Genomic DNA, 43,670 nt, shown 5'->3' with positions numbered 1-43,670 from the left:
GGGGAAGCGGGGGGCGGGGCGAGACGTTCATCGGTTTCCGGGCCTGGGGACACCAGCGTTGACAGGCGCCCCTCCTGCTATAAGGTGCCGCGCTGTTTTCCAAGCAATTCCGAGGATTTGAATCATGGCTGAAGGCATCAACCCGAAGCACCTCGACAAGCGCACCGCCGAGCGCTACCAGCGCAGCGGCCAGGTGGACGAGGACGCGTACAAGAAGCACCTCGAGGAGCTGCCGGACGTGGCCGACAAGTCCGTCCCCATCGAGACGCTGATGGATGGCGACATCGACGACGACCTCGATGACGAGGACGACGACGAGGATATGGACGACGACGCCTCCGACGAGGACGAGGCGGACGAGGACGAGGACGAGGACGAGGCGGACGAGGACAAGGCGGACGAGCCTGCCAACGAAGAGGACAAGGCGTCCGAATGAGCCCTTCGGAGAAGCGGGGTGAGACCTTCGTGATGACGGGGGAAGCGAGCCCCGCCTCCGAGGAGTCCCTGTCGTTCAGCACCTTTGTCGTCGGACTGGGCTCCGCCGTCCTCATCCACCTGGGTGGGGCGCCGAACCCGGAGACGGGCCGCATGGAGAAGGACCTGCCTTCGGCCCGGCAGAACCTGGACCTCCTGGCGATGCTCCGCGAGAAGACTCGCGGCAACCTCACCGCGGAGGAGGACAAGCTGGTGGACAACCTCCTGTCCGACCTGCGCCTGCGCTACGTGGAGGCAAGCCGGAAGTGAAGCCTGCTGAAGTCACCCGCCCGGGGGGGTTGCCCCGGGGTGTGCGGATCGCCGCCGGGCTGTGCCTGATGCTCTCCACCCTGACGGGGTTCCTCGCCTGCAGCGAGGCCTCCGTCATGATGAACTTCGAGGCCCACCGCGAAGCGCAGCGGGAGCACACCCCCACCATTGCCCTGCTGGGCAAGGACCCCGCCGTCACCCAGGCCATCATGGAGGCGCAGCTGTCCGCGCTCTCCCCCATGCGCGAGTCCCGCGCCCTGGTGCTGACCGGGCTGACGGTGGCCTGCACCCTGCTCTTCTTCGCCTCCAGCCGCATGCTGCGCTCCCCCGACGGCATCCCCCGGAACGGCTTCCGGCAGATGCTGGGCGGCGCGGGCATCTTCGCCGCGCTGATGCGCACCATCGATGGGGCCCAGTGGACCGTCGTGGCCCGCCACACCAGCCAGGCCATGGTGGAGGGACTCAAGGGCCTGCCGGAGTTCCAGGACCCTGCCGCGTCGCAGCAACTCTACGCGCTCGTCCCGTCCCTGATGACCATCAGCGCGGTGCTGCCCACGGTGCTCGTCGCCGGTGGCTTCGCCCTGCTCGCCCAGTACTTCCGCAGCGAGGGCGTGCGCGAGGCCATCCTCACGCTCGACGGGCCCACCGAAGACCCCTGAAGTCCGGGCAGGGCTGACGCGGCGCGGTGCGAACAGGCCGTCCGTGCTGCTTCAGCCCGCGTCCGTCTCCGCGCGAGGCAGCGCGGGCCCCAGGAGCAGCGCCTCCAGGGCGGCCATCGCATCCGCTTCCGAGCCGGCCGCCGTGCCCTCCAGCGGCAGCACGCGGGCCAGCGGGGCCTGGGGGATGCGCAGGAGCTCGTCCCGCGTCAGGCCGAACACGTACGCCAGGTGCCCCATGGGCCAGCGGGACTGGAGCCGGGCGAAGGCCTCGTCATCCAGCTCCTCCAGGGGACACGGCAGCTCCGCGTCCTCGTACACCACCTTCTCCCCACCCACCCGGCGGCCGTTGCCGTAGGCAATCACTTCTTCGCCTTCGTCCGCGTCGTACACGTAGGCGTGCACGGTGGCGTTGGCGGCTGCGGACAGGAGGCGGGCCAGGGCATGGTGCGCCGCGTACCAATGGGCGCCCTGCCGTCCCTGGGAGAAGGGCCCCAGGAAGGCCAGGCGCACCACCTTGCGGCGGCGGTTGATGGTGACGCGCAGCGCCGTGGCGGCCAGGACGCTGTCCATCGACAGGGCCTCCCGGGCCAGACGCACGAGCGCCAACCCGGAGAAGGTGTCGAGTCGAACGAGATAGCCGCCGTGCGCGTCCAGAGTGAAGCCCCCGAGGATGGGCGCCGCCTATAACCGACCCCCCCACCCCCTGGCAACTTCGCCACCACGATTACCCGGCCGCTTCCAGCGGCTCAAAGTATTCCGGGGAAAACGCCGGGCATACGGGCAGTGTCGCCTTGCCAAGGGGTCCCCGGCCCTTACGTTGAAGTCATGCGACTCGACAAATACACGGTGAAGGCGCAGGAGGCGATCCAGGAGGGTCAGTCCCTGGCCCGCCGGGCCGACAATCCCCACTACGAGCCGGAGCACCTCGCCGCGGCACTGCTGGGGCAGAAGGACGGCATCGTCGACCCTCTTCTGCGCAAGATTGGCGTGGACGTGAAGCTGTTCGCGGGCCGGCTGGGCGAAGCGCTCCAGAAGCTCCCGCGCATCCAGGGCGGCGAGAGCGCCATGCTCAGCCAGCGCCTGATGAAGACCTTCGACAAGGCCGAGGACGAGGCCAAGGCGCTGAAGGACGAGTTCACCTCTTCGGAACACCTGCTGCTCGCGCTGACCCAGGACAAGGGCGCGGTCGGCGAGGCCATGAAGTCCTCCGGCGTGACGCGCGAGCGCGTGCAGGCGGGCCTCAAGGAAGTGCGTGGCTCCTCGCGCGTGACGAGCGCCGACGCGGAGTCCACCTACCAGGCGCTGGAGAAGTACGGCCGCGACCTCACGGAGGCCGCGCGAAGCGGCAAGTTGGATCCCGTCATCGGCCGCGACGAGGAGATCCGCCGCTGCATCCAGGTGCTCAGCCGCCGCACCAAGAACAACCCGGTGCTCATCGGTGAGCCAGGTGTGGGCAAGACGGCCATCGCGGAAGGGCTGGCCCGCCGCATCGTGGACGGCGATGTGCCGGAGGGCTTGAAGAACAAGCGCCTCATCACCCTGGACCTGGGTTCCATGGTGGCCGGCGCCAAGTACCGCGGCGAGTTCGAGGAGCGCCTCAAGGCGGTCCTCAAGGAGGTCGCGGACGCGGCGGGCGAAATCGTCCTCTTCATCGACGAGATGCACACGCTCGTGGGCGCCGGGAAGGCCGAAGGCGCCATGGACGCGGGCAACATGCTCAAGCCGGCGCTCGCGCGCGGCGAACTGCACTGCATTGGCGCGACGACGCTGGACGAGTACCGCAAGCACATTGAGAAGGACGCCGCGCTGGAGCGCCGCTTCCAGCCGGTGTTCGTGGGCGAGCCCACGGTGCACGACACCATCAGCATCCTGCGTGGCCTGAAGGAGCGCTACGAGGTGCACCACGGCGTGCGCATCCAGGACTCCGCGCTCGTCGCGGCGGCCACGCTCAGCCACCGGTACATCTCGGACCGCTTCCTGCCGGACAAGGCCATCGACCTGGTCGATGAGGCCTCCAGCCGCCTGCGCATCGAGATCGACTCCATGCCCACGGAGATCGACGACATCCGCCGCAAGGTGACGCAGCTGGAGATTGAACGCGAGGGCCTGCGCAAGGAGACGGATCCGCACTCGCGTGAGCGCCTAGCCACCATCGAGAAGGAGCTCGCGAACCTGAACGAGAAGTTCAACTCGCTCAAGGCCCACTGGGACGAGGAGAAGAAGGCCATCGCGGCCCTGCGCTCGCTCAAGGAGAAGCAGGAGAAGGCGCGCAATGATCAGGCCGCGGCCGAGCGCCAGGGCGACCTGAACCGCGCGGCGGAGCTGAAGTTCGGCGTCATCCCGGGCCTGGAGAAGGAAGTCGCCGCGCAGAACGTGAAGCTGGCGGAGCTTCAGAAGAACCAGAAGTTCCTCAAGGAGGAGGTGGACTCCGAGGACATCGCCTCCGTGGTGGCCAAGTGGACGGGCATCCCGGTCTCCAAGCTGATGGAGGGCGAGATGCAGAAGCTGGTCAAGATGGAGGACCGGCTCGCCGAGCGTGTGATTGGCCAGCGCACCCCGATTGAGGCCGTGTCCAACGCCGTGCGCCGCGCGCGCAGCGGACTTCAGGACCCGAACCGCCCCATCGGTTCGTTCATCTTCCTGGGCCCCACGGGCGTGGGCAAGACGGAGACGGCGAAGGCGCTGGCGGAGTTCCTCTTCGACGACGACACGGCCATGGTCCGCATCGACATGTCCGAGTACATGGAGAAGCACGCGGTGTCCCGGCTCGTGGGCGCGCCCCCGGGCTACGTGGGCTACGAGGAGGGCGGCCAGCTGACGGAGGCCGTGCGCCGCAGGCCGTACACGGTGGTGCTCTTCGACGAAATCGAGAAGGCCCACCACGACGTGTTCAACATCCTGCTGCAGATTCTGGATGAGGGCCGGGTGACGGACAGCCAGGGCCGCACGGTGGACTTCCGCAACACGGTGCTCATCCTCACGTCGAACATCGGCTCGCAGGCCATCCAGGAAGGCATGGCGGGCACGGACACGCTCAACGAGAAGACGCGCGGCGAGGTGATGGAAGCGCTGCGCGGACACTTCCGGCCGGAGTTCCTCAACCGCGTGGACGAGATCGTCATCTTCGAGCCGCTGCGCAAGAAGGACATCTACCGCATCGTGGACATCCAGCTGGGCAAGCTCCAGAAGCTGCTCCAGGCCAAGCGCCTCACGCTGGATCTCACGGAAGGCGCACGGGAGCTGCTGGCGGAGCGCGGCTACGACCCCACGTACGGCGCCCGGCCGCTGAAGCGCGCCGTGCAGAAGTACCTGTTGGATCCGCTCGCCATCAAGGTGCTGAACGGCGAGTTCGCGCCGGGCGAGCACATCCAGGCGGACGCGGGCCCCGACGGGCTCACCTTCGCCAAGGTGCTGGTGGACAACTCGAAGGGCGTGAAGCAGGCGGGGTAGCCGGCTTCACGCACCGGTGATTCACGGCGGGCCGCCTTCCCTCACCGGGAGGCGGCCCGTGGTGTTTTTCAGGTGCGGCGGTGCTTGTCGTAGAGCGCGTCGCGCCACGCGAGCAGGTCCGGGAAGCGGGCGGCGAGCCCCGGATGGGTCCACACCTCGCGCGTGCCCGGCCCCATGGGCAGGTGCCGGTCCGCGGGCGGCCCCAAGAGCACGAGCATCGCCGCGGTGGTGATGTCCGCGTAGGTGAAGCCCGCGTCCAGCAGGTAGGGCCGGCCTCCCAGCGCGGCGCGCAGCTTCTCGTAGGAGGGGGCGACGGCGGCCTCGATGGACTCCGGAGAGGCGTCCGCCACCTGGTGCTTCTTCCCCACGAAGCGCATGCCCAGGCGCGCGGAGGGCGCGAACACCGTGCGCAGCCAGCCGGGGACGAACTTCGGCAGCATCTCCGCCTGGGCTCGGGCGTTCGTGAGCATGCGCGGCATGGCGTAGGCGCGCGCCAGGTCCAGCACGTGTTCGCTGGTGTCGTTCCACGCGGTGATGGCGTCCACCTGCGCGGCCGGGAAGAGCGGGCTGCCCTGCCCCACCGCTTCCGCGTGCTTCGCGATGGCGAACGAGCCGTGCGTGGCCGGCTGGGGCGGATCCACGAGCAGCGGCACGGAGGGCTTCACGCCGGGCGCCACCTGCTTGCGCAGCCAGCGCTCCTGGATGAGGGGGACGTAGTCCTGGTAGCGGTAGGCGACGCGGTGGTGGTCCAACGCCCACCGGGCCTTCTCCGTCCAGCCCGACGACGTCAGTCCGACGAGGATTCGCATAGGGGGCGGGACCCTATCAAGGCGCGCGGGAACGCGCCCGGTGCCCGGGGGCCTCACGAAAAACCCGTCAGGTCCCGCGCATCGCGGAAAAGGGCCGCGCATCCGACCGGCGCATGCAGTCGTAGGACTCACTTTCCGGAGGAGGACGACATGAAGATCGGAATCATTGGCGCGGGGCTGATCGGCGGGACGCTTGCTCGCAGGTGGACCCAGCTGGGCCATGAGGTGTCCATCGCGAACTCACGCGGGCCGGACACCCTGCGCGACCTGGCGAAGGAGACCGGCGCGAAGGCCGTCACCGTCGAAGAGGCCGCGAAGGCGGGTGAGGTCGTCGTCGTGACCATCCCCCAGAAGGCGGTCCCCGACCTGCCGAAGGGCCTGTTCGCGAACGTGCCGAAGGACGTCGTGATCATCGACACGGGCAACTACTACCCCGTGCGCGACGGAAGCATCCCGGAGCTGGAGAGCGGCAAGGTCGAGAGCGAGTGGGTCGCGTCGCTCATCGGCCGCCCCGTCATCAAGGCCTTCAACAACATCTTCTTCCAGAGCCTCCTGGATAAGGGCCTGCCGAAGGGCGCGCCCGGCCGGGTGGCGTTGCCAATCGCGGGCGATCCGCCCGAGCACCGCGCGAAGGTGCTCAAGCTCGTGGAGGAGCTGGGCTTCGACGCCATCGACGCGGGAAGCATCGCCGACTCGTGGCGCCAGCAGCCCGGCACGCCGGTCTACACCCACGACTTCGACGCGCCGGGCGTGAAGAAGGCCCTCGCCGAGGCCGAGCGTTCGCGCCTGCCGGAGTACCGCAAGAAGGCCGACGACTCGCTGCGGGCCTTCTTCGCGTCGCAAGGCTGAGCGCCTCTTGTGCCCCCGGGGCTTCGGACCGAAGGTGTGCGCCGCATGGCCGCCCTCTCCGAAGCCCCGCTGCTCATCACCGCCGAGCTGGAGCCAGAAGCCTTCACGCGCCTGGACGGCCTGCGCCGCCGCTACTTCCCGCCCGAGCGCAACGTCATCCCGGCGCACGTCTCCCTCTTCCACCACCTGCCCGCGCACGAGCAGGACGCCGTGGAGGCCGCGCTCGAGGTCGTCACCGAGCGCCCCGCGCCCGCGCTGCGCTTCACGAAGCCGCGGAGCCTGGGACGCGGCATGGCGGTGGACGTGGAAGCCCCCGGCCTTGCGCCCGTGCACCGCGAGCTCTCCCGCGCCTACGTGGAGTGGCTCACGCCGCAGGACCGTCAGCCCTTCCGGCCCCACGTCACGCTGATGAACAAGGCCACCGTGGAGGAGGCGAAGGCCGCCCTCGTGGAGCTGGGCGCGGGCTGGTCCGCCTTTGAGTCGCACGCACCCGCGCTGCTGCTCTGGCGCTACCTCGGCGGCCCGTGGGAGTCCGTGCGCCGCTTCCCGTTCACGGGCCGCGCTGGATGAGCTCCTCCACCGCCTCGCGCACATCGCGCAGGTACGACGGATCCCTCACCGCGATGAAGATGGTGTCGTCGCCCGCCACCGTGCCCGCCAGGCCCTCCACCGTCTCGCGATCCAACGCCAGCCCGAAGATCTGCGCGTAGCCGGGCGCCGTCTTCAGCACCAGCATGTTGGGCGGCGCTTCGATGATGGTCACGCGCGGCGCGAGCGGCACGGGCGCCACCGGCGGCTCGGCGCGCTGATAGCGCCCGTTCACCTTCTGCACGCTCAGCTTCTTCAGCCGCCGCGACAGCGTGGACTGGCTGGGCGTGTGCCCCGCCTCTTCGAGCAACGACTGCAGGACGAACTGATCCGGAACGTCCTGCCGGGAGATGAGCTGAAGGATGGCGTCGTCCAGGTTCATTCACGTTCACCATGCATGCGGCTGAATACGCACGCAAGGCGCATGAAAAATCCCAGTGAATGTTCTTGCGCGCTGCGCCGTTCTGCATAATATCCGCGCCTCCTTAAGGAATATGCACGAATTCAAGTGCATATTCAGCAGTCCCCATCCATCCGGCGCGGCCGGGGGAGCACGAAGCCCATGAAGCATGTCACCCGCATTCAGGACCTGGGCCCGGAAGGCGTCGAGGCGGTCCTCTCGCAGGCGGCCGCGTGGAAGCAGAAGGATCCGGGGGCCATCTTCCCGGGGAAGCTCCTGGGCATGGTGTTCTTCAACCCGTCCCTGCGCACGCGCACGTCCTTCGAGGCGGTGATGCTGCGCGCGGGCGGGCACGCCATCGTGCTCGACGTGGGCTCTGGCGTGTGGAAGCTGGAGGACCGGCCCGGCGCGGTGATGAACGCGGACCGCGCGGAGCACATCAAGGAGGCGTCGCCCGTCCTGTCGCGCTTCGTGGACATGCTCGGCATCCGCACCTTCTCCCAGGGTGGCGGTGACGAGGAGGACGAGGCCGACCCCGTCATCAACGCCTTCCGCAAGTGGGCCACCGTGCCGGTGGTGAGCATGGAGTCCGCGCGCGAGCACCCCTGCCAGGGCCTGGCGGACGCGCTCACCCTGCGCGAGACGTTCGGCACCACGAAGAAGCTGCCGGTGACGCTCACCTGGGCGCCGCACATCAAGCCGCTGCCCAAGGCCGTGCCCAACTCCTTCCTCCTGTCCGCGGCGGCCGCGGGCTGCGAGGTGCGCGTGGCGCATCCGCCGGGCTTCGACCTGCACCCGGCCGTGCGCGCGGAGGCGGAGGCGTACGCCAAGGCCACCGGCGGCAGCATCACGTACACGCACGACCAGGACGAGGCGCTGGTGGGCAGCCGCGCCGTGTACGCGAAGTCCTGGGGCCCCACCGCCCAGACGGCGAGCACGCCCACGGACGTGGCGGCGCTGCTCGCGTCGTACTCGGGGTGGATGCCCACGCGCCGGCACATGGCGAAGGCCGCGAAGGACGCGGCGTTCCTCCACTGCCTGCCCGTGCGCCGCAACGTGGAGGTCGCCGACGAGGTGTTGGATCACGCCAGCAGCCGCGTCGTGGATGAGGCGGGCAACCGCTACCACGTGCAGCGCGCCCTCCTGGCCTGGATGCGCGGCGGCTGAGCCGTAGAAGCCCGCCGCCCCACCCTTCTTCGTCCCCTTTTTGCTTTTTCAGAGGTCCACCGTGCCTTTGTCTCCCGACCCGTACGCCGCACTTCGCAACGCGGCGAAGTACGTGAAGCAGTTCCGCAGCAAGACCTTCGTGGTGAAGCTGGGCGGAGCCGTGCTGACGGATCCGCGCACCCGAAAGACGGCGTGCGAGCAGATCGCACTCCTGTGGGCCTTCTCCATCCGCCCCGTCGTGGTGCACGGCGGCGGTCCGGAGCTGGACTCGCTCTGTGACGCCCTGCACCTGCCCATCGAGAAGGTGGCTGGCCGCCGCATCACCTCCGCGCCCGTGCTGGACGCGGCGAAGATGGTGCTCGCGGGCAAGCTGCACACGGACCTGCTCGCGGACCTCCAGGCCGCGGGTGTGCCCGCGGTGGGCCTGTCTGGCGTGGACGCGGGCCTCATCAAGGCGCGCAAGCGCCCGCCCGTGCTGGTGACGGAGCCCGGCGAGACTCAAGGGCGCATGGTGGACTACGGCCTCGTGGGCGACATCGAGTCCGTGGACACGCGCGTCGTGGAGCACCTGCGCTCCGCGGACTACGTGCCCGTCATCGCCCCGCTGTCGGGCGGCCAGGACGGCGCCGTGTACAACACCAACGCGGACACGGTGGCGGCGGCCCTGGCGGCGGCGCTGCACGCGGAGAAGCTGTTCTTCATGGTGGAGGTGCCGGGGCTCCTCAAGGACGTCTCCGACCCGTCGTCGCTCATCTCGCTGGCCACGCTGTCGGACCTGGCGTCCCTGGAGGCGGAAGGGCGGCTCACGGGCGGCATGCGTCCCAAGGCGCACGCCATGCGCCACGCGCTCGTGGGCGGCGTGGGCAGCGTGCACCTGGTGAGCGGCAAGCAGTCCGACGCCCTGTTGGAGGAGGTCTTCACCAACGAGGGCAGCGGCACCATGGTCGTGCGCGAGCACCCGGTGAAGCACGGCGAGGCCAAGGGTTGAACCCCGCCGAGCTGCTCACCGCGCTGGTCGCCACGCCCAGCGTCTCCGGCGACGAGGCCCGCATCGCGGACCTCGTCGCGGGCCATGCGGAGTCCTGGGGTGCCCGCGTGCACCGCCAGGGCCACAACGTGTGGTTCAGCGTGGGCAGCGGGCCGAAGCGCCTGCTCGTCAACTCGCACCTGGACACGGTGAAGCCGTGCGCCGGGTGGAACACGGAGCCGCACGAGGCCGTGTGGAAGGACGACACGCTCTACGGCCTGGGCGCCAACGACGCCAAGGGCTGCGTCACCGCCATGCTCCTCACCGCGAAGGCGCTCCTGGAGGAAGGTGCGCCGAAGGGTGTCGAGTGCGTCTTCGCGCTCACCGCCGAGGAGGAGACGGGCGGCAAGGGGCTGGGGCCGCTGTTGTCCACGCTGGGGCCGCTGGACGCTGCCATCGTGGGCGAGCCCACGTCGCTCAAGCCCTGCACGGCGCAGCGGGGCATGTTGCTTTTGCGCTGCGTGGCGCACGGCAAGAGCGGCCACGTGGCGCACGCGCATACAGGAGGGCTGGACAACGCCATCCTCAAGGCGGCCCGGGACATCCAGGCCGTGTCCGCGCTGCGCTTCCCCGCGCACCCGCTGCTGGGTGAGGCGCGGGCGCAGGTGACGCAGGTGTCCGGCGGACTGGCTCGCAACCAGGTGCCGGACCGGTGCGAGTTCTTCGTGGACCTGCGCACCACGCCGGGCATGGACCACGCGAAGGTGGCGGAGGAAGTGGGTCAGGCGCTGGAGAGCGAGGTGGTGGTGCACTCCGCGCGCTACCTGCCCAAGGGCACGGACGCGTCGCATCCGCTGGTGCGCGCGGCGGTGGTGGCGTCGGGCCAGGACACGGTGGGCTCCAGCACCACGTCCGACTGGGCGTTCCTGGGAGACCTCCCGGCGGTGAAGGTGGGCCCGGGCGACACGCTCCGGAGCCACCAGGCGAACGAGTACCTCACGCGCGCGGAGCTGGAGGCGGGGCTCGCGTTCTATCGACGACTGCTGCACGGCTATGTCGGGGAGGTGTCGCGTGGCTGAGACATTGTGGGGCAAGGGCCAGCCGCTGGACGCGGCCATCCACGCCTTCACCGTGGGCGACGACCCCGTGGTGGACCTGTCGCTGGTGCCGCACGACGCGCTGGGCAGCGCCGCGCACGCGCGCATGCTCGCGCACGTGGGGCTGCTCACGCCGGAGGCCGCCACGTCGCTCGTGAGCGCCCTGCACGCGCTCCACGACGAGGCGCGCGCGGGCCGCTTCACCATCCGCCCGGAGCAGGAGGACGGCCACACCGCGCTGGAGGCCGCGCTCGTGGAGCGCACCGGCGAAGCGGGCAAGCGCATCCACCTGGCGCGCTCTCGCAACGACCAGGTGCTGCTGGCCCTGCGCCTGTTCATGCGCGAGGAGCTGCTCGCGCTGGGTGCGCGCACGGCGGAGCTCGCGGGCACGTTCCTCGACTTCGCGGAAGCGCACGCGGACCTGCCCCTGCCCGGCTACACGCACCTGCGCCGCGCGATGCCGTCCACGTTCGGCCTGTGGGGCATGGCGTTCGCGGAGGGACTGCTGGAGGAACTGGAGGCGCTGAAGGGCGTGTGGGGACGGCTCGACCGCTGCCCGCTGGGCGCCGCCGCGGGCTTCGGCGTGCCGCTGCCCATCGACCGTGAATATGTCGCGCGGTTGCTCGGTTTTAGTCGAGTTCAACGCAGCCCCATCGACGCGCAGGACAGTCGGGGGCGGCATGAAGCGGCGCTGCTCACCTGGGCGTGCTCGGTGGCGGGCACTCTGGAGAAGTGGCTTTGGGACGTGCAGCTCTACAGCATGGACGAGTTCGGCTTCCTGGCCCTGCCGGATGCCTTCACGACCGGCTCGTCCATCATGCCGCAGAAGAAGAACCCGGACGTGGTGGAGCTGGCCCGGGGCCGCTGCCGCGAGCTGCGGGGCCTGGCGCACCAGGTGGAGGCGGTGGCCGGAGGCCTTCCCTCCAGCTACCACCGTGACTTCCAGCTGCTGAAGCGCCCCACCCTCCAGGCCCTCACCAGCGCGAAGGCGCTGTTGGAGGTGCTCTCGCGGCTGGTGCCCGCGCTGAAGGTGAACGCGGAGAAGGCTCGCGCGGCGTGCGACGACACGCTCTACGCCGCGCACCACGCCTACGCGCTCGTGGCGAAGGGCCAGCCCTTCCGCGACGCGTACCGGGAGGTGGGCCGTCAGCTCAACGACGGCAACTTCCAGCCGGACCGCGGCGCGCTGACGGCCACCCACCTGGGTGGCGCCGGTAATCTGGGCCTCGCCACCGCGCGCGAGGAACTGGCGGATGCGCGCGACTGGCTCACGCGCACCCACGCACAGCAGGCACAGGCCGCTTCGCGCGTCTGGGCCCCCTGAACCCTTCCACACCCCTTTCGCAGCAACAGGAGTCCGAAGATGAGCAAGAAGTCCGTGGTGCTGGCGTTCTCCGGCGGCCTCGATACCGCCTTCTGCACGGTGTACCTGCGCGAGCAGGGCTGGGACGTCACCACCGTCACCGTGGACACGGGCGGCTTCCCGCCCGAGCAGCTGGAGCGCATCCAGGCCCTGTCCCAGAAGCTGGGCGCGGTGGCGCACCACACGGTGGACGCGCGCGACACCCTGTTCCAGGGCTACCTGCGCTTCCTCATCGCCGGCAACGTGCTGCGCGGCCAGCTCTACCCCCTGAGCGTCTCCGCCGAGCGCGCCTGCCAGGCCGTGGAGGCCGTGCGAATGGCGGAGAAGCTGGGCGTGCAGGCCGTGGCCCACGGCAGCACCGGCGCGGGGAATGATCAGGTCCGCTTCGACGTGGCCTTCCGCACGCTCGCGCCGCAGCTCCAGCTCATCACCCCCATCCGCGACCTGGCGCTCTCCCGTCAGCAGGAGATCTCCTTCCTCGCGGAGCGCGGCTTCCACATGCCGGCGAAGACGGGCACGTACTCCGTCAACGAGGGCATGTGGGGCACGTCCGTGGGTGGCCGCGAGACGCTGGACTCGTGGAGCACCCTGCCGGAGGCGGCCTTCCCCGGTGGTGAAATCCCCACCGACCTGAAGCCCATGCCGCTGATCATCTCCTTCGACAAGGGCGTGCCGGTGGCGCTGGACGGCAAGGCGCTGTCCGCGGTGGACGTGGTGGAGAAGCTCAACGCGCTGGGCCGGCCGTACGGCATCGGCCGGGGCGTGCACCTGGGCGACACCATCCTGGGCATCAAGGGCCGCGTGGGCTTCGAGGCTCCGGCGGCGCACCTGCTCATCGCGTCGCACCGCGAGCTGGAGAAGCTGGTGCTGTCGGGCAAGCAGCTCTTCTGGAAGGAGACGGTGGGCAACCTGTACGGGTCGCTGCTCCACGAGGGGCACTTCTTCGACCCGGTGGTGAAGGACCTGGAGGCGTTCCTCGCCTCCTCGCAGGACCGCGTGACGGGCGAGGTGAAGCTGGTGCTCACCCCGCGCGCCCACGTCGTGGAAGGCGTGCGTTCGCCGCACTCGCTGATGGACGCGAAGGTGGCGACGTACGGAGAGGCCAACGTGTTGTGGACGGGGACGGAAGCGGCGGGGTTCGCCAAGCTCTACGGCGTCGCGCAGATGCTCTCGCAGAAAGCGAAGTGACGACATGAAGATCCACGTCGACAAGGTGGGAAGTGTCACGCGCAACCTCCAGGTGGGGCGCACGGTGCACCTCACGGACGAGGTGAAGTGCGAGGAGGGCGCCGTCATCGCGGTGCGCATCCACGGGGAGAAGAGCGTCTACAACCAGCTGGAGGACGTGAACGGCCGGCTCGTCACGCTCCACGCGGGCGACATCGTCGTGGGCGCGCTGGGTCACCGCAACGCGCTGCACGGCTACGAGGGCATCGTGCCTTCGTCCGTCACGGTGGGCGACAGGCTCCACATCCTCAACATGGGCGGCGTCATCGGGAAGTGCACGTCGCACAACCCGGGCGTGGGCGCGCCGTTCGAGGCGGAGGTGCTGGGTCAGGTCCTCACCTTCCCGGAGTTCCAGTCGCGCGCGGGCCAGCACGCGCACATCTCCACCGGCGCGCTCAAGGGCACGTCGCGGGCGGTGACGTGCCCGGTGGTGTACGTGGTGGGCACCTGCATGAACGCGGGCAAGACGTACGCGGCCAGCGTGGTGGTGCGGAAGCTCTCCCAGGCGGGCTACCGCGTGGGCGGCGCGAAGCTCACGGGCGTGTCGCTGATGCGTGACACCCTGTCCATGCAGGACAGCGGCGCGGACGTGGTGATGGACTTCACCGACGCGGGCGTCGTGTGCACCGGCGCGCGCACCGCGTCCAAGGTGGCGCGGATTGTCTTTTCGGAGATGGCGGCCCAGGACGTGGACGTCATCGTCGCGGAGACGGGCGACGGCATCATGGGCGAGTACGGCGTGCAGGCCATCCTGGCGGACCCGGAGCTCAAGGCGCTGGGCGGCGCGTTCATCCTGTGCGCGAACGACCCGGTGGGCGCGGCCGGCGGCGTGCGGCACCTGCGCGAGGTGTACGGCATCGAGATGGACATGGTGGCCGGGCCCGCCACGGACAACGCGGTGGGCGTGCGCTTCGTGGAGCAGGTGGTGGGGCTGCCCGCTCGCAACGCGCGCGCGGATCCGAACGCCCTGGGGAATCTCATCGTGGAGAAGCTCGCGCCCAAGCTGGGAGCGGGGAGGAAGTCATGACGTCGCCTGCGAACATCTACATCCTGGGGGCCTCCGGTTTCGGCGGAGGCGAGCTGTTGCGGCTGCTCGCGGGCCACCCTGGCAACGCCGGCATCCGCGTGGTGTCCCGGCACCACGCGGGCTCGCCCATCCACAAGGTGCACCCGCACCTGCGCGGCCTGGTGGACGGCCGCTTCGAGGCGGAGCCCGACTGGCGCTGGCTGGCGGACTCGCAGCGTCCGGTGGTGTTCAGCGCGCTGGGGCACGGCGAGCTGGCGTCGCAGTTCGCCGGGCTGGAGAAGCAGTGGGCGGACGCGGGCCTCACGGACCGGATGCTGCTGGTGGACCTGTCGTCCGACTTCCGCCTGGACCACCCGGGCCGGTACGCGGGCGCCTACGGCCGGCCGCACCCGTCCCCGGACCTGCTGGGCACGTTCACCTACGGCCTCACGGAGTGGAAGCGTGAGCAGGTGAAGACGGCGAAGCGCATCGCCAACCCGGGCTGCTTCGCCACGGCGGTACAGCTGGCGCTGCTCCCCATCGCGGCCACGCCGGGGCTGGGGCTGCTGGCGGTGTCGGGTGTGACGGGCTCGTCAGGCTCCGGTTCGCTGCCGGGCGAGGGCACGCACCACCCGACGCGCGCGCATGACTTCCGCGCGTACAAGCCGCTGGAGCACCAGCACGAGGCGGAGGTGGAGGTGATGCTGGTGGCGCACGGCGCGCAGCGGCACCGGCTGGCCTTCGTGCCGCACTCGGCGCCCATGGTGCGCGGCATCTTCGCCACGGTGCAGTTCGAGTGGCCGGAGCACGGCGGCGCGGTGGTGACGCAGTCGCTGACGGAGAAGTACCGCCGGTACTACGAGGGCTCGAAGTTCGTGCGCATCGTGGAGGGCACGCCGCGCGTGGCGGCGGTGGCGGGCAGCAACTTCTGCGACATCTCCGTGGCGACGAAGGGCCGCTCCGTGGCGGTGATGGCGGCGCTGGACAACCTGGTGAAGGGCATGGCCGGCCAGGCCGTGCAGAACTTCAACGTGGCCCTCGGCTTCCCCGAGGACACCGGCCTGCGCCAGGCGGCCTGCTACCCGTAGGCCCTCAGGCCGCGGGCGTCTTCGGCACGTCGCCCGGGGGGGAAGCACTCCCCTCGGGCGTGGCGGGCTCACCCGCCGCAGGTGTTTCTTGCGTCATGGCCGGAGCCTCGGCGGCGGCGCCCCCCTCACGCTGCTCCAGGCGAGCGCCCCCGGCTTCCGCGGCCTTGAGGAACTCGTCGTACTCCGACTTTCGGGCAGCGGCCTTCGCCTCGGCTTCCGCGGAGCCCTTCTCGGCGGCGGCGCGGCCCGCGCGGATGGCCCGGGCGCTCAGCAGGATGCCTCCCACGAAGGCCACGACCCGCAACGCCGACGCGAAGCTCCAGCCCGTGGAGAGCCCCTCAAAGCCATCGCGCACGAAGTTGAGCGCAATCACGAACACGCCACCAGACAGCGCGGCCCCCACTGCGGTGGTCCACGTGCGCAGCGCGACGATGCGCGCGGCGCCGTAACAGAGCGTCGGCAGCACCGCGAGCACCCACAGGTTCTCCAGCGCCACCGCCACCGGGATGCGCAGGAAGTCGGACGGCAGCGCGTTCACCCGCGCGTGCAGGCGCAGCACCAGCGACACGCTGAGCATGGCGCCCACCACCAGCGACAGGAAGCCCAGTCCGACGATGAACTGGAAGCGGCGGACGCGGACGCGCAGGGGCTCGAGGGCACTGGGTTTGGAGCTCACGGCCCGAAAGCCTACCGCACTCTCACCCTTCGTCCTCTTCCCCGACAGCCGCGTCCCCCGCCGAGCGAGGAGGCGGGCCGTCGCCATAGAAGACCTCCTCCATCACCAGCCCCTGCGGCGGCGCGGTGGCCCCGGCCAGCTTGCGCTCGCGCGAGGCCAGCACTTCGGCCACCCAGGCCTCGGGGCGGCGCCCCTTGCCCACCTCCACCAGCGTGCCCACCAGGTTGCGCACCATGTGCTTGAGGAAGGCGGTGCCCTCCACCACGAAGGCCACGGTGTCTCCGGACGTGCCTTCCACGCGCACCTGCCGGATCTCGCGCACCGCGTGCTTCGCCTGGCAGTCCGCGGCGCGAAACGCGGAGAAGTCGTGCCGGCCCACCAGGGCCTGGGACGCGCGGCGCATGGCCTCCACGTCCAGCGGGGCGAACACCTCCCAGTGCGTCGTGCGCAACAGCGGAGACCGCATGCGCCGGTTGCTCACCCGGTAGCGGTAGCGCTTGCCGCGAGACCAGCGGCGCGGGTCGAACTCCGGCGACACCTCCTCCGCGGCCACCACCGCGATGTCTGGCGGGAGGATGCCGTTGAGGCCCATGGTGTAGGCCTTCATTGGCAGCACGCGCTGTGTGTCGAAGCTGGCCACCTGCCCCGTCGCGTGCACGCCCGAGTCGGTGCGGCCCGCGGAGGCCACGAACACGCGTTCCCCCAGGAGCTTCTGGAGCGCGTCCTGGAGCGTGGACTGGATGGACGGGCCATTGGGCTGCACCTGCCAGCCCACGTACCGGGTGCCTTCGTATTCGAGCGTCAACTTCAGCCGGGGCATGGGCAAGGCAAGCAAAGGCACGCGGTCAGCGCGTCTTCAGCCACCCCTCCAACACATCCGCCGCGAGCTTCGCCAGGGAGACGTTCGCCTTGCGCGCCTGGGCCTCCAGCTTCTCGTACAGCGCCGGGTCCACCGTCAGCGCGAGCAGGCGCGGCTCGGTGGCGGGGAGGTCGTCCATGCGCATGGCCTCCGTGGGCGGGCCGTCCATGGACGCCGCCACCTCCGACAGCTCCAGCGCCATCTCCGACGTGGGCGCGGAGGACTGGCGCGTGGACAGGCGCTTCAATTCCTGCGGGCGCTCGTCCTCGAAGAGCTGCTTGACGAAGTTGGCCAGGTGCAGCGGCGAGGGCGTGAAGTCGTAGGACTCCAGGAAGGCGTCCAGGTCGCGCTGCATCTCCAACGCCGTCTGGTAGCGGCGCTCGCGGTCGCGGGCGAGCGCGCGCATCAGGATGGCCTCCACGCGCTCCGGCAGGTCCTCGCGGAAGTACGACGGCGCGTAGATTTTGGCTTCCGTGATGCTGCGCATGACGGCGACGTCGGAGTCGCCGGTGAAGAGCTTGAAGCCGGTGAGCCACTCGTAGAGGACGGTGCCCAGCGAGAAGATGTCGCTGCGGCAGTCCAGCGGCCGGCCCAGGCACTGCTCCGGGGACAGGTAGCTGAGCTTGCCTTTGATTTCCCCCGACCGCGTCTCCTCCACCTGGTTGGCGGCCTTGGCGATGCCGAAGTCCAGCACCTTCACCGAGCCGTCGAAGGCGACGACGATGTTCTCCGGCGTCACGTCACGGTGGACGATGTTGAGCGGGTTGCCGTAGCGGTCCTTCTTCTGATGCGCGTAGTGCAGGCCCGCGCAGACGCAGGAGGCGATCTTCAGCGCGTACACCATGGGGAAGGGAATCCCCAGGGACTCGGCCTTGGGCACGACGCGGCGCATGTCCCGGCCGGACACGTACTCCATGGCGATGAAGTAGCTGTCGACGATCTTCCCCAGGTCGTGGATCTGCACGATGTTGGGGTGGTTGAGCTGGGCGGCCAGCCGCGCCTCGTTGAGGAACATCTTCACGAAGGCCGCGTGCTTGGACAGATGCGGACGGATGCGCTTGATGACGATGGGCGTCTCTTCGCCGCTGGCATCCAACTGGTGCGCGAGGAAGATCTCCGCCATGCCCCCCACGGCGATCCGATCGATGAGCCGGTAGTTGCCGAAGCGGAACGCATCGCGCGGGGGCGAGGAGGCGGCGGGAGCCATGGAAGCAATGTAGCCGCGCCCCGCCCGGAGGCGCTAACGAAGTTGGACGACGTGCACCTTGAGTGCCGGTTCCTCACCTGGAGGTGTCGGAAAGTCGAGCCCCGAGGGACCGAGCGTCCCCACTGTCTTCCCCGTCCTGCCAGCCCGCGTCACACCTTCCAGCACCATGGTTTCGAAGCGGCGCGAAGGCAGTCCCGCCAGGTTGCAGCAGGCGACCAGACGGCCCCTGGGGGCCACCACCTTCGCTGCGGCCTCGGCCAGCCGGGCGTAGTCGCGAGCGGCGGAGAAGCGCGTCGTCTTGGTGGTGGAGAACGACGGAGGGTCCGCGACCACGACGTCGAAGGACTCCCCCTTCTTCGCGAGCCGCCCGAGCCAATCGAAGACATCGCCCGCCACGTAGTCGTAGCGCTCCACGGATTGGCCGTTGAGGCGCGCGTTCTCCTCGCCCCACTCGAGCACGCGGCGGCTGGCGTCCATGTTGAGCACGCGCTTCGCGCCCCCGGCGGTCGCGGCGACACCGAAGGCGCAGGTGTACGCGAAGAGGTTGAGCACGGTGAGGCCGGAGGCCTGGGCCTGGAGCCACGCGCGGGTGTCGCGCATGTCCAGGTAGAGGCCCACGGAGAGGCCCTGTCCGGGACGGATGTGGAAGGACAGGCCGTTCTCCTTCGCGACGAAGTCCTCCACGGGATCGCCCCGCGCGGCGGACTCCGGAGCGAGCACGTCCTTCGCCACGTTGGCGAGCACGCGCGCCTCACGGGGACGGCGCTTCAGGTAGACGCTCCGAGGCGTCCACGCGGAGACGGCGGCGTCGAGCAGCGTGACCTCCTCGGCATCGGTCAGGTCGCGGTAGAGGCTGACCACGACGACGTCGCCGAAGAGGTCCGCCGTCACGTCGGGCACGCCGTCCGCGGCGCCGTTCAGGAGGCGGAAGGCGGAGGTGGCGGGGTCCGAGAGCAGCGGACCCCGGCGGACGCGGGAGGCGCGCAGCAGGTCCACGAGGCGGGGAGGCAGGGCACTCACGCGCCCCTTCTACCCTACGAACCCAGCCGCGCGCGGGACCAGACGCGGCCGAGCGCGGCGGCGGCGTCCCGGGCCAGGTCCACGAAGTCGGTGCCCAGCAGCTGTCCCTCGCGGACGCAGACGCGGCCATCCACGATGGTCCACGCCACGCGGGCGGCGGTGAGCTGCCCCAGGAGGAAGGGCGAGTAGCCCGTCTCCGGATCCGCGGCGGGGATGGCGTCGTAGACGACGAGGTCCGCGATGCTGCCTTCCTCCACGCCGCCCGACGGCTTGCCGTACAGGCGGGTGCACAGCTCCGCCGGGCCGCTGACGAACAGGTGCGCCAGCGAGTCATCCAGGTCCGGCATGCGGCCGGAGCGCGCCAGGGACAGCATGCTGACGAGCGCCCCGGCCAGCTCCTCCTGGAGGGTGCCATGACCGCCGGTGCCCAGGCCCACGAGGTGGAGGCTGGAGAGCGCGCCGTCGGCGGATTCGGCCGCGCGGTCCATGGAGCGCGTGGCGCGGGGCGTGAGGGCGATGAAGGTGCCGGAGGCGGCCAGCCGCTCGGACTCGGAGCGCTCCACGGCGCGCGGGTAGCCGGCGATGGCGTGAGGGCCCAGCAGGCCCAGCGCGTCCAGGCGCGGCACGACGCGGCGGCCGTGCGTGGCGTAGGTGGTGGAGAGGTCGTCCTCGTTCTCCGCCAGGTGGAACACGACGGACGCGTTCAGCTCCTCGCGCAGCCGCGCGATGCGGGACAGGAGCGGGTCCTCGCAGGTGTAGGACGCATGGAAGCCGAGCGCGCCACGGACGCGGGGGTGTTCGCGGTAGCGGCGGACGAAGTCGGCGTTGGCGTCCGCCTGGGCGTTGGCCACATCCGCGCCGTCCAGGCTGTGCGTGGAGTGGGACGTGACGAGGCGAAGGCCCAGCGTGTTCGCGGCGCGGGCCTGGGCCTCCAGGCCGCCGGCGACATCGGTGGGGCACGACAGGTGGTCCACGACGAGGCTGACGCCGTCGAGCAGCGCGCGGGCGGCGGCGAAGCGGGTCAGGACCTCCACGTCCTCGGCGGTGAGGAGGTTGGCCACCGAGCGCATGCGCTCCAGGCGCGAGCGGGGCTGGCGCAGGAGGAAGTCGCCATTGGGGGGCAACAGCTGCCCGTTGACCATGTGCGAGTGACAGTCCACGAGCCCGGGGGCGACGAGGCGGCCTCGACAGGCCACTTCCCAGTCACCGGGGAGCACGGGCACCTCGGCGTCCGGGGCGACGCGGCGGATGATGCCCTCTTCGACCACGACGGCCATGCCGTGGCGGACGCGACCGTCCGCACGGAACACGGCGCAGTTCTTCAGAAGCAGTCGGCCTTCCATGGACCTTCCCGTTTTAGCACGGGGTGGGTGGAGGATGAACCCCGTCTCCTACGGAGAGTCCCCGAGGGGCGGATCCATGCAGGGCTCAGTCCGAGTAGAGGCAGTGCATCGTCACCGGATCGAAGACCGCATTCTGTCCCTGGCCGAAATCGACCCCCACGTAGGGAGGGATGGGCATCATGAGGCGAATCCTGACGGGATCAGGTTCTGTCTTGAACTGGAAGGTAACGGGCTGCTCCAGCAGCCACGCCTTCGCCCGCGCGTACTCCTCCTCCGACAAGACCCCATCGGCCCGGCTCGAAAATGCCCGAACCCGGGGCTCGTTGTCCTGAAGCATGGCCTTGAGACGGCCCCATTCCCCCCAATGCCTGCCGGCAACCTGAGACAGGGACGACGACATCGCGAGAAGTGACAGCAGGGTCAGTGGAGGGAGCACCCTTCGCCAGAGCCGGACGATCCGGTCGGACTCCCTTCGGGCGAGGAAGAAGAAACAATAGCCAACCAGGATGAACAACCATCCGCAGAGCGCAACCTCCGCGAGCAGGTCCGCGGCAGGTGGATCGCCGGGAAAGGGGTGTGAATCCGCCAACAGGAGCTCGCCCAGCCCCAGGAGACTCAGCACGACCAAGACGCCCACCGACGGCACGAACCAGCACAGCAATCCGATGATCCCCAGCCGGGTAGATGTTTTCATTTCAGTGTCGCGGTGTTCCCTGCGTGAGCAGTGACCAGGCAGCAGGTGCCATGGGTTCACCTACCAGTTCATGCGTCTCGGGCTTCCACCGCGAGGGAGCCATCCCCAGGTCCCGGAAGAATCGCTCGTTGCCCCAGACGGTGCCAAACCCCTCATGGCTGCAGACGAACAGCTTCAGCCGGGGGCCCTCGAACAACTGGAGATCATCCCAGCCGTCGATTCCCTTCCAGAGGCTCTCGTCGTTCAGGGGCAGGCGCACGCCGCCATCCGTCCGGCACCGGACCCACAGCGTGGCACTGGAGCCAGACGTCGTCCCCGGCCAGGACGAAACCCACCGCGACTCCACCGCCGCCCCCCGGATCCGCGCGAAGTCACGCTGAAGGCGCTTCAACTCTGGCGTGGGCACGACGACGTCCGCGCCGTCGACCCGCATCCGTCCCCGCCGGATGAGCGCGAAGTGCGTCGATGACCGCCACGCACGCTCCAGCAATGCCTCCAGGTGCTGCGTCCTGCCCAGCGGCAAGCAGAACTCCCCAGCCACCTCCAGGACCTCTCTTCTCACTGAAGCCATGGCCTTGATCCTCGCTGCGCAACGGAAGCCCTTACAACTCCGGGATGCGCTGTAGCGGCACTCAGTCCCACTCCAGGCTGACTCCACCGTCCGCGTTCACGGTGGCGACTCCTCGCAATCCAAACAGCGGATTCACGAACGCACCGGTTCCCAACTGGACCTTGCTACCATCCGTGAACTCAAGGTCAATGAACAGGTCCCCATCCCCGTTCGCGCGTCCCTGACAGACGACACGGCCATGAACCGGGACCTTCTCAAAAGCACATTGCTCGCCGGGAATCCGAGCCGTCAAGACACGCAGCTCCCTTCCGGTTTCATTCACGAGGACAATGCGCGTTCTTCCCATCAGATAGCTGGCAATCGCAATCATCGCCACGCCGATCAGCAAAATTGCCGCCAGAGTCCACACCCAACTCCTGTTGATGGCCCACCTCCGTTACATCTCCGAAGCCCGGAGGCAATGTCCGGGAAGCCCAGCAGCGCGTCCATCGAAGGTCTTCACGCAGACCCACCCCTCGGGACACGATGGATCGCTCCTGGCATCACAAACAAGCTCACAGGCAAATCCCGCATCGACGTGAGCAAAGTTCGTGCGTTGGGCACACACCAGCCCCTGGCCGCAGCCCCCCTCTGGCAGACACTCCGAACCCATCCGCTCAAGAGTGCCCGCGGGGACCTCTCTGGCTCCCGGCCTCGACCGCGGAGACACGGCCCGCCTCGAAGGAGACGTAGACCTTCGGATACTGCCGGACCCTGGCAACCGGCTTCGCGTAGTCCCAACAAGAGCCTCCTGGATGGACTCACCTCCCGCGACAGGGGCATGCCCAGGCGCTGAATCACCTCGGCTTCGGACATGCCCGGGGACACGGAGCGGACCTTCACCGCGCTGAGTCCTGGCGCCAGATGGCTTCCGGACCAGAGGACTCCGAGACTGGCGTAGAACAGCGCGGCGCCCGTCGACACCAGGCCCAGGAAGAGCCGGTCCCACCAGGCCTGGGGGCTTCCCTGCGACGCGCGAAACAGAACGGGTGCCTCTGGCGTGTCCGTCGGGAGCCCCCCTCCTGCCCGGCAGGCAGGACAGCACGCGGGGCGCGGGTTCTGGGCCCCTGGAGACCCGGTATACTCCCAGTCCCATGACACCGCTGAGCCCCGGAGTCGCCACCGCCACGGAGCAGGACACACCGGCCGCGCCCGGCTCCCTGCGCTTTCGCCGCCTGTGGCTGTTCTCCCCCCGGGCCGACCTCGCCATCCTGGGCATCCCCCTGGTCCTGACCGGGGTGGCAGCGGTCGCCAGCGCGTTCCTCGCTCCTGGCGCCGCGGACAACGCCCACCGGCTCCTGGGCTGGACCGCCCAGAACCTCCTGGGCAACGCCACGCACGTCATCCTCACGTTCCTGCTCTTCGGCGTGCACCGCGACGTGCTCACCGCCGCGCCCAACCAGCCGCGCACCATTTTCGCCGGCGCGCTGGGCATGCTCGCCGTGGGCGCGGCGCTGTTCTTCACCTTCTACGCCGACCGCTCCATCCACACCTTCGCCGTGGCCGTCATCTTCAACGTCTTCGGCATGCACCACACCCTGTCCCAGCACCGGGGCCTGTGGTCCCTGCACGGCCTGCGCGGCGGACAGGCGGGCCTTCCCGCGCCCTCCCCGCTCGAGCGCAAGCTCCAGCAGCTCTACGTCCCGCTGCTCCTCTCCATCCTCCTCGTCCGCATCTTCTTCGTCGCCGAGTCCGCCGCCCCGAACGCCCCCGCCTACCTCGACGTGGGCCAGGGCGTCGTCCTTCCGTGGCAGACGCTGCCCCTGCTCATCGCCGTCTGGCTGGGCTACTTCCTCCTGCTCTTCCGCAGCGTGCTCCGCTCCGGCACGGCCAGTGGCCCCAAGGTGCTCTACCTGCTGGGCATGGCGACCGCGACCGGCCTGGCGCTCGTGGCGCCGTCCTGGGGCTACGTGATGCTCCCGGGCATGCACGGCCTGGAGTACTACGTCCTCAGCGCCCGCATGCTGGAGCCTCGCGAGGGCGACTCTCCCCGCCTCAGCCAGAAGCTCATCTGGCCCGCCATGGTCGTGTCCATGCTCCCGCTGTTCGCGCTGGGCGTGGTGCATGGCTTCCTGCTGGATGGCCCCATGCGCGGCTCGCTGGGCATTGGCGGCGGCGCGCAGGCACATCCCCTGCTGCGTGCGCTGACCTCGCTGGGCTTCGCGTGCGTGCTCGCGCACTACTTCGCGGACGCCTTCATCTTCCGCTTCCGCATCCCCTCCATCCGGCAGGTGATGCTGCGCCGCCTGGGATTCTCCGCCAGCCCCCGGCCGCCCCTGCCCGCTCCCAGCGCTCAGTAGGCCCCACCTGAACACCATGCGGCTCCGCGCCCTCCTGCCCGCTCCCGTAGCCCTGTTCACGCTGGGGCTCATCCTCTGGCTGGGGTTTCTTCCCCTTCGCAACTACGACCTGTTCTTCCACCTGGCGGGCGGCCGCTATGTGCTGGAGCACGGCTTCAACCGCGTGGACCCCTTCAGCGTCACGGGCACCGCGGGCTGGGTCCCCCACGAGTGGGGCTTCGGCGTGCTCTGCGTCCTGCTCATCAAGGCCCTGGGCGCCGCCGGTCCCGCGCTCCTCGTCGCCACGCTCGTGGCGGCCAACGTGCTCCTGCTCTGGGTCGCCCTGCGACGCGCGGCCGCCCAACCCTCCCATCTCCTCGTCCTCGCCTGTCTGGGATTGATCTCAGGCGTCCAGGCTGCCACCTGGGTCCAGGAGCGGCCCTTCCACCTGGGACATCTGCTGTTCGTCATCGCCGCCCTGGGCGTCCAGGCATGGCGCCAGGGCAATACGCGCGTGCTCTGGGCCTTCCCGCTCCTGGGACTTGCCTGGGCCAATCTGCACGGCAGTTGGCTTCTGGGCCCGGCGCTGCTCGGGTCCACGGCGATGGGCACGGCCCTGGACGACCGCACGCCCGCGTCGCTCCGGCGCTGTGGGGCGGCGCTCGCGGCGGCGCTCGCGATGTTCCTCGTCGCGGGCCTGTCTCCGGACGGCCCCCGCATCTACCTGTATCCGCTCCAGCACTCGCTGCTCGCATCCACCCAGAGCATCTACGAGTGGCGCCCGCTGGACCTGGACATGGGCTGGAGCTGGTTCTACCTCCTGCTCTTCGGTGCATTCCTCTTCGTCATCGGCCGGGCCCGCGTGCGGCGCGCCGCGGCCCTGCTGCCCACGCTCGTGCTGGGCATCGCCGCGCTGAAGGTCCAGCGCCACGCACCTTTCGCGTCCGTGCTCCTCGCCCTCACCCTGGTGGAGCACGCGAGAACAAGCGACGCGCCTGCCCTCCCTCGCGTCCTGTCCTGGCTGGAGCGCCCCCTGGCCTCCTGGAGCACCGGCACGTCCCTGGCGATGTGGCCCACCATCCTGCTGGCCGGCCTGTTCGCGATGAACGCGACCTCGCCCCGCCCCGTGGAGAAGAGCACGCACCCCGGAATCCCCCTGCCCGTGCTCCAGACGCTGAAGCAACAGCCCCCGGGCCGCGTGCTCAACCGCTTCATCATGGGCGGCCCCATCTCCTACTTCGCGGGCGCCCCGTACAAGGTCTACATCGACAGCCGGAATGATCCGTTCCCCGCAGCCATCCACCAGGCCTACGAGCGGCTCGTGTGGTCCGAGCCTGGCTGGGAGCAGGCGCTGGAGGCCTACGACCCCGACTACGTCGTCTGGGACACGAAGAGCCCGGGCAACATCCTGCTGGATCACCTCCGGGCGCGGGGCGGCTGGCGCGAGCTGACGAAGGCGAACGGCTGGGTCCTCTGGGCCCGGGAGCGCACGCCCACAGTCCCCGGAACGCCTCAGCGCCCCGCGACCGCTTCCGGTGGCGGGTGAAACACATACAGCGCCACGGGTGAGCCCTCCTCCGAGCGCACCCGGGCATCCCGGCGCAGCACCCAGAGTTGGCCCTCGCGCAGGGGCCGGGCCTCCGGCGCCTCCGCGATGCCCCGTCCCACCGCCACGTAGGCCACCACCGGCGAGCCGGGCGTCGCCTTCACCGCCCACTCCCCACCCTCCAGCAGCACGCGCGACATGCGCCCCTGGAGCACTGGCAGCGGCGTCTCCTCCAGCTTCACGCCTCGATTCCGCAGCCCGGCGAGTGCCTCGCGAGGCTCCTGGGCGAAGGGGGCCGTGCCACGCAACAGCCGCGCGTCCTCCGCCGAGACGTAGAGGTTCCCGTCGAAGCCCGGCACGGTGAACACCAGGTTGCCCAGCACCCGGTCCTCATCGGGGTTGCGCCACTCGTGCCCCGTGAAGGGTGCCGAGGCCACGAGCCAGCCCGGCCCGTGCACTCCGCGCCGCTCCATCCGGCGCCCCTCCTCACCCCAGACCTGCCACACGTGCGCCTCGCCCGCGACGATGATGGTGGCCTCGAAGGGCGCGCGGTGGATGTGCAGGGGGCACGTCTGGCCCCGTCCCATCAGGTGCATGTGCACGCTGGACGTGTCCGACGCGAAGTACGTCTCCGAGACATCCGAGGCGCCCGGCCGCGCCTTCTCCAGGGCCGCCATCCGCTCGCGGACGTCGATGACCTCCACGTCGGGCGGCGGCAGCGGGGTCAGCGCACGCCGGAGCCCCAGCAGGAGCCCGAACAACGCGACACACAGCCCCACCACCAGCATCCGGTAGACCCAGAGCCGGCGGCGCAGCCCGGCGACAACCTCCGGTGACGACACGGTCATGGCGCGCACGATGACAGCTTCAGTCCCCTGAAACACGAATGGCAGGCCCTTCCAGTTGGAGGGACCTGCCATTCACCGGGCCGCCGACACCTCGCGGCGTCAGCTCCTCCCGGACGAAGCCCGGAAGGCGGATCAGTAGGTGTTGTTCTGACCGAAGGACTTCATGGTCTTCTTGTTCAGCTGGTCGTTGGACAGCTGGCCGTCGTTGGCCACGTTGTCCTCACCGGCCAGCGCGGCGGCCGAGGCGCCGAACAGCCGGCGGATGTTGTCACCGAACAGGGTGATCACGCCGATGGCGGCGATCGCGATGAGGGCAACGATGATGATGTACTCGGTCATGCCCTGACCACGGTTCTTGCGGAACTGCTTCTTCGGGGCCTTCGCGATCGCGTTCATGGGAAACTCCGGGGGTCGTTGCAGCGGTGGAGAGACACACCCTGCGGGAAGTCAGGGTCGATACAGACAGTACAACGGGCGGGCAAGCGCCTCCATCCGTCATCGGGAGGATGGGGGGGCCGGATCAAGGAATATCGCGGGTCTGGCCCCTCTCAAGGTTTCATCCCCCTGTTTCAGGGCGCTCCGGGCGCCGCCGTGGGCATCCGGGCGGTCCTCCCGCAGGCGTCCGGTGGCAGGGCCTCGCAGTATGCCTTGAACGCCCTCTGCAGCTTCGCCTCCTGGGGGTGGCGCGCCGCCACCTCCAGGCCCACCGCCAGCGCCCCGTCCGCGTTCATCGGCGTCCACACCGTGCGCGAGGCCCAGGCCCGGGCCGTCACCAGTTTCAGGTACTCCGTCACCAGCTCCGGTGAACGGCCGCCCCGCGCAATCTCCGGCTCCAAGAGGGCAGCCGCCAGGGTCAGGTCCCCCTGCGCCAGCACCGCCCGGCCCAGCGCGAGCGCCGACGCGGGATCCTCCGGCGCCAGCGAACGCCACAGCGCCGCCACGCCCCGGACCGTCGGATCCTTGTCCGAGTGGGAGCGCTGCACGTTGCGGTACAGCCCCGCGGCCTGCCCGGCGGTGGGCGGATGCTCGCGCAGGTACTGGTGCAACAACAGCCCGGGCCCTGTCTCCGGCGACCGGCGCTCGTCATTCACGCGCACGTCCAGGTCCGCCAGGAAGAACGCCACCGGCGACGCATACTCCAGCAGGTTGTGGTCGTCCGTGTTGATGGGCCCCTCGCCCGCGAAGTCCTTCTGTCCGGCTTCGGAGTGCACCTGCTTGGACAACAGACCGAACAGGTCGTGGATCTCCACCCGCTCCAGGTCCGCCTTCACCTCCGGCCGGGCCATGCGCGCGGCCACCGTCGCCGCGTCGAACGACAGCGCCTTGCGGCTGGCCACCAGCACCAGGTCATCCGGGCCCAGCCACGTCGTGGCGTGCGGGAAGGTGTCCTGCAGCGTGCGGATCACCAGCCGCACCAGCTCGCGGTTGCTCTCGTAGGTGTGGATCCACTGCACCATCACGCCGTCGTCCGTCAGGTGCTTGTCCACCAGTTGGAAGAAGTCGCGCGTGAAGAGGCCGGACACGCCCGACACCCAGGGGTTGGAGGGCTCGCTGACGATGAGGTCGTACTGGAGGGGCGCCAGCGCCATGAACGTCTTCGCGTCGTCGATGTACACGTGCGTGCGCGGATCATCCACCGCGTTGCGGTTGTCCGCCTTGAACAGGCGCGCCGCCTCGATGACCGCCGGAGAGATCTCCACCATGTCCAGGCGCTCCACCGGGTGCGCCAGCACGCTGCCCGCGGTGATGGCCGAGCCAGCACCGATGACCAGCACGTTCTTCGGGTCGCGCGGGTGGAGCAGCACGCCCAGGTGGCCCGCCATCACCTGCGTCTCGATGTCGCCCCCGTTCGACGCGTCCGTCTTCCCGTTGATCTTCATGAAGCGCAGGTTGTCGCTCGGCAGGTCTCCCACCATCACCGTGGCGAAGGTGTCGTCCGCGTAGAAGCGCGGGATGATGGTCTGCTCCGTGGCCGCCACCAGCTGCGCGTAGCTGTCCGGCGGCTTCTGGTGCGCGCGGATCGCCGCGATGTTGGACAGCCGCTGCGGCCAGCCGTGCATGCCGCCCAGCACCACCGCCGCCAGCACCGCCGCCGCGCCCACTGGCGCCAGCGTCCGCCACGCGGGCACCGCGTTCGCGCCCTCCCCTTCCTTCGGCGCGGACAGCGCGCGGAACGCCAGCCCCGCGGCCACCAGGTTCGCCACCGCCCCGGCGATGAAGTTGCCCTGCATGCCCCAGAAGGGCAGCAGCACCAGCCCGCCCAGCACGGAGCCGGAGAGCGTGCCCGCCGTGTTCCACAGGTACACGCCGCCCAGCTGGCGCCCCACCTCGGACACCTTCGCCGTGGCCACGCGCGCCGCCGCAGGGAACGCCACGCCCATGATGAACGTGGGCACCAGCAGCACCGCGCAGCAGAACGCGAAGGTGATGCCCTGGAAGACGGGCCACGTCTCCACCGCGCGCGTGAGCATCCACTCCGACCACCGGAACAGGTGCGGCAGCCGCACGTACAGGGGCAGCGCCACGCAGAGGCTCAACACCAGCCCCACCTGCGTCCAGCCATACAGCTTCAGCGAGTCCCCGCCCTCCTTGCGCGTCATCAGCCAGAAGCTGCCCAGGCCGATGCCCAGGATGAACGCCGTCAGGATGAGCGTGAAGGCATACGTGGACGCCCCCAGCACGATGGACAGCAGGCGGATCCACGTCACCTGGTACAGCATCGACGTGAAGCCCGACAGCATCACGCCCACGAGCGCGGCCCGCACCGCCCGCCGGGGATAGGCCACGTCCTCCGCGGCCGCCGCCGCCCCCACCGTCACCGCCGGTGGATGCCGGCGGGCCAGCGCCAACGCCGCCAGTGCGAGCAGCACGTTGATGAGCGCGGCGAGCTTCGCGGACGCGGACAGGCCCATCAGCGGCACCAGCCGCGTGCCCGCCACGTAGACGCCCACCGCCGCGCCCAGGCTGTTGATGGCATACAGCCGCGCCAGCTCCTTGCGCACCCCCGCGAGGCTCGCCGCGAAGTGGCGCACCAGCGCCGGCAGCGTGCCGCCCATCAGCAGCGTGGGCACCACCAGGGACAGCGAGGACACGAGCAGGCGTGGCGCCACCCGCAGGCCCTCCGGCACGTGGGGCGCCAGGGCCAGCCACAGGTGCTCCAGCGCCCCCAGGACGTACGGGAACGCCAGCGCGTACAGGCCCACGCCCAGCTCCAGCACGCCGTAGAGGGCCAGGGGGTTCTTCACCCGGTCCGCTGTCCGCCCGAAGACAAACGCCCCCAGCGCCAGGCCCCCCATGAACGTGGCCAGCACGACGGCGTGCGCCTGGCCGCTGTTGCCCAGCACGTTCCCCAGGTATTTGGACCAGACCAGCTCGTAGACGAGCGCCGTGGCCCCGGACAGGAACAGAAGGGCGGCCACAAGGTTCTTCGGAGGACGTGCGGTGCTGGTCATAAGGACAGCGCTCGACGTTAACCGGTATGTTTCAGGTCCACCAATGAACGCCCATCTCCTGCAAGCCGCGCAGCTCGCCTGGTCTCACCACCTCCGGGTGACACGCGCCGATGGTGACTGCGCCCAGGTGCTGCGCCGCGACGCCAAGGTGCTCGTGGGCATGCCCCTGCACACCGCGCTCGGGGTTCCACAAGAGCGCGCCCGCGAACTGGATGCGCGAGCGCGCGAGGACCGCCGCGCGGTGGAGTTCGTCACCGTCTCCGCGGGAGGCCCCGCCGGCAACCCGCCCCCCATCCACCTGCGGCTCGTGCTGGGCATGGACGGCGAGGAGGCCGCCGCGGGCGTGCTCGACCTGGGCTCCGTGCTGGAGGGCGCCCCGCCGGTGCAGATCTCCAAGCTGTCCTCGTCGCTCAGCCATGAGATCCGCAACCCGCTCTCCTCCGTGAAGATGGCGGTGCAGACGCTGGCCCGGAACACCGGCCTGTCGGACCGGGACAAGCGGCGGCTCACCATCGCCAACCGTGAGATCCGGACCATGGAGCGCATGCTCTGGCTGCTCTCCGAGTACGGCCGCGAGAGCGTCGCGAACCTGGACGCCCACGCCCTGCGCTCGGTCGTCCAGGAAGCGACCGCCATGGTGGCCCCGGAGCTGGCCGAGCGCCGCATCGAGGTGGATGTGAAGGAAGAGGCGGACCTGCCCCGCGTGAGGGTGGATCCCAACCGGTTGAGGCCCGTGCTCGCTCAAGTCCTGCTCAACGTGGCCATGGGCCTGCCAGAAGAAGGCCGCGTCCAGGTGACGCTGCGCCAGGACGACCCCGGCCACGTCAGCCTCATCCTGGATGATCCGGCCGCGGCCCTGCCTCCGGAGGACCGGGGCACGCTGTTCGACCCCTTCGGCTCGCGGCTGGCGCGGGGCGCGGGGCTGTCCCTGGCCGCCCTGCGGCGGGTGATGACGGGTGTGGGGGGCGACGTGGCGGCCCAGGGGAGCGCGGAACCGGGGATGGTGTTCACGCTGACGTTCGCCGCCTGAGGACCCCATGGAGACCCTCCTCATCGTCGACGATGACGTGTCGCTGCTCGAAACCCTCACGATGCACTTCGAGGAGATCGAGCAGGACGACGGGCAGCCGCGCTACCAGGTGGTGACGGCCACCAGCGCCGCCGCGGGCCTCAAGGCCGCCCAGGAGAACATGCCCAGCGTGGTCATCCTGGACATGATGCTCCCGGACCGCACGGGCCTGGAGATCATCGAGGAGATGAAGACCCTGTGCGGCGACGCGCGCATCATCCTCGTCACCGCCTACCACGACATGGAGACGACCATCCGGGCCATGAAGGCCGGTGCGTTCGACTACATCCACAAGCCCTTCCCGGACCCGGCCGCCCTGGACCTCGTCGTGGAGCGCGCGCTGGAGTACCGCCAGCTGTCGCGCCGCGCGGATGAGGTCCACCGCGAGAACGCCGTCGTCCGCCTGGGCGACATCGTGGGCACCAGCCCGTCCATGCAGCAGCTGGTGAAGGAGATTGGCAAGGTGACGGGCAGCACCGCGACGGTGCTGATCAACGGCGAGAGCGGCACCGGCAAGGAGCTCATCGCCCGCGTCATCCACAACTACTCCTACGACGAGCCCCGCCCCTTCATCGGCATCAACTGCTCCGCCATCGTGGACACGCTCCTGGAGAGCGAGCTGTTCGGCCACGAGAAGGGCGCCTTCACCGGCGCGGTGTCCGGCAAGCCCGGCAAGTTCGAGCTGGCCGAGGACGGCACCGTGTTCCTGGATGAGATTGGCGACATGTCGCTGATGCTCCAGGCGAAGCTGTTGCGCGTGCTCCAGGAGCGCGAGTTCGAGCGCGTGGGTGGCGTCAAGCGCGTGAAGCTGCGCGCCCGCGTCATCGCCGCCACGCACCGACACCTCGCGGAAGAGGTGTCCCAGGGGCGCTTCCGCGAGGACCTCTACCAGCGCCTCAAGGTCATCACCCTCGTCATTCCGCCGCTGCGCGAGCGCCGCGAGGACATCTCCCTGCTGGTGAAGCACCTGCTGGAGCGCATCAACGAGAAGGTGCACAAGCGCGTCACCCGCGTGCCCCACGAGGTGATGGAGCGCCTCACCCTGCTGCCCTGGCGCGGCAACGTGCGCGAGCTGGAGAACGTCCTCACCCGCGCCGTGGTGCTGGCGCCCGGTGACGTGCTCCGGGGTGACGACCTGCCCGCCCTGGAGGCGAACCCCTCAGGCCCCCTGGACGCCCAGCGCGGGGGAGGACCGGGCGCCGCCAGCGGCATGTTCGCCGCCCCCGCCGTGGACGACGTGAGCCTCATCCCCACGCTGGAAGAGGCCGAACGGCAGCTCATTGCCCGGGCAATGGCCGTCACCAAGGGACACAAGGGACGCACGTGTCAGATCCTGGGCATCAGCCGTCCCACGCTTGAACGAAAGCTTCAAAAGTTCGGTCTCGCACAGGGGCAGGGTCCACAGGTGCACCCTTATCCGGTGAAGGATGCTTCCTGACACTGTCCCAGCCCGGACAAACCGGTGTCCCTATTGAACGTTTCGTTCAAAGTGATCAGACTGTTTGAACGTTCTGTTTCAGGTTTTGGACACAGTTGGGGGGGGCAAACCGGGGTGTAGCGCTAAGTACCCGGCATTCCTCGAACTGTTCCCCTGGGAATAGTTCGAGTGCTCATGGCACGCCTCTTGGAAAGGGCAAGGTCCGTCCGCAGCAGCAGCAGCGACCAACCTTCCCCATCCCTTTCCGTCTTCCCAGGAGACTCCCATGCACGGCTTCAACCGCCCCCTCGGCCCCATCGGTTCCAACGTCGTGGCGCCGCTGCAGGCGACGTCGTCCGGCATGATGGTGACCGCGAACAAGCTGGTCCCTGGCCAGGAAGCCATCGACTTCAAGGGCTACTTCAAGGTCGAGTCCTTCCCGCACAACTCGACCATCTACCGCCCCGGCGACACGTCGGACCGCGTGTACCTGCTGAAGTCCGGCCGCGTGCGCCTGATGCGCATTGGCAAGAACAGCACCCGCTCGGTGGTGTCCATCCTGCGCCCGGGCGACCTGTTCGGCGAGCTGTTCCGCCCGGAAGGCACGCCCATCGAGGAGATGGCCGTGGCGGCGGGCGAGGCCGAGGTGTGGAGCATCGAGGGCCGCGACTTCCGCGCCCAGCTGGAGGCCCGCCCGGCCCTGGCGGTGGACGTGGTGCGCGCCTACGCGGACCGCGTGCGCTCGCTGCGCAAGCGCGTCCTGGGTCTGACCTTCAAGGAGGTGCCGGCCCGGCTGGCGGACACCCTGCTCACGCTGGTGGAGGCGCACGGCGAGCGCTGCCCGCACGGTGGTGAGACGGACCTGCGCGGGATTACGCAGCAGGACCTGGCGGACCTGGTGGGCGCCTCGCGCTCCTTCGTGTCCACGCTCATCAACGAGATGAAGCGCGAGGGCGTGCTCGGCAACGTCGGCCGCATCCTCTGCGTGCGCGACCAGAAGGCCCTGCGCAAGCTGGCGTCCAAGGAGAAGTAGACCCCACGTCCCTTCAAGGGGAACGTGACGTCCAACGGGCCTGACCGCGAGAGCATCCGCGGCCGGGCCCGTGGTGTTTTGAAGCGCACGGCGCTGTTCAGAACGTGAAGCCCAGGCCGAACTCGGGGGTGAAGCCGAGGGGCATCCCCAGCGGGGCGACCTCGGAGTCCAGGTTGAGGTAGCGCACCCCGCCGCGCAGCATGAGGCCGCCCAGGTGCAGCGCGAGCCCTCCGCGCGCGTCCAGCTGCTGGTAGGGCCCGGGCGTCATCTGCAGGCGCCCCTCCACATCCAGGGGGCCCAGGAGGCACGCCTCCACGGACATGCCCAGGCTGGGGGCCACGTAGACGCGCCCGGGCGCGTCCAGGGTGGAGACGCCGGCTTCCACGCGCAGGCGCAGGTCCTCCCGGACGAGGGGGGAGTACGTCACGTGCATCTCCCCCAGGGTGCGCGTGTCGCGGTACGCCGAGGTGTCCCACGTCCCCGACAGCCGCGACAGCCGCAGGTCCATGCCGAAGCGCTGGGCCTCCCAGCCGAGGTCGAAGTCCACGCCCGTGCCGCCCCTGAGGGGTGACACCAGCACGCCCATGCGCAAGGAGAACGGCACGGCGTGCCGCAGCGAATTGCGCTGGGGCGGTGCGTCCGGAGCCACCATGTCGTGGCCGTGGTGGGTGCCCGTGTTGGCGATGGCCTCCCCCATGCCCCGGAACAGCAGCTCGAAGACGGCGCCCAGGATGACGGAGACGGCATCGCTGGACGCGCTCGAGTTGAACTCGAAGCTGTCGTCCGTGGAGGACACGGTCGTCGTCTTGGATGAACGGTTCTTGTTCTCGTCGTCCTTCTTCGAATCGCCGTCCCTGTCCGAACCGATGGCGGTCGCCTCGTGGACGGGCTTCGACGCTTCGTGGGAGTCCGAGCGCTTGCCGAAGCGGGCCTCGGCGGGAGGCGCGGCGAGCAGGCCCACGAGGAGCCCTCCGCCCAGCACGACCTTGGGTAACGACATGGGGTGAGCCCCCTCGGGGAGACACGGCCGGCCCGACCGTCCCTCACATGTCGCATTCAAATCCCGGGGGCCCACGGGAAGTCAATCGCGAGCCCTCGTGACACCAGAAGCCGCGTCCAGGACAGGTGCATCGCGGCACCCGTCCGGCGGCTGTTCTCGACGGGCATCGAAGCGTGGCGGGGCGCGTTGAGCGCTTGCCCTCGGACGGGGGGCCGCACAGCATGCGCGACCATCGTGCCCGTCCCGACCGAAGCCCAGAGCCCGCATCGCACGTACACCAACCGCCGCGCCACCGCCCAGGCGGACCTGACGGAGCTGGACCGCGTCAGCGCCAGGTACGCCAACCTGCGCACCGTGGCCTTCGTGGCGGCGCTCGTCGTGGCCGCGCTGACGCTGATCGGCCGGCTGCCCAAGCCCTGGTGGTGGGCGGCGGCCGGGGCGCTCGCCGTCTATGGCGTGCTGGCGGTGCTGCACCATCAGGTGTTCTTGAAGGAGCAGCGCGCGCGCCTCTTCGTGCTGCTCAACGAGCGCGGCCTGGCGCGACTGGAGGGCGGCTGGCATTCGTTCACGGACACGGGGGAGCGGTTCCTCTCCCCCAACCATCTCTACGCCACGGACCTGGATGTCTTTGGTCAGGGCAGCCTCTTCCAGCTGATCAATGAGACGGCGACACGCGCGGGCGAGGAGCGGCTGGCGGCGTGGCTGTCCGCGCCCGCCACCGCGGAGACAGTGGTGACCCGGCAGGGCGCCGCGCGAGAGCTGGCCCCGCGCGTGGACTTCCGCCAGGACCTCTGCGTGGACGCTCGCGTGGTGGCGAAGGACAAGGCGGACCCGGCCCTCTTCATCCAGTGGGCGGAGGCCGGCCCTTCCCTGGATGCCATCCGCTGGTCACGCCCCCTGGCCATCCTGCTGCCCCTGGTGACGCTCACCCTCTTCATCCTGGGCACGGTCGGCCTGATTCCGGACAGCCTCGTCTGGCTGGGGCTGCTCGCGCAGCTGGGCATCGCGGTGGCCACGCGCCGGACGCTGCGGCAGATGGATGAAGGCGTGGAGCGAGGAGAGCGCGGCTTCGTGCGCTATGCATCCCTCTTCGAACGCGTGGAGAAGCAGACCTTCGAGCATCCGCGCCTGAAGCAGCTCCAGTCCGGCCTGACGGCGCAGGGGGGTCCTCCGGTGTCCGCGCTGTTCCAGCGCTTCAGCCGGCTGTACTCGCTCATCGAGTTCAAGCGGCACCAGTTCCACCCCCTGGTCCACTGGCTCACGCTCTGGGACATCCACGCCCTCTTCGCGCTGGAGAACTGGCGCGCCGCCCACGGCCGCGACGTGCGCCAGTGGTTCGAGGGGCTCGCGGAATTGGAGGCCCTCTGCTGCCTGGGAGGCCTTGCCCATGACCGCCCTGCGTTCACCTGGCCGCAGATGCAGGCCGAGGGCCCGAGCGTGGAGGCCACCGCGCTGGGACATCCGCTGCTGGACGCGCCCGTGCCCAACGACGTGTCCCTGCCCGGCCCGCGCCACGCGCTGCTGATTACGGGCTCCAACATGAGCGGCAAGACGACGCTGATGCGCGCGCTGGGTGCGAACGTGGTGCTGGCGCTGGCGGGCGCGCCCGTGGCCGCGGCGTCGTTCCGGCTGTCCCCGGTGCAGGTGCTCACCAGCATGCGCGTGAAGGACTCGCTGGAGCGCGGCGTGTCGTACTTCCACGCGGAGGTGCTGCGGCTGAAGATGGTGCTGGACGCGGCGGCGGCCGCGAAGGGCCAGGCCCTCTTCCTGCTGGACGAGATCCTGCTGGGCACCAACACCCGCGAGCGCCAGATTGCCTCACGTGAAGTGCTGCGGCTGCTGCTCGCCTCCGGCGCGTGTGGCGCGGTGACGACGCATGATTTGTCGCTGGCGGTGCTCGCGGACGAGCCGGGCTCGCACGTGGTGAACGTCCACTTCCGCGACCACCTGGAGGAAGGGAAGATGGTGTTCGACTACCGGCTCCGGCAGGGGGTGGTGGACACCACCAACGCGCTGCGGGTGCTGCGCCTGGCGGGCGTCCCGGTGAACGACCCGGACGCCCCGGCCTCCTGACAGTCCCCTCCGCGCCCCCTTGAAGCCACCAGGGGGCGCGAAGCGGAAGCGGATTACTTCGCCAGCTCCACCAGCGCCGCGGCACCCATGCCGCCGCCGATGCACATGCTCACCACGCCGTAGCGGCCGTCCCGGCGCTTCAGCTCGCGCAGGATGGTGGCCACCATGCGCGCACCGGACACACCCAGCGGGTGGCCCAGGGCGATGGCGCCGCCGTTCGGGTTCACCTTGTCCTGGGGGATGCCCAGCTCACGGATGCAGTGCAGCGCCTGCGCCGCGAAGGCCTCGTTGAGCTCGAACACGCTGATGTCTTCCACCTTCAGCTTGTTGCGCTCCAGCAGCTTGCGGATGGCGGGCACCGGGCCCACGCCCATGATTTCGGGCGGCACGCCGGCGACCACGTAGTCCACGAAGTAGCCTAGCGGCTTGATGTTGAGCTCCTTCGCCTTCTCCTCGCTCATCACCACCGCGGCCGCCGCGCCGTCCGTCAGCGGCGACGCGTTGCCCGCCGTCACCACGCCCTTGGCGTTGAAGGCCGGGCGCAGCTTGGCCAGGCCCTCCACCGTCGTCTCCGGGCGCAGGATGGTGTCCACCGTGACGGTCACCTGCTTCTGGGTGCCGTCCTCGTCGAACATCGTGGTGGTGACGGGGAAGATCTCCTCCTTGAACTTCCCCTGCTCGCGGGCCGTGGCCGCGCGGCGCTGAGACTCGGCGGCGAACTTGTCCGCGTCCTCACGGGTGACGTTGTAGCGGGAGGCGATGTTCTCCGCCGTCGCACCCATGGAGGTGTAGACCTCCGGCAGCTTCTGCATGATCTCCGGGTTGGCGGAGACCTTGTTGCCGCCCATGGGCACCATGGTCATGGACTCGGTGCCACCGGCCACGGCCACCTGGAGCATGCCGGACTTGATGCCCTGCGCCGCCTGCGCCACGGACTGCACGCCGGAGGAACAGAAGCGGTTGATGGTCAGACCCGGAACGGTGTCCGGCAGGCCGGCGAGCAGGCTCGCGTTGCGGGCCACGTTCATGCCCTGCTCCGCCTCCGGCATGGCACAGCCCATGATGACGTCCTCCACGTCCGCCGGCTTCAAGCCAGGGACCTGGGCGACGGCCTCCTTGATGGCAAGGGCCGCGAGCGTATCCGGCCGCGTGTCCTTGAACTCTCCCTTGTGGGCGCGGGTGAAGGGGGTGCGCACCGCGCTGGCAATCACGACTCGACCGGACATTTTAGATGTCTCCCTGCCCGGACAGCGTCCGGGCGTGCTTCGGAATTCGCGTCTGGAAAACCATTGGGTAAACGCCTCGCGCTAGTTGCGCAGCGGCTTGCCCTTCTCGAGCATGAACATCATGCGGTCCTGGGTCTTCTCCTCGCCGATGAGGCTCAGGAACGCCTCCATCTCCAGCTCCAGCAGCTTCTCCTCGGTCACCAGCACGGAGGGGCTCGTGTCACCACCGGACAGCACGCGCGCCAGCTTCTGGGCGATCTTCCGGTCGTGGGCGCTGATCTGATTATTGAGCTGCATGTCGTACAGCATCATGTCGATGGTGGCCGCGCCGTTGGGGCCCGGCAGCCGGAAGCGCGTGGGACGCGGCGGGCGGAAGCCGCCGTTCGCGAGGCCCAGCACGCGCGACTTCGCGTCTGACAGCAGGAAGTCGCGGTTGCCCGTGATGCCGTCCTGCTGCGACAGGAAGCCCATCTCGCGCGCCTCTTCCGCGCTCGTGGCCACCTTCGCCATGCCGATGGCGAGGAACACCTTCTTGAGGAAGGGCAGCGAGTCGAAGTCCTTGTCCGCCGCGTAGCCGCCGAACACGTTGCGCAGCAGCATCATGGTGCCGCCGCCGCCCGGGATGAGGCCCACGCCCACTTCCACGAGGCCCATGTACAGCTCCGCGCTGGCCTGCACCGCGTTGCCACCCATGGTGACCTCCGCGCCGCCGCCCAGCGTGAGGTTGAAGGGCGCCGTCACGACGGGCACGGGGCTGTAGCGCATGCGCTGGTTGGCCGCCTGGAACGCGGACGCCATCTTGCGGATGGAGTCGAAGTCCTCGCTCTTGGCCGCCATCAGCATGGCCATGATGTTCGCGCCGGCGGAGAAGTTGGAGCCGTCGTTGCCAATCACGAGGCCCTTGAAGTTCTTCTCCGTCTCATCCAGCGCGGTGTTCATCATCGCGATGATGTCATCGTCGATGGAGTTCATCTTGGAGTGGAACTCCAAGAGCGTGACGCCGTCGCCCATGTCCCACAGCGACGCGCTGTCGTTGCCGGTGATCTTCTTGTTGCCGCGCTTCAAGTACTCCACGCGGGACGTGCGCGCGTTCTCCACCACCGGCTTCACGGACTTGGACGGGATGTCCCAGTAGGTGTCGCGGCCGTCCTGCACGCCGTAGAAGGACGTGCGGCCCTTGGCCAGCATCTCCTCCACCCAGGCGGCGGGCTTGAGGCCCAGCGCCTTCATGCGCTCCACGCCCTTCTGGACACCGTAGGCGTCCCAGACCTCGAAGGGCCCCAGGTCCCAGCCGAAGCCCCAGCGCACGCCGCGGTCCACGTTGACCAGGTCGTCGGCGATCTCCGGGATGCGGCGGCTGGAGTACGCCAGCACGTCCAGGGTGACGCGCTCGGCGAACTTGCCGGCCTTGTCGTCCGCGTTCATCACGGACGCCACGCGCTCCTTGACGTTCTCGATGTCCTTCGCGGCGCCCAGCGAGTCGAAGCGCACCTTGGCCTGCGGCCGGTACTCCAGCGTCTTCAGGTCCAGCGCGAGGATGTCCTTGCCACCGGAGGAGCGGTCCTTCTTGTAGAAGCCGCCGCCGCTCTTGTCGCCCAGCATCTTCTTCTCCACCATCTTCTGGAGGAAGTCCGGGGCGGCGAAGACGTTGCGCTCTTCGTCGTGCGTCAGCGTGTCGTAACAGTTCTTCGCCACGTGGGTGAACGTGTCCAGGCCCACGATGTCCGCGGTGCGGAACACGGCGGACTTGGGACGGCCCATGGCCGGGCCAAAGATCTTGTCCACCTCTTCGATGGTCATCTCCGTCTTCTGCATCTCGGAGATGGTCCGCATCATCCCGTACACGCCGATGCGGTTCGCGATGAAGTTGGTGGTGTCCTTGCCGTAGACGATGCCCTTGCCCAGGACCTCTTCACCGAACTTGTGGATGGCCTTCACGACCTCCGGGCTCGTCTCCTGGCCCGCCACGAGCTCCAGGAGCTTCATGTAGCGCACGGGGTTGAAGAAGTGCGTGACGAGGAAGTTCTTCTTGAACTCCGCGCCGCGGCCTTCGGTCATGCCCACGATGGAGAGGCCGGAGGTGTTGGAGGAGATGATGGCGTCCTTGCGGGCGTGCTTCTCCACCTTGGCGAACAGGGCCTGCTTGACGGACAGGTCCTCCTTCACCACCTCGATGATCCAATCACACTCGCCCAGGCGCGCGAGGTCGTCTTCCAGGTTGCCCACTTCAATGGCCGCGAGCACCTGCTCGGACACGATGGGGCTGGGCTTCGCCTTGCGCAGGTTCGCGATGGCGCCCTGTGCGAACTTGTTGCGGAACGCCTTGGAAGCGGTGTCCTCGCCCGGAGCAGCCTGGGGAGGAACGATGTCCAGCAACAGGGCGCGCACGCCGGAGTTGGCCAGATGCGCGGCGATGCCGCTGCCCATCACGCCAGCGCCAAGCACCGCCACTTTTCGGATCCGGGTCGTCATCGGAAATCGGCTCCCATGAAAGGAAGTAGGGGACTGCACAAATGTAGGCGATTGACCCGGAAGTCAACCGGCATTGCCGTCGGGTGTGCTCGCCAGGAGGTCGGCTCCCCGACTACAAGTCGGGCCCCATGGCTCGCCTCGACCCGCACTCGTACAACGACAGCACGCAGCCTGAGACCGAAACGCTGGACTGGAAGGCCCGCGTCGATTTCCGGACGCGCCGCCTGCACGCGGAGGCCACGCTGACGCTCAAGGAGGCGTCAGCAGGTCCCCTCGACCTGGACACCCGCGACCTGGACATCCGCGGCGTGGTGGATGCCCAGGGTCGCCCCTTGCCCTACATCCTCTCCCCTCCTGAACCCATCCTCGGCAGCCGGCTTCGCATCGAGCTGCCCGCGGGGGTGAAGCAGCTGACGGTGCGCTACCGGACGTCACCGGAGGCGAGCGCGCTGCAGTGGCTGACGCCGTCGCAGACAGCGGGCGGGCAGCAGCCGTTCCTGTTCAGCCAGTGCCAGGCCATCCACGCGCGCAGCGTGGTGCCGCTGCAGGACACGCCGCGCATCCGCATCCGCTACCGCGCGTCCCTGCGGGTGCCCAAGCAGCTCAAGTCCGTGATGGCGGCGTCGTTCGTGGCGCGCGAGGAGCACGGCGTGGAGGCGGAGGAGCACTACGAGATGCCGCAGCCGGTGCCTCCGTACCTGCTGGCGTTCGCGGTGGGCAGCCTCACGTCCAAGGAGCTGGGGCCGCGCTCTCGCGTGTGGGCGGAGCCGGAGGCGCTGGAGGACGCGGCGGACGAGTTCGCGGGCGTGGACGACATGCTCAAGGCCGCGGAGTCGCTCTTCGGGCCGTACGACTGGGAGCGCTTCGACCTCTTGCTGATGCCGCCGTCGTTCCCCTACGGCGGCATGGAGAACCCGCGCCTGACGTTCCTCACGCCCACGCTCATCGCGGGGGACAAGAGCCTGGTGAACGTGGTGGCGCACGAGCTGGCGCACTCGTGGACGGGCAACCTGGTGACGAACGCGTCCGCGGAGCACTTCTGGCTGAACGAAGGCTTCACCGTCTTCGCGGAGCGCCGCATCCTGGAGGCGCTGGCGGGGCCGGAGGTCGCGGCGCTGCACGCGGCCCTGGGGCGCCGTTCGCTGGATGAAGCGCTGCACCACTTCCGCGCGCACCCGCAGCTCACCGCGCTGCGCACGCACCTGTCCGGTGTGGATCCGGACGAAGCCTTCTCCCAGATTCCCTACGAGAAGGGCTACCTGCTGCTGCGCGCGATGGAGGACGCGGTGGGCCGTCCCATGTTCGACGGCTTTTTGCGCCGCTACCTGGCGAAGTACCGCTTCCAGGCGCTCACCACGGAGGAGTTCGTCCGCTTCACGGAAGCCGAGCTGCCGGGTGCCCTGGCGAAGGTGGACGCGGACGCGTACCTGAACCGGCCCGGCGTGCCGCCAGGCGCGCCCCGGCCCACCTCCGCGCGGCTGGAGGCGCTGGAGAAGCTGCGAGGGACGGTGCCTTCGCGGCAGGACACGAAGGACTGGACGCCCACCGAGTGGCAGCTCTTCCTGGAGTCCATGCCGGCGGACACGTCCCAGGACGTCTTCCGCGAGCTGGACGCGAGGTACTCGCTCACGGGCAGCCGCAATTCGGAGGTGCTGGTGGCGTGGCTGGTGGCGGCGCTGCGCGCGGGCTTCGATGCTCCGCTCGGCCGGGCCGAGGAGTTCCTCGGCGAGGTGGGCCGGATGAAGTACCTGAAGCCGCTCTACAGCGTGCTCGCCTCGTCGCGCGACCACCACAAGGTGGCGCGCGCGGCGTTCGAGAAGAACGGGGCGAGGTATCACCCCATCGCGCGGCAGGGAGTCGAGCTCATCCTCACCCGCGCGTGAGACGCGGGGCTACTTGAGGGTCGCGTCCAGGCGCTTCTTGGACAGGGCCAGGTACTCCGGGTTCATGTCGATGCCCACGTAGCGGTGGCCGTGCTTCAGGGCGGCCACGCCGGTGGTGCCGCTGCCGTTGAAGGGGTCCAGGATGAGCGAGTTCTCCGGGCAGCTCGCCTCCAGGATGCGCTCCAGCAGGGCCACCGGCTTCTGCGTGGGGTGGCTGCCGAAGGCCTTCTCCTCGCCGCGCGGGGCCGTCTGCGTCCACATGCGGCCGGCGCCGTCGGCGGTGAGCTCCTCGTCACCGTTGCGCGGCAGGTTCCACACGTCGCGCATCTGCTTGCCGCCGTTCTCCGCCTTCATGCGCTGGTAGTTGAAGACGTGCTTCAGCTTGCCGCCGGACGACGGCGAGGCCCAGATGAGCAGCTCCGTGGAGTGCGTGAAGTAGCGGCACGCCAGGTTGGGGCTCGCGTTGGGCTTGTACCAGGTGACGGTGTTGAGCAGCTTGTAGCCCAGCTTCTGCATGGCGAAGCCGGCGTTGAAGATGACGTGCTGGGTGCCGCTCACCCACAGCGTGCCGGTGGGGCGCAGCAGGCGCTGGCAGGCGGCGAGCCACTTGGTGGTGAAGGCGTGGTCCTCCTCCACTCCGCGGGACACGTCCCACTGGCCCTTCGCCACGGAGACGCGCTTGCCGCCCTTGCAGGTGGTGCCGCCGTTGGAGAGGAAGTACGGCGGGTCCGCGAAGATGAGGTCGAAGGACTGCTCGGGCAGCTGGGCCATCAGCTCCAGGCTGTCGCCCTGCAGCAGTGTGTAGGCCTCCCCGCGCTTCGCGAAGACGCTGTCGTTCTGGGAGCGTCGGACAATCTTCAGGGCAGGGGCAGCAGCTTCCGCGAACATCACGCCTCCGTCTTTGGGACAGACGTCTTCAGGGACGCGGCGGACTGTGCGGTCAGTTGGGTGCTACGTCGAATTTCTGGCCTGTAATTGGCTGTAGCACCGAAAGCGCGCGTGAAAATTTGACGAGCGCCCGAGGTTGAAACACCGCGAGCAGGGCGGGGAGCGCCTCTGTCTTTCGAGGCCCTCCACGACCCTGCTCGTGGGGTGCTGCGGATGCTGTGGAGCCGAAGGACTACGCCTTCTCGGGCTCGGCGGCCTTGGCGCCCTTCTTGGCGGCCGGCGCGTTGTTCGCGTACTTCTTCTTGAAGCGGTCGATGCGGCCGGCCGTGTCCAGCAGCTTGTACTTGCCGGTGAAGAACGGGTGGCAGTTCGAGCAGACTTCCACGCTGAACGAGCCGCGGGTGGACTTGGTCTCGACGATGTTGCCGCACGCGCAGGTGATGCGGGAGGGCGGGTAGACCGGGTGCATGTCGGGCTTCATGGCTTCTCTCCAGTGCGCCTTGCCCCCACCCAGGATGGGAGGGAGGTCCAGCGTTGTAGTGGGTCGGGGCTTATAGCTACCGCCCCGGCCTTTCTCAAGGATGCGCGTCCGGACCGGGGGTTTCTCCTCGGGGACGCCTCCCCTGGGGCCGGCTGGCGGCCAGCCAGGGGAGCGGGAGCT

At 69.4% G+C, this 43,670-nt stretch carries 39 protein-coding genes; 20 read left to right on the top strand and 19 right to left on the bottom strand.

Features of this window, described 5'->3' with window-relative positions:
• Positions 1-124: 124 nt before the first annotated feature.
• Genes D7Y21_RS18580 through D7Y21_RS18570 form a run of 3 tightly spaced genes read left to right on the top strand, consistent with a single transcriptional unit; the run spans position 125 to position 1,403 of the window.
• Entirely contained in the window at positions 125-436 is a 312-nt protein-coding gene (locus tag D7Y21_RS18580) for a hypothetical protein (protein WP_121714755.1), read from the top strand.
• Entirely contained in the window at positions 433-744 is a 312-nt protein-coding gene (locus D7Y21_RS18575; RefSeq protein ID WP_120564005.1) for a DUF1844 domain-containing protein, read from the top strand. Before D7Y21_RS18580 ends, D7Y21_RS18575 begins: the two co-directional genes overlap by 4 nt.
• Positions 741-1,403: a hypothetical protein gene (locus D7Y21_RS18570; protein ID WP_199724369.1), complete on the top strand. Its 663-nt coding sequence runs from the start codon at positions 741-743 to the stop codon at positions 1,401-1,403. The genes D7Y21_RS18575 and D7Y21_RS18570 overlap by 4 nt, the downstream gene beginning before the upstream one ends.
• 51 nt (positions 1,404-1,454) lie before the next feature.
• On the opposite strand, the gene D7Y21_RS18565 is transcribed toward D7Y21_RS18570, so the two are convergent.
• A complete protein-coding gene (locus D7Y21_RS18565) occupies positions 1,455-1,973 on the bottom strand; it encodes a hypothetical protein (RefSeq protein ID WP_199724368.1) in 519 nt (172 codons plus the stop codon).
• A gap of 255 nt (positions 1,974-2,228) precedes the next feature.
• Between D7Y21_RS18565 and clpB the strand changes: the two genes are divergently transcribed.
• The gene (gene clpB, locus D7Y21_RS18560) at positions 2,229-4,853 is read left to right on the top strand and encodes an ATP-dependent chaperone ClpB (protein ID WP_121714753.1); all 2,625 of its coding nucleotides are present in this window, start codon (positions 2,229-2,231) and stop codon (positions 4,851-4,853) included.
• A 68-nt stretch (positions 4,854-4,921) separates the two neighbouring features.
• Here the strand turns inward: clpB and D7Y21_RS18555 are convergent, their stop codons facing one another.
• On the bottom strand, positions 4,922-5,662 hold the full coding sequence (locus D7Y21_RS18555; protein WP_121714751.1) for a glutathione S-transferase C-terminal domain-containing protein: 741 nt from the start codon (positions 5,660-5,662) through the stop codon (positions 4,922-4,924).
• Here D7Y21_RS18555 and D7Y21_RS18550 point away from each other — a divergent pair.
• Positions 5,594-6,511, top strand: coding sequence for an NADPH-dependent F420 reductase (locus D7Y21_RS18550; protein WP_255427336.1), 918 nt, complete (start codon positions 5,594-5,596; stop codon positions 6,509-6,511). The two genes, D7Y21_RS18555 and D7Y21_RS18550, sit on opposite strands and share 69 nt — an antisense overlap.
• Positions 6,512-6,556: 45 nt before the next feature.
• Positions 6,557-7,081, top strand: a complete 525-nt coding sequence (locus tag D7Y21_RS18545; RefSeq protein ID WP_121714747.1) for a 2'-5' RNA ligase family protein — start codon at positions 6,557-6,559, stop codon at positions 7,079-7,081.
• On the opposite strand, the gene D7Y21_RS18540 is transcribed toward D7Y21_RS18545, so the two are convergent.
• Positions 7,062-7,481, bottom strand: a complete 420-nt coding sequence (locus D7Y21_RS18540) for an arginine repressor (protein WP_120563999.1) — start codon at positions 7,479-7,481, stop codon at positions 7,062-7,064. The genes D7Y21_RS18545 and D7Y21_RS18540 overlap by 20 nt on opposite strands.
• Positions 7,482-7,661: 180 nt before the next feature.
• Here D7Y21_RS18540 and D7Y21_RS18535 point away from each other — a divergent pair, with 180 nt between their 5' ends.
• From D7Y21_RS18535 to argC, 7 genes are all read left to right on the top strand, one after another.
• Positions 7,662-8,666 carry an N-acetylornithine carbamoyltransferase gene (locus D7Y21_RS18535; protein WP_121714745.1) on the top strand — a complete coding sequence of 335 codons (1,005 nt, stop codon included), beginning with the start codon at positions 7,662-7,664 and terminating at the stop codon, positions 8,664-8,666.
• Between the two features lie 61 nt (positions 8,667-8,727).
• A complete protein-coding gene (gene argB / locus D7Y21_RS18530) occupies positions 8,728-9,654 on the top strand; it encodes an acetylglutamate kinase (protein ID WP_120563997.1) in 927 nt (308 codons plus the stop codon).
• A complete protein-coding gene (locus tag D7Y21_RS18525; RefSeq protein ID WP_121714743.1) occupies positions 9,651-10,712 on the top strand; it encodes a M20/M25/M40 family metallo-hydrolase in 1,062 nt (353 codons plus the stop codon). The genes argB and D7Y21_RS18525 overlap by 4 nt, the downstream gene beginning before the upstream one ends.
• Positions 10,705-12,054, top strand: a complete 1,350-nt coding sequence (gene argH, locus D7Y21_RS18520; RefSeq protein ID WP_199735441.1) for an argininosuccinate lyase — start codon at positions 10,705-10,707, stop codon at positions 12,052-12,054. Before D7Y21_RS18525 ends, argH begins: the two co-directional genes overlap by 8 nt.
• A 39-nt stretch (positions 12,055-12,093) precedes the next feature.
• Positions 12,094-13,281 (top strand): argininosuccinate synthase, encoded by a 1,188-nt coding sequence (gene argG, locus D7Y21_RS18515; protein WP_120563994.1) that lies wholly within the window; start codon positions 12,094-12,096, stop codon positions 13,279-13,281.
• A gap of 4 nt (positions 13,282-13,285) precedes the next feature.
• Positions 13,286-14,347: a DUF1611 domain-containing protein gene (locus tag D7Y21_RS18510; protein WP_120563993.1), complete on the top strand. Its 1,062-nt coding sequence runs from the start codon at positions 13,286-13,288 to the stop codon at positions 14,345-14,347.
• The gene (gene argC, locus D7Y21_RS18505) at positions 14,344-15,414 is read left to right on the top strand and encodes an N-acetyl-gamma-glutamyl-phosphate reductase (protein ID WP_120563992.1); all 1,071 of its coding nucleotides are present in this window, start codon (positions 14,344-14,346) and stop codon (positions 15,412-15,414) included. The genes D7Y21_RS18510 and argC overlap by 4 nt, the downstream gene beginning before the upstream one ends.
• 4 nt (positions 15,415-15,418) lie before the next feature.
• Here the strand turns inward: argC and D7Y21_RS18500 are convergent, their stop codons facing one another.
• The 8 genes from D7Y21_RS18500 to D7Y21_RS18465 all read right to left on the bottom strand — a co-directional run bounded on the left by D7Y21_RS18500 (position 15,419) and on the right by D7Y21_RS18465 (position 22,193).
• Positions 15,419-16,090 carry a hypothetical protein gene (locus tag D7Y21_RS18500; protein WP_233612178.1) on the bottom strand — a complete coding sequence of 224 codons (672 nt, stop codon included), beginning with the start codon at positions 16,088-16,090 and terminating at the stop codon, positions 15,419-15,421.
• Between the two features lie 22 nt (positions 16,091-16,112).
• On the bottom strand, positions 16,113-16,910 hold the full coding sequence (gene truA, locus D7Y21_RS18495; RefSeq protein WP_121714739.1) for a tRNA pseudouridine(38-40) synthase TruA: 798 nt from the start codon (positions 16,908-16,910) through the stop codon (positions 16,113-16,115).
• 25 nt (positions 16,911-16,935) lie between these two features.
• Positions 16,936-18,156 (bottom strand): serine/threonine-protein kinase, encoded by a 1,221-nt coding sequence (locus D7Y21_RS18490; protein WP_120563990.1) that lies wholly within the window; start codon positions 18,154-18,156, stop codon positions 16,936-16,938.
• Between the two features lie 33 nt (positions 18,157-18,189).
• The gene (locus D7Y21_RS18485) at positions 18,190-19,176 is read right to left on the bottom strand and encodes a class I SAM-dependent rRNA methyltransferase (protein ID WP_121714737.1); all 987 of its coding nucleotides are present in this window, start codon (positions 19,174-19,176) and stop codon (positions 18,190-18,192) included.
• Between the two features lie 14 nt (positions 19,177-19,190).
• Complete coding sequence (locus D7Y21_RS18480) at positions 19,191-20,519, bottom strand: amidohydrolase family protein (RefSeq protein ID WP_121714736.1); 1,329 nt, start codon at positions 20,517-20,519, stop codon at positions 19,191-19,193.
• Positions 20,520-20,604: 85 nt separating this feature from the next.
• The gene (locus tag D7Y21_RS18475) at positions 20,605-21,213 is read right to left on the bottom strand and encodes a hypothetical protein (protein WP_120563987.1); all 609 of its coding nucleotides are present in this window, start codon (positions 21,211-21,213) and stop codon (positions 20,605-20,607) included.
• Between the two features lies 1 nt (position 21,214).
• Positions 21,215-21,784: a hypothetical protein gene (locus D7Y21_RS18470; RefSeq protein ID WP_121714734.1), complete on the bottom strand. Its 570-nt coding sequence runs from the start codon at positions 21,782-21,784 to the stop codon at positions 21,215-21,217.
• Between the two features lie 61 nt (positions 21,785-21,845).
• Positions 21,846-22,193: a hypothetical protein gene (locus D7Y21_RS18465; RefSeq protein WP_120563985.1), complete on the bottom strand. Its 348-nt coding sequence runs from the start codon at positions 22,191-22,193 to the stop codon at positions 21,846-21,848.
• Positions 22,194-22,917: 724 nt separating this feature from the next.
• On the opposite strand from D7Y21_RS18465, the gene D7Y21_RS18460 reads away from it, so the two are divergent.
• Positions 22,918-24,123 (top strand): hypothetical protein, encoded by a 1,206-nt coding sequence (locus D7Y21_RS18460; protein WP_121714732.1) that lies wholly within the window; start codon positions 22,918-22,920, stop codon positions 24,121-24,123.
• A 16-nt stretch (positions 24,124-24,139) separates the two neighbouring features.
• Positions 24,140-25,648, top strand: coding sequence for a hypothetical protein (locus tag D7Y21_RS18455; RefSeq protein ID WP_121714730.1), 1,509 nt, complete (start codon positions 24,140-24,142; stop codon positions 25,646-25,648).
• Here D7Y21_RS18455 and D7Y21_RS18450 read toward each other — a convergent pair.
• The 3 genes from D7Y21_RS18450 to D7Y21_RS18440 all read right to left on the bottom strand — a co-directional run bounded on the left by D7Y21_RS18450 (position 25,615) and on the right by D7Y21_RS18440 (position 29,915).
• Positions 25,615-26,496: a hypothetical protein gene (locus D7Y21_RS18450; protein ID WP_233612181.1), complete on the bottom strand. Its 882-nt coding sequence runs from the start codon at positions 26,494-26,496 to the stop codon at positions 25,615-25,617. The genes D7Y21_RS18455 and D7Y21_RS18450 overlap by 34 nt on opposite strands.
• Positions 26,497-26,628: 132 nt before the next feature.
• The gene (locus D7Y21_RS18445; protein ID WP_120563981.1) at positions 26,629-26,892 is read right to left on the bottom strand and encodes a hypothetical protein; all 264 of its coding nucleotides are present in this window, start codon (positions 26,890-26,892) and stop codon (positions 26,629-26,631) included.
• A gap of 173 nt (positions 26,893-27,065) precedes the next feature.
• On the bottom strand, positions 27,066-29,915 hold the full coding sequence (locus tag D7Y21_RS18440) for a fused MFS/spermidine synthase (RefSeq protein ID WP_233612177.1): 2,850 nt from the start codon (positions 29,913-29,915) through the stop codon (positions 27,066-27,068).
• A 76-nt stretch (positions 29,916-29,991) separates the two neighbouring features.
• Here D7Y21_RS18440 and D7Y21_RS18435 point away from each other — a divergent pair, with 76 nt between their 5' ends.
• The 3 genes from D7Y21_RS18435 (at position 29,992) to mrpC (ending at position 33,467) form a co-directional block, all read left to right on the top strand.
• Positions 29,992-30,978, top strand: coding sequence for a sensor histidine kinase KdpD (locus D7Y21_RS18435; RefSeq protein WP_120563979.1), 987 nt, complete (start codon positions 29,992-29,994; stop codon positions 30,976-30,978).
• Between the two features lie 7 nt (positions 30,979-30,985).
• Positions 30,986-32,455 (top strand): sigma-54 dependent transcriptional regulator, encoded by a 1,470-nt coding sequence (locus D7Y21_RS18430; RefSeq protein ID WP_121714725.1) that lies wholly within the window; start codon positions 30,986-30,988, stop codon positions 32,453-32,455.
• Between the two features lie 265 nt (positions 32,456-32,720).
• Positions 32,721-33,467, top strand: a complete 747-nt coding sequence (gene mrpC, locus D7Y21_RS18425; RefSeq protein WP_014395195.1) for a Crp/Fnr family transcriptional regulator MrpC — start codon at positions 32,721-32,723, stop codon at positions 33,465-33,467.
• 97 nt (positions 33,468-33,564) lie between these two features.
• Here the strand turns inward: mrpC and D7Y21_RS18420 are convergent, their stop codons facing one another.
• Positions 33,565-34,467, bottom strand: a complete 903-nt coding sequence (locus D7Y21_RS18420; protein ID WP_121714723.1) for a hypothetical protein — start codon at positions 34,465-34,467, stop codon at positions 33,565-33,567.
• A 234-nt stretch (positions 34,468-34,701) separates the two neighbouring features.
• On the opposite strand from D7Y21_RS18420, the gene D7Y21_RS18415 reads away from it, so the two are divergent.
• Complete coding sequence (locus D7Y21_RS18415) at positions 34,702-36,540, top strand: DNA mismatch repair protein MutS (protein WP_121714721.1); 1,839 nt, start codon at positions 34,702-34,704, stop codon at positions 36,538-36,540.
• A gap of 53 nt (positions 36,541-36,593) precedes the next feature.
• Here D7Y21_RS18415 and D7Y21_RS18410 read toward each other — a convergent pair whose 3' ends face one another.
• Positions 36,594-37,766: a thiolase family protein gene (locus tag D7Y21_RS18410; RefSeq protein WP_120563974.1), complete on the bottom strand. Its 1,173-nt coding sequence runs from the start codon at positions 37,764-37,766 to the stop codon at positions 36,594-36,596.
• Positions 37,767-37,847: 81 nt separating this feature from the next.
• Positions 37,848-40,238, bottom strand: coding sequence for a 3-hydroxyacyl-CoA dehydrogenase/enoyl-CoA hydratase family protein (locus tag D7Y21_RS18405; protein ID WP_121714718.1), 2,391 nt, complete (start codon positions 40,236-40,238; stop codon positions 37,848-37,850).
• 128 nt (positions 40,239-40,366) lie between these two features.
• Here D7Y21_RS18405 and D7Y21_RS18400 point away from each other — a divergent pair, with 128 nt between their 5' ends.
• Positions 40,367-42,121, top strand: coding sequence for a M1 family metallopeptidase (locus D7Y21_RS18400; protein WP_120563972.1), 1,755 nt, complete (start codon positions 40,367-40,369; stop codon positions 42,119-42,121).
• 9 nt (positions 42,122-42,130) lie between these two features.
• Here the strand turns inward: D7Y21_RS18400 and D7Y21_RS18395 are convergent, their stop codons facing one another.
• Together D7Y21_RS18395 and rpmE are read right to left on the bottom strand one after the other, a co-directional pair.
• Positions 42,131-43,009 (bottom strand): site-specific DNA-methyltransferase, encoded by an 879-nt coding sequence (locus D7Y21_RS18395; protein WP_120563971.1) that lies wholly within the window; start codon positions 43,007-43,009, stop codon positions 42,131-42,133.
• 232 nt (positions 43,010-43,241) lie between these two features.
• Positions 43,242-43,490, bottom strand: coding sequence for a 50S ribosomal protein L31 (rpmE, locus tag D7Y21_RS18390; protein ID WP_120563970.1), 249 nt, complete (start codon positions 43,488-43,490; stop codon positions 43,242-43,244).
• Between the last annotated feature and the right edge of the window lie 180 nt (positions 43,491-43,670).

This window comes from Corallococcus sp. AB045, assembly GCF_003668895.1.
In the GTDB taxonomy this organism is placed as follows: Bacteria; Myxococcota; Myxococcia; order Myxococcales; family Myxococcaceae; genus Corallococcus; species Corallococcus coralloides.
The sequence above is the reverse complement of the archived record's forward strand: the minus strand, read 5'-3'. Positions and strand labels throughout refer to the sequence as shown.

Excerpts from the sequence above, each read along its gene's own strand:
- D7Y21_RS18580 (WP_121714755.1), top strand. The coding sequence starts at position 125 with ATGGCTGAAGGCATCAACCCGAAGCACCTCGACAAGCGCACCGCCGAG.
- D7Y21_RS18575 (WP_120564005.1), top strand. The coding sequence starts at position 433 with ATGAGCCCTTCGGAGAAGCGGGGTGAGACCTTCGTGATGACGGGGGAA.
- D7Y21_RS18565 (WP_199724368.1), bottom strand. The coding sequence starts at position 1,973 with ATGGACAGCGTCCTGGCCGCCACGGCGCTGCGCGTCACCATCAACCGC.
- clpB (WP_121714753.1), top strand. The coding sequence starts at position 2,229 with ATGCGACTCGACAAATACACGGTGAAGGCGCAGGAGGCGATCCAGGAG.
- D7Y21_RS18555 (WP_121714751.1), bottom strand. The coding sequence starts at position 5,662 with ATGCGAATCCTCGTCGGACTGACGTCGTCGGGCTGGACGGAGAAGGCC.
- D7Y21_RS18545 (WP_121714747.1), top strand. The coding sequence starts at position 6,557 with ATGGCCGCCCTCTCCGAAGCCCCGCTGCTCATCACCGCCGAGCTGGAG.
- D7Y21_RS18540 (WP_120563999.1), bottom strand. The coding sequence starts at position 7,481 with ATGAACCTGGACGACGCCATCCTTCAGCTCATCTCCCGGCAGGACGTT.
- D7Y21_RS18535 (WP_121714745.1), top strand. The coding sequence starts at position 7,662 with ATGAAGCATGTCACCCGCATTCAGGACCTGGGCCCGGAAGGCGTCGAG.
- argG (WP_120563994.1), top strand. The coding sequence starts at position 12,094 with ATGAGCAAGAAGTCCGTGGTGCTGGCGTTCTCCGGCGGCCTCGATACC.
- D7Y21_RS18510 (WP_120563993.1), top strand. The coding sequence starts at position 13,286 with ATGAAGATCCACGTCGACAAGGTGGGAAGTGTCACGCGCAACCTCCAG.
- argC (WP_120563992.1), top strand. The coding sequence starts at position 14,344 with ATGACGTCGCCTGCGAACATCTACATCCTGGGGGCCTCCGGTTTCGGC.
- truA (WP_121714739.1), bottom strand. The coding sequence starts at position 16,910 with ATGCCCCGGCTGAAGTTGACGCTCGAATACGAAGGCACCCGGTACGTG.
- D7Y21_RS18490 (WP_120563990.1), bottom strand. The coding sequence starts at position 18,156 with ATGGCTCCCGCCGCCTCCTCGCCCCCGCGCGATGCGTTCCGCTTCGGC.
- D7Y21_RS18480 (WP_121714736.1), bottom strand. The coding sequence starts at position 20,519 with ATGGAAGGCCGACTGCTTCTGAAGAACTGCGCCGTGTTCCGTGCGGAC.
- D7Y21_RS18475 (WP_120563987.1), bottom strand. The coding sequence starts at position 21,213 with ATGAAAACATCTACCCGGCTGGGGATCATCGGATTGCTGTGCTGGTTC.
- D7Y21_RS18470 (WP_121714734.1), bottom strand. The coding sequence starts at position 21,784 with ATGGCTTCAGTGAGAAGAGAGGTCCTGGAGGTGGCTGGGGAGTTCTGC.
- D7Y21_RS18460 (WP_121714732.1), top strand. The coding sequence starts at position 22,918 with ATGACACCGCTGAGCCCCGGAGTCGCCACCGCCACGGAGCAGGACACA.
- D7Y21_RS18455 (WP_121714730.1), top strand. The coding sequence starts at position 24,140 with ATGCGGCTCCGCGCCCTCCTGCCCGCTCCCGTAGCCCTGTTCACGCTG.
- D7Y21_RS18450 (WP_233612181.1), bottom strand. The coding sequence starts at position 26,496 with ATGACCGTGTCGTCACCGGAGGTTGTCGCCGGGCTGCGCCGCCGGCTC.
- D7Y21_RS18445 (WP_120563981.1), bottom strand. The coding sequence starts at position 26,892 with ATGAACGCGATCGCGAAGGCCCCGAAGAAGCAGTTCCGCAAGAACCGT.
- D7Y21_RS18435 (WP_120563979.1), top strand. The coding sequence starts at position 29,992 with ATGAACGCCCATCTCCTGCAAGCCGCGCAGCTCGCCTGGTCTCACCAC.
- D7Y21_RS18430 (WP_121714725.1), top strand. The coding sequence starts at position 30,986 with ATGGAGACCCTCCTCATCGTCGACGATGACGTGTCGCTGCTCGAAACC.
- mrpC (WP_014395195.1), top strand. The coding sequence starts at position 32,721 with ATGCACGGCTTCAACCGCCCCCTCGGCCCCATCGGTTCCAACGTCGTG.
- D7Y21_RS18420 (WP_121714723.1), bottom strand. The coding sequence starts at position 34,467 with ATGTCGTTACCCAAGGTCGTGCTGGGCGGAGGGCTCCTCGTGGGCCTG.
- D7Y21_RS18410 (WP_120563974.1), bottom strand. The coding sequence starts at position 37,766 with ATGTCCGGTCGAGTCGTGATTGCCAGCGCGGTGCGCACCCCCTTCACC.
- D7Y21_RS18405 (WP_121714718.1), bottom strand. The coding sequence starts at position 40,238 with ATGACGACCCGGATCCGAAAAGTGGCGGTGCTTGGCGCTGGCGTGATG.
- D7Y21_RS18400 (WP_120563972.1), top strand. The coding sequence starts at position 40,367 with ATGGCTCGCCTCGACCCGCACTCGTACAACGACAGCACGCAGCCTGAG.
- D7Y21_RS18395 (WP_120563971.1), bottom strand. The coding sequence starts at position 43,009 with ATGTTCGCGGAAGCTGCTGCCCCTGCCCTGAAGATTGTCCGACGCTCC.
- rpmE (WP_120563970.1), bottom strand. The coding sequence starts at position 43,490 with ATGAAGCCCGACATGCACCCGGTCTACCCGCCCTCCCGCATCACCTGC.